Annotated in this window: 50 protein-coding genes (2 of these 50 cut by a window edge); 33 read left to right on the top strand and 17 right to left on the bottom strand. The window is 39.6% G+C overall.

Features of this window, described 5'->3' with window-relative positions; all coding sequences use genetic code 11:
- The 5 genes in view from ADS77_RS03720 to serS are tightly spaced (at most 9 nt apart) and all read left to right on the top strand, a layout consistent with a single transcriptional unit that may run on beyond the window.
- A protein-coding gene (locus tag ADS77_RS03720; RefSeq protein ID WP_054204676.1) for a DNA translocase FtsK crosses the window boundary here: on the top strand, positions 1-1,851 show its 3' portion. It extends 636 nt beyond the left edge of the window; the window shows 1,851 of its 2,487 coding nt (coding positions 637-2,487); its start codon lies off the left edge, out of view; it ends in the stop codon at positions 1,849-1,851.
- Entirely contained in the window at positions 1,852-2,508 is a 657-nt protein-coding gene (lolA, locus tag ADS77_RS03715; RefSeq protein WP_054204675.1) for an outer membrane lipoprotein chaperone LolA, read from the top strand.
- 6 nt (positions 2,509-2,514) lie between these two features.
- On the top strand, positions 2,515-3,858 hold the full coding sequence (locus ADS77_RS03710) for a replication-associated recombination protein A (RefSeq protein WP_054453053.1): 1,344 nt from the start codon (positions 2,515-2,517) through the stop codon (positions 3,856-3,858).
- Between the two features lie 7 nt (positions 3,859-3,865).
- Positions 3,866-4,231: a fluoride efflux transporter CrcB gene (gene crcB / locus ADS77_RS03705; RefSeq protein ID WP_054204801.1), complete on the top strand. Its 366-nt coding sequence runs from the start codon at positions 3,866-3,868 to the stop codon at positions 4,229-4,231.
- Between the two features lie 9 nt (positions 4,232-4,240).
- On the top strand, positions 4,241-5,539 hold the full coding sequence (gene serS, locus ADS77_RS03700) for a serine--tRNA ligase (protein ID WP_054453051.1): 1,299 nt from the start codon (positions 4,241-4,243) through the stop codon (positions 5,537-5,539).
- 557 nt (positions 5,540-6,096) lie between these two features.
- Here serS and ADS77_RS03695 read toward each other — a convergent pair.
- Positions 6,097-7,116: a LacI family DNA-binding transcriptional regulator gene (locus ADS77_RS03695; protein WP_054204672.1), complete on the bottom strand. Its 1,020-nt coding sequence runs from the start codon at positions 7,114-7,116 to the stop codon at positions 6,097-6,099.
- A gap of 329 nt (positions 7,117-7,445) precedes the next feature.
- On the opposite strand from ADS77_RS03695, the gene glk reads away from it, so the two are divergent.
- The 6 genes from glk (at position 7,446) to ADS77_RS03665 (ending at position 14,809) form a co-directional block, all read left to right on the top strand.
- On the top strand, positions 7,446-8,444 hold the full coding sequence (gene glk / locus ADS77_RS03690) for a glucokinase (protein ID WP_054204671.1): 999 nt from the start codon (positions 7,446-7,448) through the stop codon (positions 8,442-8,444).
- A gap of 35 nt (positions 8,445-8,479) precedes the next feature.
- Positions 8,480-9,493 carry a LacI family DNA-binding transcriptional regulator gene (locus tag ADS77_RS03685; protein WP_054204670.1) on the top strand — a complete coding sequence of 338 codons (1,014 nt, stop codon included), beginning with the start codon at positions 8,480-8,482 and terminating at the stop codon, positions 9,491-9,493.
- 548 nt (positions 9,494-10,041) lie between these two features.
- Entirely contained in the window at positions 10,042-11,892 is a 1,851-nt protein-coding gene (gene edd / locus ADS77_RS03680) for a phosphogluconate dehydratase (RefSeq protein WP_054204669.1), read from the top strand.
- A gap of 32 nt (positions 11,893-11,924) precedes the next feature.
- Entirely contained in the window at positions 11,925-12,545 is a 621-nt protein-coding gene (locus tag ADS77_RS03675) for a bifunctional 4-hydroxy-2-oxoglutarate aldolase/2-dehydro-3-deoxy-phosphogluconate aldolase (protein ID WP_054204668.1), read from the top strand.
- A gap of 17 nt (positions 12,546-12,562) precedes the next feature.
- Complete coding sequence (gene gap, locus ADS77_RS03670) at positions 12,563-13,567, top strand: type I glyceraldehyde-3-phosphate dehydrogenase (RefSeq protein ID WP_054204667.1); 1,005 nt, start codon at positions 12,563-12,565, stop codon at positions 13,565-13,567.
- A 117-nt stretch (positions 13,568-13,684) separates the two neighbouring features.
- The gene (locus tag ADS77_RS03665; RefSeq protein ID WP_054204666.1) at positions 13,685-14,809 is read left to right on the top strand and encodes a sterol desaturase family protein; all 1,125 of its coding nucleotides are present in this window, start codon (positions 13,685-13,687) and stop codon (positions 14,807-14,809) included.
- 412 nt (positions 14,810-15,221) lie between these two features.
- On the opposite strand, the gene ADS77_RS03660 is transcribed toward ADS77_RS03665, so the two are convergent.
- A complete protein-coding gene (locus tag ADS77_RS03660; protein WP_054204665.1) occupies positions 15,222-16,292 on the bottom strand; it encodes a DUF3083 family protein in 1,071 nt (356 codons plus the stop codon).
- A 250-nt stretch (positions 16,293-16,542) separates the two neighbouring features.
- Between ADS77_RS03660 and glnS the strand changes: the two genes are divergently transcribed.
- Positions 16,543-18,207, top strand: coding sequence for a glutamine--tRNA ligase (gene glnS / locus ADS77_RS03655; protein WP_054204664.1), 1,665 nt, complete (start codon positions 16,543-16,545; stop codon positions 18,205-18,207).
- Between the two features lie 72 nt (positions 18,208-18,279).
- On the opposite strand, the gene fur is transcribed toward glnS, so the two are convergent.
- The 5 genes from fur to ADS77_RS03630 all read right to left on the bottom strand — a co-directional run bounded on the left by fur (position 18,280) and on the right by ADS77_RS03630 (position 20,814).
- A complete protein-coding gene (gene fur, locus ADS77_RS03650) occupies positions 18,280-18,720 on the bottom strand; it encodes a ferric iron uptake transcriptional regulator (protein ID WP_054204663.1) in 441 nt (146 codons plus the stop codon).
- A 185-nt stretch (positions 18,721-18,905) separates the two neighbouring features.
- Positions 18,906-19,433 (bottom strand): flavodoxin FldA, encoded by a 528-nt coding sequence (gene fldA / locus ADS77_RS03645; RefSeq protein WP_054204662.1) that lies wholly within the window; start codon positions 19,431-19,433, stop codon positions 18,906-18,908.
- Between the two features lie 14 nt (positions 19,434-19,447).
- Entirely contained in the window at positions 19,448-19,726 is a 279-nt protein-coding gene (ybfE, locus tag ADS77_RS03640) for a LexA regulated protein (RefSeq protein WP_054204661.1), read from the bottom strand.
- A gap of 2 nt (positions 19,727-19,728) precedes the next feature.
- Positions 19,729-19,950: a DUF2788 domain-containing protein gene (locus tag ADS77_RS03635; RefSeq protein WP_054204660.1), complete on the bottom strand. Its 222-nt coding sequence runs from the start codon at positions 19,948-19,950 to the stop codon at positions 19,729-19,731.
- 96 nt (positions 19,951-20,046) lie between these two features.
- Positions 20,047-20,814 (bottom strand): alpha/beta fold hydrolase, encoded by a 768-nt coding sequence (locus tag ADS77_RS03630; RefSeq protein ID WP_054204659.1) that lies wholly within the window; start codon positions 20,812-20,814, stop codon positions 20,047-20,049.
- A 129-nt stretch (positions 20,815-20,943) separates the two neighbouring features.
- Between ADS77_RS03630 and seqA the strand changes: the two genes are divergently transcribed.
- The 6 genes from seqA (at position 20,944) to ADS77_RS03600 (ending at position 28,548) form a co-directional block, all read left to right on the top strand.
- Positions 20,944-21,543, top strand: coding sequence for a replication initiation negative regulator SeqA (gene seqA / locus ADS77_RS03625; protein WP_054204658.1), 600 nt, complete (start codon positions 20,944-20,946; stop codon positions 21,541-21,543).
- An 11-nt stretch (positions 21,544-21,554) separates the two neighbouring features.
- Positions 21,555-23,192, top strand: a complete 1,638-nt coding sequence (gene pgm / locus ADS77_RS03620) for a phosphoglucomutase (alpha-D-glucose-1,6-bisphosphate-dependent) (RefSeq protein WP_054204657.1) — start codon at positions 21,555-21,557, stop codon at positions 23,190-23,192.
- A 257-nt stretch (positions 23,193-23,449) separates the two neighbouring features.
- The gene (gene astE, locus ADS77_RS03615; protein ID WP_054453049.1) at positions 23,450-24,502 is read left to right on the top strand and encodes a succinylglutamate desuccinylase; all 1,053 of its coding nucleotides are present in this window, start codon (positions 23,450-23,452) and stop codon (positions 24,500-24,502) included.
- A gap of 262 nt (positions 24,503-24,764) precedes the next feature.
- Entirely contained in the window at positions 24,765-25,979 is a 1,215-nt protein-coding gene (locus tag ADS77_RS03610; RefSeq protein WP_054204655.1) for a thiamine pyrophosphate-dependent dehydrogenase E1 component subunit alpha, read from the top strand.
- On the top strand, positions 25,979-26,956 hold the full coding sequence (locus ADS77_RS03605) for an alpha-ketoacid dehydrogenase subunit beta (RefSeq protein WP_054453046.1): 978 nt from the start codon (positions 25,979-25,981) through the stop codon (positions 26,954-26,956). The genes ADS77_RS03610 and ADS77_RS03605 overlap by 1 nt, the downstream gene beginning before the upstream one ends.
- 8 nt (positions 26,957-26,964) lie before the next feature.
- Positions 26,965-28,548 carry a dihydrolipoyllysine-residue acetyltransferase gene (locus tag ADS77_RS03600; RefSeq protein WP_054204653.1) on the top strand — a complete coding sequence of 528 codons (1,584 nt, stop codon included), beginning with the start codon at positions 26,965-26,967 and terminating at the stop codon, positions 28,546-28,548.
- Positions 28,549-28,705: 157 nt separating this feature from the next.
- Here the strand turns inward: ADS77_RS03600 and ADS77_RS03595 are convergent, their stop codons facing one another.
- Both ADS77_RS03595 and ADS77_RS03590 read right to left on the bottom strand, forming a co-directional pair.
- Positions 28,706-29,872: a putative manganese transporter gene (locus ADS77_RS03595; protein ID WP_054453044.1), complete on the bottom strand. Its 1,167-nt coding sequence runs from the start codon at positions 29,870-29,872 to the stop codon at positions 28,706-28,708.
- 69 nt (positions 29,873-29,941) lie between these two features.
- Positions 29,942-31,567, bottom strand: a complete 1,626-nt coding sequence (locus ADS77_RS03590; protein WP_054453042.1) for a M28 family metallopeptidase — start codon at positions 31,565-31,567, stop codon at positions 29,942-29,944.
- A 108-nt stretch (positions 31,568-31,675) separates the two neighbouring features.
- Here ADS77_RS03590 and ADS77_RS03585 point away from each other — a divergent pair, with 108 nt between their 5' ends.
- The 9 genes from ADS77_RS03585 (at position 31,676) to ADS77_RS03545 (ending at position 43,394) form a co-directional block, all read left to right on the top strand.
- Positions 31,676-32,485 (top strand): DUF3025 domain-containing protein, encoded by an 810-nt coding sequence (locus ADS77_RS03585; protein ID WP_054453039.1) that lies wholly within the window; start codon positions 31,676-31,678, stop codon positions 32,483-32,485.
- Entirely contained in the window at positions 32,482-33,270 is a 789-nt protein-coding gene (locus ADS77_RS03580; protein ID WP_054453037.1) for an ATP-binding cassette domain-containing protein, read from the top strand. Before ADS77_RS03585 ends, ADS77_RS03580 begins: the two co-directional genes overlap by 4 nt.
- Positions 33,263-34,471: an ABC transporter permease gene (locus ADS77_RS03575; RefSeq protein ID WP_054204648.1), complete on the top strand. Its 1,209-nt coding sequence runs from the start codon at positions 33,263-33,265 to the stop codon at positions 34,469-34,471. Before ADS77_RS03580 ends, ADS77_RS03575 begins: the two co-directional genes overlap by 8 nt.
- 138 nt (positions 34,472-34,609) lie before the next feature.
- Entirely contained in the window at positions 34,610-36,160 is a 1,551-nt protein-coding gene (locus ADS77_RS03570) for an IPT/TIG domain-containing protein (RefSeq protein WP_235575700.1), read from the top strand.
- Between the two features lie 28 nt (positions 36,161-36,188).
- The gene (locus ADS77_RS03565; RefSeq protein ID WP_054453033.1) at positions 36,189-36,656 is read left to right on the top strand and encodes a hypothetical protein; all 468 of its coding nucleotides are present in this window, start codon (positions 36,189-36,191) and stop codon (positions 36,654-36,656) included.
- Between the two features lie 76 nt (positions 36,657-36,732).
- Entirely contained in the window at positions 36,733-37,452 is a 720-nt protein-coding gene (locus ADS77_RS03560) for a hypothetical protein (RefSeq protein WP_054453031.1), read from the top strand.
- A 76-nt stretch (positions 37,453-37,528) separates the two neighbouring features.
- Positions 37,529-38,734 (top strand): hypothetical protein, encoded by a 1,206-nt coding sequence (locus ADS77_RS03555; RefSeq protein ID WP_054453028.1) that lies wholly within the window; start codon positions 37,529-37,531, stop codon positions 38,732-38,734.
- A gap of 550 nt (positions 38,735-39,284) precedes the next feature.
- Entirely contained in the window at positions 39,285-40,061 is a 777-nt protein-coding gene (locus ADS77_RS03550; RefSeq protein ID WP_054453026.1) for a hypothetical protein, read from the top strand.
- 273 nt (positions 40,062-40,334) lie between these two features.
- Positions 40,335-43,394: an ATP-binding protein gene (locus ADS77_RS03545; protein ID WP_054453024.1), complete on the top strand. Its 3,060-nt coding sequence runs from the start codon at positions 40,335-40,337 to the stop codon at positions 43,392-43,394.
- Here the strand turns inward: ADS77_RS03545 and ADS77_RS03540 are convergent.
- From ADS77_RS03540 to ADS77_RS03515, 6 genes are all read right to left on the bottom strand, one after another.
- Positions 43,391-44,221, bottom strand: coding sequence for a UDP-2,3-diacylglucosamine diphosphatase (locus tag ADS77_RS03540; RefSeq protein WP_054204641.1), 831 nt, complete (start codon positions 44,219-44,221; stop codon positions 43,391-43,393). The two genes, ADS77_RS03545 and ADS77_RS03540, sit on opposite strands and share 4 nt — an antisense overlap.
- A 207-nt stretch (positions 44,222-44,428) precedes the next feature.
- Entirely contained in the window at positions 44,429-46,153 is a 1,725-nt protein-coding gene (locus ADS77_RS03535; RefSeq protein ID WP_054453022.1) for a proline--tRNA ligase, read from the bottom strand.
- 90 nt (positions 46,154-46,243) lie between these two features.
- Positions 46,244-46,948 (bottom strand): tRNA (N6-threonylcarbamoyladenosine(37)-N6)-methyltransferase TrmO, encoded by a 705-nt coding sequence (gene tsaA / locus ADS77_RS03530; protein ID WP_054204639.1) that lies wholly within the window; start codon positions 46,946-46,948, stop codon positions 46,244-46,246.
- A 97-nt stretch (positions 46,949-47,045) separates the two neighbouring features.
- On the bottom strand, positions 47,046-47,618 hold the full coding sequence (locus ADS77_RS03525) for an outer membrane beta-barrel protein (protein WP_054453020.1): 573 nt from the start codon (positions 47,616-47,618) through the stop codon (positions 47,046-47,048).
- Between the two features lie 211 nt (positions 47,619-47,829).
- Positions 47,830-48,303 carry an acyl-CoA thioesterase gene (locus ADS77_RS03520; RefSeq protein ID WP_054204637.1) on the bottom strand — a complete coding sequence of 158 codons (474 nt, stop codon included), beginning with the start codon at positions 48,301-48,303 and terminating at the stop codon, positions 47,830-47,832.
- 100 nt (positions 48,304-48,403) lie between these two features.
- Positions 48,404-50,050 (bottom strand): electron transfer flavoprotein-ubiquinone oxidoreductase, encoded by a 1,647-nt coding sequence (locus tag ADS77_RS03515; RefSeq protein WP_054453018.1) that lies wholly within the window; start codon positions 50,048-50,050, stop codon positions 48,404-48,406.
- A gap of 195 nt (positions 50,051-50,245) precedes the next feature.
- Here ADS77_RS03515 and ADS77_RS03510 point away from each other — a divergent pair, with 195 nt between their 5' ends.
- From ADS77_RS03510 to ADS77_RS03490, 5 genes are all read left to right on the top strand, one after another.
- On the top strand, positions 50,246-50,995 hold the full coding sequence (locus tag ADS77_RS03510) for an electron transfer flavoprotein subunit beta/FixA family protein (RefSeq protein WP_054204635.1): 750 nt from the start codon (positions 50,246-50,248) through the stop codon (positions 50,993-50,995).
- Positions 50,996-51,922: an electron transfer flavoprotein subunit alpha/FixB family protein gene (locus ADS77_RS03505; protein ID WP_054204634.1), complete on the top strand. Its 927-nt coding sequence runs from the start codon at positions 50,996-50,998 to the stop codon at positions 51,920-51,922. It begins immediately after the preceding gene.
- Between the two features lie 408 nt (positions 51,923-52,330).
- Positions 52,331-53,725 (top strand): RimK family protein, encoded by a 1,395-nt coding sequence (locus ADS77_RS03500; protein WP_054453016.1) that lies wholly within the window; start codon positions 52,331-52,333, stop codon positions 53,723-53,725.
- Positions 53,725-54,852 (top strand): GNAT family N-acetyltransferase/peptidase C39 family protein, encoded by a 1,128-nt coding sequence (locus tag ADS77_RS03495; RefSeq protein ID WP_054453014.1) that lies wholly within the window; start codon positions 53,725-53,727, stop codon positions 54,850-54,852. Before ADS77_RS03500 ends, ADS77_RS03495 begins: the two co-directional genes overlap by 1 nt.
- A 16-nt stretch (positions 54,853-54,868) precedes the next feature.
- The gene (locus tag ADS77_RS03490) at positions 54,869-55,384 is read left to right on the top strand and encodes an MgtC/SapB family protein (protein ID WP_054204631.1); all 516 of its coding nucleotides are present in this window, start codon (positions 54,869-54,871) and stop codon (positions 55,382-55,384) included.
- Positions 55,385-55,408: 24 nt separating this feature from the next.
- Here ADS77_RS03490 and ADS77_RS03485 read toward each other — a convergent pair whose 3' ends face one another.
- Positions 55,409-56,200, bottom strand: a complete 792-nt coding sequence (locus tag ADS77_RS03485) for an alpha/beta fold hydrolase (protein ID WP_054453012.1) — start codon at positions 56,198-56,200, stop codon at positions 55,409-55,411.
- Between the two features lie 55 nt (positions 56,201-56,255).
- The gene (locus tag ADS77_RS03480) at positions 56,256-57,266 is read right to left on the bottom strand and encodes a GlxA family transcriptional regulator (RefSeq protein WP_054204629.1); all 1,011 of its coding nucleotides are present in this window, start codon (positions 57,264-57,266) and stop codon (positions 56,256-56,258) included.
- A 126-nt stretch (positions 57,267-57,392) separates the two neighbouring features.
- Here ADS77_RS03480 and ADS77_RS03475 point away from each other — a divergent pair, with 126 nt between their 5' ends.
- Positions 57,393-57,671 carry the beginning of a beta-ketoacyl synthase gene (locus tag ADS77_RS03475; protein WP_054453010.1) on the top strand. The gene runs 1,620 nt beyond the window's last position, so 279 of the gene's 1,899 nt are visible here — the first part of the coding sequence; its start codon is at positions 57,393-57,395; its stop codon lies off the right edge, out of view.

The following is a 57,671-nucleotide window of genomic DNA, read 5'->3' as shown; positions in this document are numbered from 1 at the left end:
GAAGGCGATCTTAACGACCAAGATAAAATCACTTTTACAGAGCCTGCGCCAACGAGTGCGACAAAAGCAAAGCGTTTTACAGCTGATCAAATTGAGACCACACCACAGCATAGCCCGTTTGATGATTTAGACGATATTTTAGATCAAGAAATCAACTTTAGTGCCATTGACGATGAGCCGATGGACACGGCTGCTGCATTAAATGCACTGGATCAAAGCTACGTTGCTGAACCTGAAAAACCAGTTACCACGGTGGTGTCTCCAGCAAGGCCAATGCCTAAGCCAAAAAGTACGTATCAGCCGCCACCGACAGCAAAAGAAAAATTTGAGCAGTTATTAGAAGAAAAACCACCAAGCACACCGCTACCAACGCTTGATTTATTAGACCGCCCAGATAAAGCTAAAAACCCGATATCACCGGAGGAGCTTGAAGCTGTATCGCGTTTAGTTGAAACCAAGTTACTTGATTTTAACGTACAAGCGACGGTTGTCGCAGTGTACCCTGGACCTGTTGTAACGCGTTTTGAGCTGGATTTAGCACCGGGCATTAAAGTATCAAAAATTACAGGTCTTGCAAAAGATTTAGCCCGTTCGCTTTCTGCTGTGAGTGTCCGAGTAGTTGAAGTGATCCCCGGTAAAACATATGTAGGGATTGAATTACCAAACAAACACCGTGAAATAGTTCGTCTATCAGAAGTGATCGACGCGCCAAAATTTGAGCAAAACCCGTCACCCCTTACCATGGTGCTAGGTAAAGATATTGCCGGTGAGCCGATCTGTGCAGACCTAGGAAAAATGCCACATTTATTAGTGGCAGGTACAACAGGTTCTGGTAAGTCAGTGGGCGTTAATGTCATGATATTAAGCTTACTGTATAAATCTGGCCCCGATGATGTGCGTATGATTATGATCGATCCAAAAATGTTGGAACTTTCTGTGTACGAAGGTATCCCACACTTACTATGTGAAGTAGTCACTGATATGAAAGAAGCTGCCAATGCACTGCGTTGGTGTGTAGGTGAAATGGAGCGTCGCTATAAGTTAATGTCAGCGTTAGGTGTTCGTAACTTAAAAGGGTATAACCAAAAAGTAATGGATGCCAAAGAAGCAGGTCATCCAATTTTAGATCCATTATTTAAAGACACCGATGGCATGAAAGAGGGGCCTGACGAGTTAGGTAAATTACCGAGTATAGTCGTGGTTATTGATGAATTTGCCGACATGATGATGATTGTAGGTAAAAAAGTTGAAGAGCTGATCGCGCGTATTGCACAAAAGGCCCGTGCTGCAGGTATACATTTGATACTTGCAACGCAGCGGCCATCGGTAGATGTTATAACAGGTTTGATTAAAGCCAATATACCAACTCGTATGGCGTTTCAGGTTTCAAGTAAAATAGACTCGCGCACCATTTTAGATCAACAAGGCGCTGAAAACTTACTAGGGATGGGTGACATGCTTTATTTACCGCCAGGGACAAGTGTACCGATACGTGTGCATGGTGCATTTGTTGATGATCACGAAGTTCATGCCGTGGTAAATGATTGGAAAGCGCGTGCTAAACCAAACTATATAGATGAAATTTTAAATGGTGATGCCACAGAAGATATTTTACTTCCAGGTGAAGCCAGTGAAAATGCGGATGAAGAATCAGATCCGCTTTATGATGAAGCAGTCTCATTTGTTATTGAAACAGGTAAAGTGTCTGTCTCAAGTGTACAACGCAAACTACGCGTAGGGTATAATCGCGCAGCACGTTTAGTAGAGCAAATGGAAACTTCGGGTATTGTGAGTGCACCAGGTCATAACGGTGCCCGTGATGTATTAGTGCCCAACGGTGGAGCAAATTAAATGAAAAAAATTAAATCTTTAGCATTAGCTGTAAGCTGTTTTTTATCAGCGTCATTCTTTACAGCCCAAAGCCTAGCAGGCGAGACGTTTACAAGTGACAGCCAAGCATTACAGGCAAAACTTGCTGGCTTAAAGAGTTTTCAAGCGCAATTTATTCAGCAAGTAAACGATGCGCAAGGCGAGTCAATTATGCAAGGTAAAGGTAATATTGCCTTACAACAGCCAATGATGATCCGCTGGCAGCAAGCAAGCCCGGATGACACCTTGTTCGTTTCAAACGGTGATAAAACCTATTACTTTGACAGCTTTGCTGAGCAAGTCACGATAATGAAAACACATAGCTTGATTGATTCAACGCCGTTTGTTTTGCTGACTTCTAAAGATCCTGCGCAATGGCAAAAATACCATGTAGCAAGCACTGATAAAGGGTTTAGCGTTACGCCCAACAAAGGCGTTGAAAGCCAAGTTGAGCAACTTGATATTGTATTTTCAGGGAACGAGAGTGGCTTAGCGTCGTTATTAGTCAAAGATAGCTCAGGGCAATCATCAACATTTACGTTTAGCGATGCCAAAGTAAATGAGAGCCTAACAACATCATTATTTGAGTTCACAATTCCAGATGGCGTTGAAATTGACGACCAAAGCCAAGGCGAGTAGTCACAGGTGAGCAATTTAGGTTTTAATTTCGCCCCCGATGTGCGCCCACTCGCGGCGCGTATGCGGCCGACTAGTTTAGAACAATATATTGGTCAGCAACACTTATTAAGCCACGATAAACCTTTATACCAAGCAATATTGGCGGGGCGTTGTCACAGCTTAATTTTATGGGGTCCGCCTGGGGTGGGTAAAACCACACTGGCACAAATTATTGCCAATCATGCTGATGCCGCACTGATCCAAATGTCGGCGGTGACTGCGGGTATTAAAGATATTCGTGATGCTGTGAGCGAAGCTAAAAATAACCTTGAAGGGCGCGGGCAACGCACTTTATTGTTTGTAGACGAAGTGCACCGCTTTAATAAATCTCAACAAGATGCCTTTTTACCGCATATAGAAGACGGCACATTTATTTTTGTAGGTGCAACCACCGAAAACCCATCGTTTGCACTAAATAACGCGATTTTATCGCGAGCGCGTGTGTATGTACTTAAATCTCTGCAAGACGCAGATTTGAATTTAGTAATTGAGCGGGCATTAAAAAACGACGACGAGTTAAGCACTAAAACCATTATTCTTGCTGATAATGCTAAGAGCGCATTATGCCAAGCAAGTGACGGCGATGCCCGTAAAGTACTTAATTTACTTGAACAAGCAATCGATTTAACAGTCGAACAAAATGGCCAATACTTAGTTGATGAACATGTATTAAGCCAAGTATTACCAACGCATTTGGCAAAATATGACAAAGGCGGTGATGAATTTTACGATTTGATCTCGGCGTTTCATAAGTCAGTGCGTGGCAGCTCGCCAGATGGCGCACTGTATTGGTATTGCCGCATTTTGGCTGGAGGCGGTGATCCGCTGTATGTTGCAAGGCGTTTACTGGCTATTGCTACCGAAGACATAGGCAATGCTGACCCAAGAGCTATGGAAGTTGCGCTCAATGCATGGGATATATTTCAACGAGTGGGTCCCAGTGAGGGGGAGCGCGCTATCGCACAAGCAACCATTTATTTAGCCAGTGCGCCTAAAAGCAACGCAGTGTACGACGCTTTTAAGCAAGCAAAGCGGGATGCGCAAAATGAGCCTAGTTACCCTGTTCCAGAGCATTTACGTAATGCCCCCACAAATTTAATGAAAGACTTAGGTTATGGCGCAGAGTATCGTTATGCACATAATGAAGAAGGTGCTTATGCAGCGGGTGAAAAGTACTTACCAGAGCCAATAGCCGACACCCAATATTACTTTCCAACCGATCGTGGATTAGAGCAAAAAATTAAACAAAAACTTGATTACTTAAAACAACGTGACCACCAAAGCGATTTAAAACGTTATGACAAGCCTTAAGTTATACATGATGATCGCGCTTGGTGGCGCAAGTGGTGCTTGTTTACGGTTTTTTATTAGTGAAACCATGCTAAAACTGCTCGGTAGGGGATTCCCTTTTGGCACGTTGACGGTTAATATTCTTGGTTCATTGTTAATGGGCGTATTATACGGTTTGATAGAGCGCGAAATTATCACCGTTAGCCCCGCCAAAACCCTAATCGGAATTGGTTTTTTAGGTGCATTGACCACCTTTTCTACATTCTCAATGGATTCGTTGTTGCTACTGCAACAAGGTCACTTTTTAAAAATGGCCCTCAATATCACCTTAAATGTGGTGGTGTGTATTTTTATGGCTTGGCTGGGCCTTCAGCTAGTAATGCAAAAAGGTTAAAAAACTAACATGTTAGATTCTAAATTATTACGTCAAGATATCGAACAAACAGCGGCGCGCCTTGCAGCACGTGGTTATGAGCTTGATACAGCAACTGTCAGCGCACTTGAAGAAAAACGCAAAACATTACAAGTAAAAACACAAGAGTTGCAAAGTGAGCGTAACAGTCGTTCCAAAGCAATTGGCCAAGCAAAAGCAAAAGGCGAAGACGCACAACCATTACTCGATGCAGTAAGCGATTTAGGCGCGCAACTTGACAGCGTTAAAGCTGAGCAAGATGTTATATTAGAGCAGCTTAAAGATATTTCTTTAGCAATTCCTAACTTGCCAGATAAGTCAGTACCAGCAGGGGCTGATGAATCGGAAAACGTTGAAATCTTAACGTGGGGCCAGCCTAAAGCGTATGATTTTGAAGTAAAAGATCACGTTGACTTAGGTCAAGACCTAAACGGTCTAGATTTTGAAATGGGTGTTAAAATTACCGGTTCTCGCTTTACTGTTATGCGTGGCGCAACAGCCCGTATGCACCGTGCACTGGTACAATTTATGTTGGACACGCATACTGACAAAAACGGTTACACAGAAATGTACGTGCCATATTTAGTAAACCGTGAGAGTTTATTTGGTACAGGGCAGCTACCAAAGTTTGCTGAAGACCTATTCCACACTAAAGGTCTTGTAAACGATGACGGCGAAGAACAAGAAGGCTTTAGTTTAATACCAACAGCTGAAGTACCACTTACAAACAGTGCACGTGACGAAATCTACGACGAGAAAGATTTACCAATTCGTTTAACAGCACACACACCGTGTTTTAGAAGTGAAGCGGGCAGCTATGGCCGCGATACCCGTGGACTTATTCGTCAACATCAGTTTGATAAAGTTGAGCTAGTACAACTTGTAAAGCCTGAAGACTCAATGCAAGCCCTTGAAGATCTAACTGGTCACGCAGAGCAAATTTTACAAGCACTTGAGCTGCCGTACCGTAAAGTGATTTTATGCATGGGTGATATGGGCTTTGGCTCAGCAAAAACGTACGATTTAGAGGTATGGTTACCAGCACAAAATACATACCGCGAAATTTCATCTTGTTCAAACATGGTTGATTTCCAAGCTCGCCGTATGCAAGCACGTTTTCGCCGTGCTGGAGAGAAAAAACCAGAATTACTGCATACACTTAATGGCTCAGGCCTAGCAGTAGGACGTACTCTAGTTGCTATTTTAGAAAACTATCAACAAGCTGATGGTTCAGTAGTCGTGCCAGAAGTACTTCGTCCATATATGAATGGTCTTGAAGTTATTAAATAAGCATTAGACCTGTAAGTTTTAAGCTTTTCAAAAAAAGCCGCTGTTTGTAATGAACCGCGGTTTTTTTGTTTTTAGTTCGAGATTAAAACTGAAAAATTAAAGAGAAAAGTTGCAAGCGAGTTTGAATATTAACTCAGCGATAAATTTATGACGTAAGAACAGGCCTCAGCCGTGATTTTTGGTAGTTTGTGTTATAACGTCCGATTTAAAGAGCAACCCTTTTCTAGGGCGAGATGCCAAACTCGAATAGGGTGTATCTGCTTTTTCAAATTGCTCGTTGGTTTTAGTGATCTAGTTGAATCCAGTAATCATTTACAGTTTACCAAGATAATTTATCGCAGGAGTTCGAGGGTGACACTAACTGTTTAGATCGCACCTTATTATAAAGTGGGTTTATAACTGTAAGTAAAACACTCGGTGGTAATTTCATTGTTGGCAAAGGGTGGGGTCAGTTACACCCCAAGTAACACAAATAGCTACTCGAAGATTTAGAACCCGCGAACGTATCTATATGCTGTATTGTACAATTTAGAGTGCTCTGCGGATTCGTTTAATACTTAAAAGCTTGAGCCGCGTATAATCAATGACGGTGGGAGTAGGGTGTTTTCAACCACTTCGCCACGAATTAACTTTAATAAATTACCAACTAACATTTGCCCCGCAAGCGTTGTATCTTGTTGTACCGTTGTTAGTGGTGGGTTTACATAACTTGCAACCGCTATATTATCAAAACCGACAACATGAACATCTTCAGGTACCTTTATACCAGCTTCCTTTAACGCTCTAATCGCACCTATGGCGATTAAGTCACTAGCGGCAAACAGAGAATTAAAGTGGATGTTGTTAGCGATTAGTGAGCGTGTGGCGTGATAACCTGACTCTTCGGTTGATATGGCGTTTGCCATTTTACGCTCGCTTAGTGATATACCATGGCGATTAAATTCATCTTTAAATCCTTGATAGCGAGCAAAGAATTCAGGGCTATGCTCTGATGCATCACCGATAAATGCACAGTCCTTTCGGCTTGCTTTGAGTAAATGGGTGGCTGCAAGTTCTCCTCCACCATAGTTATCACAGCTCACAGTCAGATCGGAACGGTTATCAACACTTGCTCCCCAACACACGAATTTAGTATTTTGCTCAATTAAGCTACTAAATTTTGCTTGGTAGTCAATGTAATCTCCATACCCTAATAATATGATGCCATCAGCACGATGGCTATCTTCATAGTCTGCCTGCCAATCAGCGCTGGTGGATTGAAACGACACAAGTAAGTCGTAACCTTCAGTTGCGCATGCGCGGGTAATACTGCCTAGCATGGCTAAAAAGAACGGATTGATTTGAGATCCATCGGCAGTTGGGTCTTCAAACAATAATAATGCGAGGGTACTACTTTGCTGAGTGCGTAAGTTGCTGGCGTTTTTATCTACTTTGTAATTGAGCTGTTTTGCAATGTCATGAACTCGGCGACGAGTCTCTTCGTTTACTAATGGACTATTGCGAAGTGCGCGAGACACTGTCGATTGTGAAACCCCCGCATAATGGGCAATATCAAACGATGTAGCTTTACCTTTCATACACACAACCTAATTGCTATAAGTAAATAAACTGCAAATAATTCGTGCCATTCTCGTTTATTTGTTGATTTTTTCAAGCTATTTATCAGTTATCTAAAATTTTTATTGATTCAAGCCTGACACCGGTGTCATAATGTTGGCGTTTTATCATTTTGTTGTCAAAACGTATTGGCTGCCCATTTATTGGGCAGCATTTTTTAATACAAGGATAAACACTTTGAGGTGATAGCTCAAAGTATATCTCATAGCAATGGCTAGGCCATTGAAATAACAACAATAAGCATGATTATCGTTAAGTCTATAAACTGCTTAGACAAAGGAAAAACACGATGGACTCCAAGCCTAGTTCAAAATTCGATCCTATCTTAGTGGCCGATATTGGTGGCACTAATGCTCGTTTTGCTCTAATAACAGCTTTTAACCTACAAAAAAAACAATTTGTTGTTGAGTATAATATTACCTTTGCGAGTGCGGACTTTGGCTCTTTAGAAGATGCATTAACGCATTACCTATCTCAAGTTAGCCATATTAAACCAATTCGCGCTTGTTTAGCTGTCGCAGGTCCAATCAAAACAGGCCAAGTACACTTAACTAATTTAGGTTGGCACTTTAGTGTTGAGCAAGTTAAAACAGCATTTGAATTTACACAACTTGAAGTGATCAACGACTTTGCCGCTTTTGCTTATGCAGCTCCTTATTTAGATCCTCAACAAAATATTGCAGTTAAACCAGGGCAAGCAGATACTGATGCGAATATTGCAGTAATGGGGCCTGGTACGGGCTTTGGCGCAGCATGTTTAGTTCGCTCAGGGCAAGGTAGTGCAGTACTTAGTTGTGAAGCTGGGCATATTACGCTTGCATCAGTGAATGACCTAGATACTCAATTGATCATTGAGTTACGCAAGCAGTTAGCGCATGTATCGATAGAGACAGTATTTTCAGGCCCTGGTATTAGTCATTTATATCAAGCAATGGCGGCTGTAAAAGGCGTGGATGCCAAAAACTTAACCGCAGCTCAAATTAGTGAACTTGCAACTACTGGAGAGTGTGCAGTGTGCGAGGCAACACTGGATCAGTTTTGCGATTGGGTTGGAAGTGTAGCAGGTGACTTGGCATTAACATTTGGCGCGCTTGGTGGTGTGTTTATCGGTGGTGGTATTTTGCCTCGTATGCAAGCCCGTTTATTAGCTAGTCGTTTTGTTGAGCGTTTTGCAGCTAAAGGCATCATGTCACAGTATGTGAGTCAAATACCGGTGACATTAGTCACTCAAGATAATATTCCACTTATTGGTGCAGCAGCCTGTTTGCACACTAATGGGCAATCATAATACATCGCAAATAGGGATGTTATTGGGAAGTCTGGATGAAGAAAGTTACAATAAATAGTGTTGCAAGTTATGCTGGTGTATCTAAAAAAACGGTATCTCGTGTTTTAAATAATGAGCCAAATGTAAGTGATGCAACCCGTGAAAAAGTTCTTAAAGTGTTTAAAGAGCTAGATTACACACCAAATCCAATTGCCCGTGGCTTGGCACAAAATCGCAGTTTTATAATTGGTTGTATTTACGATAACCCAAGTAAAAGTTATATCACGCGAGTACAAACCGGTGCATTAGCTGCATGTAAAGAGAACAACTATAATTTACTGATCCACCCATGTGATTTACGTGGTGATGCATTGATAAATAATATAGAGCAGTTACTGCAGTCATCGCGACTTGATGGTTTAGTGTTAACCCCGCCGTTTTCAGACTTTCAAGTGTTAGTTGATTTTCTTAAAAGTAAAAATATCCCGTATGCACGGGTAGCATCAGCGGTGCTTGATGATGATTCAATTTCTGTACGCAGCAACGATGAGCAAGGTGCGTTTGAGATCACTGAACATTTAATTAAACTCGGGCATAAGGCAATCGCGTTTATTAAAGGTCACCCAGATCACAGTGCGACAGAGCAGCGTTTTAAAGGATACTTAAGGGCGCTTAGCACGCATGATATTACGTTTAATGAACGTTTGGTTGAAGAAGGTAACTTTAGTTATCACTCAGGCGTTGACAGTGCTCGTAGCATTTTAGATTCAACCCCAAGACCAACAGCTGTCTTTGCTTCTAATGATTACATGGCTGCAGCGGTACTCAAATTAGCAACGCAACGTCAATTAAAAGTGCCAGACGACATTTCGATTGCAGGGTTTGATAACGCCCCCATTGCGCGGCATATATGGCCAGGATTGACCACAATAGCGCAGCCTGTGGAAGAAATGACCAAGCAAGCAGTGACTAAATTAATTGAGCATATTGGTGAACCACAAGAGAATGCATACCAGATCACTCTAGAAGCACGTTTGATCACCCGAGAATCTACAGCACACGTTAAATAACCACTTTTCACAGTTGCCCGAGCATGAGTGACGCTTGATCGGGCGCTTTTTTATTTAGTTCACAAAAGTACTTTATTGAAAGTGGCTAAATTGATTTTTTGTTAACACCCCCCTCATTGCTGCTCTGTAGTATATGACGCTACGGTATCGATTCGCTTTTTGATAGAACTGTTAGTCTGCAAACATGCCACTTAATATAATAGTAATGTGTTTCATTTCATTTGTTGTTCAAAATTAATCCATACACATATCCAAGCCACCTCAAGATGCGAGTTCTGCATCTTGAGGTGGCTTGGATATGTATTTTTCACGGTCATTATTTGGTCATGTTAAATAATTAAACTAAATTTAAGGGATAAGGTTGACACCGGTGTCATAGTCATGCGTTAATACAGTGACACCGGTGTCAGGTTGATTGTGAGAGACAACCTGACAACGTTATACCTTTGAACGGGTAAATCAAAGATGCTCAGTGCAAGTACATTCGTGGAGTATGCCCTTGCCACTGAGCCTTTATCCTCTAACCATAGAGATGGGTCGAATTTTTTATGTTGCATCCTCGTATTCAAGAAGTCACCGAACGCGTTATTGAACGCAGTAAAGCTACTCGCCAAGCCTATATAGCACGTATAAACCATGCAAAAAAACAAACAAGAGTCCGTTCTGGTTTAGGTTGTGGCAATATAGCCCATGTAATTGCTGCATGTAGTAGCGATGATAAAGCGCGCTTAAAAGCTGATGAACAGCCAAATTTAGCAATTATCAATTCATACAATGATATGTTGTCTGCGCATGTTCCATATAAAGATTATCCAGATTTAATTAAAAGCATTGCAACAAAGTACGATGCAACGGCACAAGTTGCCGGTGGCGTACCTGCTATGTGTGATGGTGTAACTCAAGGTCGTGATGGCATGGAGTTATCGCTTTTTTCACGTGATGTAATAGCGATGTCTACCGCGATTTCATTATCTCACGATGTATTTGATGGCGTATTTTGCCTAGGTGTATGTGACAAAATTGTCCCCGGTTTATTGATTGGCGCTTTATCGTTTGGCCATTTACCAGTGTACTTTATGCCTGCAGGGCCGATGCAGTCAGGTATTCCAAATAAAGAAAAAGCACGAATTCGCCAAAAATTTGCACAAGGTCTAGTTAGCCGTGAAGAACTATTAGAAGCCGAAAGCGCGTCATACCACAGTGCGGGGACTTGTACGTTCTACGGTACTGCTAACAGTAATCAAATGTTAATGGAGATTATGGGCCTGCACCTTCCCGGCAGCTCATTTATCAACCCATACACTGAGCTGCGCGATGGTTTAACCGGTAATGCAGTAGAAACCATGCTCAAACAATTAATTCAAAGCAAAGATGCTAATTGTTTAGCAGATGTAGTGACTGAAAAGACCATTATTAATGGTCTAGTTGGCTTGCTTTCAACGGGCGGTTCTACCAATCACGCGATCCACTTAGTGGCTATTGCAAAAGCAGCGGGTGTTGAACTGACGTGGAAAGACATGTCTGATTTATCAGAAGTTGTACCATTGTTAACGCGTATTTATCCAAACGGTTCTGCTGATGTAAATCATTTCCAAGCAGCGGGCGGCATGGGTTTCCTTATGAGAGAACTTGTTAGCGCAGGGTTTTTACACAATGATGTGAAAACGATTGTCGGTGAAGGACTTGAAGCGTATACGCAAGAGCCGCGTTTAGACACTGATCACAACTTAATTATGAGTAGTGCAACAGGTCCAAGTAAAGTGAAGTGGATACCGTGTCCAGAAAACTCACTAGACGAAGACGTATTGCGCCCAGTTAATAATCCTTTTAGCAAGCAAGGTGGCTTACAGCTACTTACTGGCAACTTAGGTAAAGCGGTGATTAAAGTATCTGCAGTAGCTGTAGAGCATCAAGTTGTAACCGCGCCGGCAAAAGTATTTGCATCACAAAGTGCCTTACAAGAAGCGTACTCACGCGGTGAGTTAAACCAAGATTTTATTGCTGTTCTAAAAGAGCAAGGCCCGAAAGCGAAAGGCATGCCAGAGCTGCACAAGTTAACGCCGGTAATGGCAACCTTGCAAGATGAAGGTTACAAAGTAGCGATTGTTACAGATGGCCGAATGTCAGGTGCTTCAGGTAAAGTTCCTGCTGCAATTCACTTGGCGCCAGAGGCTGTTGAAGGAGGCATTATTGCTAAGATTCACGAAGGCGATTTAATCACTCTCGATGCACCAGCGGGTATATTAAAAGTACATGTAAGCGATGAAGAATTAGAAAAACGAGAACTACAACTAAGTGAAGCAAGCTTAACATTTGGTACAGGTCGTGAATTGTTCACCGGATTTAGAAACATTGTAAGTAGCGCAGACTTAGGCGCTAGCGCCTTTGGAATAGAATAATAATTCGCCAGACTGGGTATGAGGATCAAACAATGAGTATAGAAAAAATATTAGCATCGGCACCCGTAGTGCCAGTAGTGGTAATCGAAAAATTAGAAGATGCGGCACCACTAGCTCGTGCACTTTATAACGGTGGCTTAAAAGCTCTTGAAATTACTTTACGTACGCCTATTGCTGCTGAAGCTGTAAAGCTTATGAAAGCCGAAGTACCAGAGGCTTATGTTGGTACAGGCACCGTGGTTGACAAAGCAAGCTTTGATGCATCAGTTGCCGCAGGCGCTGACTTTATGGTGAGCCCTGGTGTAAATGATGAGTTACTTGCACTTGCGAAAGAATCAGACATTCCATTTTTACCGGGCGCCGCAACGCCAAGTGAAGTAATGAAATTAGCAAGCCATGGTTTTAAGTTTTTAAAGTTCTTCCCAGCAGAAGCTGCGGGCGGTACTGCCATGCTCAAATCAATTGGCGGTCCATTGCCACACGTTACATTTTGTCCAACTGGCGGAATTAGCCTTACAACAGCACCTAAGTATTTAGCGCTAAGCAATGTAATTTGTGTGGGTGGTACGTGGATGCTAGATAAAAAACTAATTGAAAATAAAGACTGGCAAGCCATTGAAGCGCTTGCTCGCCAAGCAAGTGAAATTAAATAATTAAAGGGGAATTTTAAATGATTAATGTAGCAATTAATGGCTATGGCCGTATCGGTCGCAATGTTTTACGTGCACTGTATGAGTCTGCACAAAATAACGAAATTAAAATTGTCGCAATTAACGATTTGGCACCCGCTAATGTTAATGCACATTTAACGCAATATGATTCAGTGCATGGCCAATTCTCTCATAAAGTTACGCTTGCAGATAACACAATGCTGATTGGTGATGACGTTATCACTTTAACGCAAGAGCGTGACCCAGCTAACTTACCGTGGAAAGCACTAAACGTTGATATCGTTTTAGAATGCACGGGTTTTTTCACTAAGCGTGAAGATGCAGCAAAGCATATTACAGCCGGTGCGAAAAAAGTAATTGTTTCAGCGCCTGGTACTAACTTAGACGCAACGGTAGTTCACGGTGTAAATAGCGACGTAATTAACGCTGATAGCAACATCATTTCAAATGCATCGTGTACGACTAACTGTTTAGCGCCAATTGCAAAAGCAATTAACGATACAGTAGGTATCGAGCAAGGTAGCATGACGACAATTCATGCTTATACAAATGATCAAAACTTATCTGACGTGTACCACCCTGATTTATACCGTGCTCGTAGTGCAACACAATCTATGATCCCGACTAAAACAGGTGCAGCAGCAGCCGTTGGTTTAGTATTACCAGAACTTGCTGGTAAACTTGACGGTATGTCAGTACGTGTACCAACAATCAATGTATCAGTCGTTGATTTTACGTTTATTACTAAGCGCGATACAACAACTGAAGAAATCAACGAAATAATGAAAGCCGCTTCTGTTGGTTCAATGAAAGATATTTTACAATACAACGAGCTACCGCTTGTTTCTATCGACTTTAACCATAACCCAGCGTCGTCTATCTTTGATGCAACGCAAACTAAAGCTAATGGCAAATTAGTTAAAGTTATGGCTTGGTATGATAACGAATGGGGTTTCTCAAACCGCATGTTAGACCAAGTTAAAGCGCTAGGTCAGTACTTGTAATAAGTACTCTTTAATAGTTTAGCTTTATCCAACAAAGCCGCGAATATCGCGGCTTTTTTGTATCTGGCATTAGGGAATAATATGGTATTCTTGCGTTAGTTATAAAAGGAATTACTGATGATCAATACTCTAAAAGCCTATCTTTTTCGTACTAATCACCTGCAAATTGGTGAAGGTAATATTAGTGGTTACATCGCGTGTTTTTTAGCGATGCTTTCATGCTTAGGTGTGCTGGCTTTTCATTTCCCTGAATATTTAACAACGCCAGAATTGCGACAAAACTACAGCGTAGAATTCTTACGGCAATTAATGTTTGGCGCACTTTTATTAGCTGGGAGTTTGGGGCTACTCAACTTTATCCGCAATAAAAATAAACGCTTAGGTGCAACTGCATGGTTATTTGTTATTTTGGCAATTGCATTTGGTGGCCCTAATGTAGAAGTCACTAATTTTTCTGATAACACGCCCTATATTGGACTCGATTGGTTTATTTTAGATTTACTTGGTTCTACTTTGATTTTCATTCTTATTGAAAAATTATTTCCGCATCGTAAAGAACAAAAAATATTACGTAGTGAATGGCGGGGCGACTTAAATCACTTTTTTGTAAATCACCTTATTATTGGTTTTGTATTATTGGTTACTAATCACTTTGTCCATTATGGCTTTGGCTGGGCTGTTTCGACTACATTACAAAATTATATCGATCAATTACCGTTTATATTGCAAGTGGTACTAATTATATTAGTTGCTGATCTAATGCAGTATTTTGTGCATCGTGCTTATCACGAAGTGCCTTTTTTATGGCGTTTTCATGGTATTCATCACAGTGCAAAAGAAATGGATTGGCTAGCCGGTTCTCGTCAGCATATATTAGAGATATTAGTAACGCGCAGTTTAGTACTGACGCCTATTTTTGTATTAGGCTTTTCACAACAGGTGATCAGTCTTTATGTGATTATAGTTGGCTTTCAGGCTGTATTTAATCATGCGAATGTACAGGTTAAATTTGGCTGGTTGAAATATTTAGTTGTTACCCCACAGTTTCATCATTGGCATCATGCTTCAGATAAAGCTGCGATTGACCGCAATTATGCTGCCCACTTTTCATTTTTAGATTATGTGTTTGGTACAGCTGTTAAGGGGCAAAATGAATGGCCAAAGGCTTATGGAGTAGTTGGCGATTATGTACCTAATGGCATGTTAAAGCAGCAGCTATTTCCATTTAAAAAACAAAAATAGTCGTACCCCTTTGATGTCCTTAAACCAACAAATAAATACCCAAGCCACCTCAAGATGCAAAATTCAGCGTTCCACAGGGGCTTAATATTAAGGCGTTACTTTGCAATAATGGTCGTCCCTTTAAAGAAGTAACAACGTAGAAAGTAAGCCCCTGTGAAACGCCCAACGGGTTGGTTTAAAAACGATTTATACTGCGTTATTGATTTTAACAAGGGAGCAACCATTATTTGCAATCAATGCCTTGTCTAAATCGCTTTTAACTCCAACTGAAACTCGCATTTTGAGGTGGCTTGGGTATAGTAAAGCTTAAAATTAGAAGTGGTTCATATAATTCAATAGCTAAAACCATATTAAAAAAGTGCGGGGATCACGCACTTTTTGTATTTAGTTTTATGTAGAGTGACTATTACAATTATTCAAAGTAACTAATGTGTTGGAAAAAACGTACGGTAATATCTTGGCGTTCTTTATTTATTGCTAAGGGTTCTACCATTGCTCGAATAACACTTTCGACATGATTCATAAAACGACCATGGCCAATACCTTGCTCATCATTTTCGCTTGCAACAATCACAAAATGCATGGTCTCAACTAACTTGTCTGATTGCCAGTAGTGGCTGTATTGTTCAATATCGTCACCTGTTGCAAAGCTGAGTTTTTGCAGTTCTGAGTTACCGTCATTAGTATCAATTTTACTGTTTCTAACGATTGGAGTGGTCCCATTGGCAATCATTGATACAAGGTTTAAATTTTTAGCCGTACATTCTTTAATAAATGCATCATAAAACTGCTGATAAAATTCATTTAGCGTTGGCTTATTTAATAAGTGCTGAAATTGAGTTTTTATAGTGCGGGTAATGGGTATCGCAAATGTTGCGTAGGTCATTTCGTTATGTTTGCTTGGCAGCGAGCAGTGACGGCTTTGATAGCGCTGGTGCAAGCCTCGTAGTTTATAACCGTAACTTTCTTTAGAACCTTTTGCTTTGGCAAATAAATCGTATGTTAAATGCTGGTGGTCGCGCACTTTGATTTGGGCTTCCCCTTCAAGCAATGTATTTTGCAGTGTATTTAATACTTTTTTTACTTTGGTGTGGAATATAGCTGCATTTGATCGCAGCTCATCACCGGTTGCTAAAAATAGAAACCTAATCTTTTTGCTCGGTATTTCGCTATTGTTAAAGCATTTATGGGCTTCGTGATAGCGGGGGTTGTAAAAAAACAAAATTTGTTTTTTTGTTTGTAAATAGTAAGCCTCTTCATGAAACCTGACGACGGGTAGTTTATCATTAGCAATCAAGTGTACATTGTGTAATTCATATTCATCACACAAGGCAAATAGTTGGCGGGTTAAACGTTCATAGCACTGTTCGGTATGTGTAAAGCGCGCATAAAAATTATCACTTGGTTTAAATTCAGCAAGAATATATTGGTTAGCCCTTGCAGTCGTTGGAATATAGACGCGGTTTTGTGAAAGTGAAGCCATTAATTTTCCCTAATAAAGTATGCTTTAATTACGCTACAGTAGCGTAATTGAATGACTATTTTATTGCGCTGGAACAAAAAAAATCGTATTGAGGGATATAATTATGCACAGGGTGCCTTTAGAACCTTGTATTTCTTATTAACGCCACAATATGTAGTAAACACGCCTACTTATTGCTGTATGTTAAGGTTTGTTTTTGTAATAATGCAGTAGTTTTGTCACCACGCAATATTCAGAGGATTATACTCCTATGGCGGAAATAGAGAATCGCCCAAGTAATTTTATTAGAACCCGAATTAATGACGATTTAGCATCAGGAAAACACGCATCTACGCATACACGTTTTCCACCGGAGCCAAATGGTTTTTTACACATTGGTCATGCTAAGTCAATTTGTTTAAATTTTGGTATAGCGCAAGATTACAGCGGTAAATGTAACTTACGTTTTGATGATACTAATCCAGAAAAAGAAGACATTAACTACGTACATTCTATTCAAGAAGACGTAAAGTGGTTAGGGTTTACCTGGGATGGTGAAATTAATTACTCATCAAATTACTTTGACGCATTGTACGGGTATGCGGTTGAGTTGATTGAGAAAGGCTTAGCGTATGTTTGCTTTTTATCACCAGAGCAAGCACGCGAATATCGCGGAACGTTAAAGGAGGCAGGTAAAAATAGCCCAACACGCGATACATCACCACAAGAGAATCTTGCGTTATTTGAAAAAATGCGTGCAGGTGAATTTAAAGAAGGTGAGTGTGTACTGCGTGCCAAAATTGACATGGCCAGCTCGTTCATGGTTTTGCGTGATCCGATTATTTATCGTGTTCGTTTTGCACATCATCACCAAACAGCGGATAAGTGGTGTATTTATCCAATGTACGACTTTACGCATTGTATTTCTGATGCGTTAGAAGGTATTACACATTCGTTATGTACGCTTGAGTTCCAAGATAATCGTCGTTTGTATGACTGGGTTTTAGACAATATTAGCCTTGAATGTCATCCACAACAGATTGAATTCTCTCGATTAAACCTTGAATACACGATTATGTCTAAGCGTAAGCTTAATGACTTAGTCGTCAATGGCCATGTTGAAGGTTGGGATGACCCTCGTATGCCAACAATTGCAGGTCTTCGTCGACGTGGTTATACGGCGGGTTCAATCCGAGAGTTTTGTACGCGTATAGGTGTAACTAAACAAGAAAACATGGTTGAAATGGGCATGTTAGAGGCCTGTATCCGTGAAGATCTTAATGAAAATGCACCACGTGCAATGGCTGTACTTGATCCAATTAAAGTTGTTATTGAAAATTACGCATCGGATACGGTTGAAACATTATCTGTTGCAAATCATCCTAATAATGAAGAGATGGGACGTCGCGATGTGCCGTTCACACGTGAAATTTATATTGAGCGTGAAGATTTCCGTGAAGAAGCGAACAACAAGTTTAAGCGCTTAGTGCTTGATAAAGAAGTCCGTTTACGCGGTGCATATGTGATTAAAGCAGAACGTGTTGAAAAAAATGAAAATGGTGAAGTTACAACGATTTTCTGTAGTTATGACCCTGAAACACTTGGTAAAAACCCAAGTGATGGCCGTAAGGTTAAAGGTGTTATTCATTGGGTATCAGCAAGTGAAGCATTAACGGCTGAAGTACGTTTGTATGATCGTTTATTTAATGTACCAAACCCTGCAGCGGCAGAGGATTTTGCTACAACATTAAATCCTGATTCACTTATTGTATTGCCTAATGCAAAATTAGAACCATCGCTTGCAAATGCAGAACCTGCACAAGGGTTCCAGTTTGAGCGAACAGGTTATTTTAGTCGAGATACAAAATCAAAGAGCATCGTTTTTAACCAAACCGTTGGCCTTCGTGATTCGTGGACTAAAACAGAGCAGAAGTAATTCTGCTCGCGATTTAGCATCAGAAATAAAAAAACCTGCCAATGAGCAGGTTTTTTTATTTAACCGATAAAATTATTGGTTATCAGAGAACGCTTTACAGGCTGCAGTGTCTGTACACTCACCGTAAAGGTAAAGAGAATGGTTAGTAAGCTTGATACCATTTTCTTCTGATATTTCAAGCTGACGACGTTCAATCATCTCATCTTCAAACTCAATTACTTTACCGCATTTTAAACAAACAAGGTGGTCGTGGTGTGTGCTACCCGAAAGTTCAAATACTGACTTTCCGCCTTCAAAATGGTGGCGTGAAACAATACCAGCGTCATCAAATTGGTTAAGTACGCGGTATACAGTCGCTAAACCAATTTCTTCACCTAAGTCCAAAAGAATTTTGTAAACATCTTCAGCGCTGATGTGTTGGTTATCTGGAGATTGTAAAATCTCTAAAATTTTAATACGCGGTAAAGTAACTTTTAAACCGGCTTTTTTTAATTCCAAGTTGTGATCAGTCATTAAATCTGTCTCAATTTTATTTGGTTATACTAGACATCTTATAAAGATGTGCACGACACATTAGCAATAAATAGGATAACGCGCTATGCGATGAAGTGCAAAGAACAATTCAAAGAAACGTTCCTAAAAGCTTAAACGCTAACCAAAATATAGAAATTTAATAGGTCAGCGTCTAGTGGTTGCTATTAGTCAGCAAGTTCGCTTAAACACATCTCTTCAAAAATTTGTGCAGACCACGCTTTAACGCGTTGTTCTGTTAGTTCAGGTTGACGATCTTCATCAATACCTAAGCCAACAAAGTGCTTGTCGTCAGCCATGCCTTTAGATGCTTCAAAGTCGTAGCCCTCAGTTGGCCAATGTCCAACAACAATTGCGCCACGCTCAGACACAATATCATTGATCATACCCATGGCATCGAGGAAGTATTCTGCATAATCTTCTTGGTCTCCACAACCAAAAATAGCAACTAGCTTGCCATCAAAATCAACTTCTTCTAGCTCAGGAAAAAAATCATCCCAGTCACATTGCGCTTCACCGTAATACCAAGTCGGGATGCCAAATAAGATTAAGTCAAATTCTGCGATCTCTTCTTTTGAGCTTTTAGCAATGTCGTGCACAGCAACTAATTTTTTACCCAATTCTTTTTGGATCATTTTAGCTACGTGTTCTGTGTTACCTGTATCACTTCCGAAAAAAATACCTACACTTGCCATGGATTTAAAACCTTTTATCTATCAATAGCCAATCTTTCTTGTAAAATTGTTTCAATCAGCGCACTACGGCTAATATTTTGTGCATCGGCCATATCACTTAATGCTTGATACAGCTGTGACGAAACTTTAAATTCTACACGCTTTAAACCGCGTGCTTTGTCTCTTTTTATTTGATTACGTTTATTAACCTTTAACTGCATTTCCCTTGGAAGGGGATTCGTTTTAGGCCTACCTGGACGTTTCTCGTATTCAAATAAATCGAGCGTTGTTCTATCAGTCTCTGACTTTGCCATGCTTAACCAACACCCGCACCTTGCCAAAAAACTTGAATAAGTCCTTTTGCAATAAACCCTGAACAACCTAAAAAGAGTACAAGCCACACTACATAACGACCAAACTTAGGTACATTACCTTTTTTTAGTACATCTTGAATAGCCATACCGATAAAAAAGAACACACCGGCTAAGCCAAAATACAACCCTAGGGTATCAAATTCGTTAATTAACTGACTGACCATCAACGTATAACCTTTAAATTAAACGGCGCGTACTATAGCATAAAAAAAACCAATAATTTAGTAGCTGCAGCCAAAATTACGTGATTAAATTTTAACTTAATTAACCATTAAAAAATCAGTAATTGATTTATTAACCGCATGTGGTTTTTGTGCATGCAACCAATGCCCCGCGCCATGAATGATTTTTGCTTTAGCATTTTTAAATCGTGCTGTTATGGCAGCTCGGTATTGCGGCAATATATAGTCAGAGTCATTACCTTTAATAAATAAAGTATCGCATAAACAAGAATCATTATCTTCTAAATCTGTTAGAATATTACTATATTTTTGACTCAATGTTGGTAAATTAAAGCGCCACTGGTATTGACCCGATTCATTTTTAGCTAAACTTTTCAGTAAAAATTGCCTAACACCCAGCTCAGGGATAAACGCTTGCATGATTTGGTCGGCGTGTTTTCTGTCGGTGATTTGATGTGTTGCTACAGTGTTTAACGCAGTGAAAATATCATCATGGCGGCTTTGGTAAGCCACGGGGGCAATATCAAGCACAACGAGTTTATTGACCACGCAGGGGGTACTTAATGCGATTTGCATTGCTACTTTACCGCCCATAGAGTGGCCAACGAGGTGAGTTGTATTAATATTTAAATGGGTCATCAATCGTAAAACATCGTTTGCCATGCTAGGGTAATCCATGACTTCACTATGGGGTGATCGTCCGTGATTGCGCAAGTCAATATTCGTTACTGTGAAGTTATCACTTAATGCATTGGCTATCACATTTAAGTTTTCGAGCGAACCAAATAGCCCATGAATCAAAACGACATCAGGCCCGTGTCCAGATTGTTTATAATTTAATAGCATGACATTCTCCAATAAAAGAGCGCGTAGTTTGCCTAGTGAAATAACAAATTGCAAAACATAGAGAATTAAATCAGGTTTGGGTATAATGCATTGGAATGAAAAAATGTGACCCGTAACGACAGGAAGAACATGAAAAAAATTGACATAGACGACGAGTTATATCAATACATTGCGAGCAATACGCAGAGCATTGGTGAAAGCGCATCCACTATTTTACGTCGTTTATTAAACCTCAACGGTGAAACAGTCTCAACGGCGAATAGTGAGCCGGAACTATCAGTTGCTCCCACAAAACAATCAACTAACAACGAATCACAAGCAGATAAAAGTGATCTACAAGCGCTTAAAAAAACACAAAGCAGTGCGACTGTCACACAAATGACTCAGCAAAACGCTAATGTTTTTAATATTCTAAATAAAGAAGAGTTAGCGATGCAAAAAGGTGTTGTTGGACGTTTTCTATTTATTTTGTCTGCTTTGCATCGAACGCATAAGGCTAATTTTTCAGCCGTTCTGGATGTACAAGGGCGTGATCGCGTTTATTTTGCAACCAGTAAAGAAGCGCTCGTTAACAGTGGAAGTAGTATGAATCCAAAAAATATCACTGACAGTGAATATTGGGTAATGACTAATTCAAATACAACACGTAAAAAAATGATGTTACACGAAGTGGCACTTGGCTTAGGTTACAGTGCTGAACAAGCCGAAAAAATTCGAGACTACCTATAAAAGGACATGTAATGGCGATTCATTCCGGTGCCGGGAAACCTGCAACACAATCTGATTTAGTGAACGTACCAAAATTAGTATCAGCTTATTATTTAAATGAGCCTGATTTAGAACAAAACCCTGAGCATTGTGTTGCTTTTGGTACATCTGGACACCGTGGCTGTTCATATGATGTGAAGTTTAATGAATCTCATATTCTCGCCATTACACAAGCGATTTGTGATTATCGCAAACAGAACAATATTTTTGGTCCACTTTTCTTAGGTAAAGATACACACGCTTTAAGTGAAGCAGCTTATAACTCAGCTATTGAAGTATTAGTTGCTAATGAAGTGCAAGTTATTACACAAGAGAATGACGATTTTACACCAACGCCAGTTATCAGCCATGCAGTTGTGTGTCATAACAAATTACACCCTAATGAATTAGCAGATGGGATTGTTGTTACGCCTTCGCATAACCCACCAGAAGATGGCGGCTTTAAATACAACCCACCCAATGGCGGTCCTGCGGATACCGATGTAACCAAATGGATTGAAGACAGAGCTAATCAACTTTTATTAGAAGATTTAGTTGAAGTAGAGCTTTTTCCGTTTGCTAAGGCTGCACGTTCTGGTTTTATTAAATATCAAGATTTAATGACGCCTTATATCGATGATTTAATCAATGTGGTTGATGTAGAAGCGATATCAAAAGCGAAAATTAAAATAGGTATTGATCCACTTGGCGGCTCGGGTATTAATTTTTGGCCCGTGATTGCTGAGAAATTCAATTTAGACCTAACGGTTGTAAATGACAACGTTGATCCACGTTTTGCGTTTATGCCACTTGATAAAGATGGCAAAATTCGTATGGATTGTTCGTCGCCTTACGCAATGGCAAACCTAATTGCACTCAAAGATGACTTTGATCTTAGCATTGGTAATGACCCTGATTATGACCGTCACGGTATTGTAACCCCTGATGGTTTAATGAACCCGAATCACTTTTTAGCTGTAGCGATCGACTATTTATTAAATCATCGTAAGTGGTCTAAAGAAGTTCAAATTGGTAAAACACTTGTATCAAGCGCTATGATTGACCGTGTCGTTGCTCGTAATAACCGTCAGGTGCAAGAAGTACCCGTTGGTTTTAAATGGTTTGTAGAAGGCCTAAGTACTGGTACTTTAGCATTCGGTGGTGAAGAAAGTGCAGGGGCGTCGTTCCTACGTTTTGATGGTTCAGTATGGAATACCGATAAAGACGGTTTTATTATGGGCTTATTAGCGGCTGAAATTTTAGCTGTGACAGGCAAAACACCCTCTACACGTTACAAAGAACTTGAGCAAGAGTTTGGGGCTCCTTTATATAAACGTATTGATGCACCAGCAAGTACAGCGCAAAAAGATCGACTTAAAGCGCTCAGTGCAAAAGACGTCACCGCAGATACACTTGCGGGTGAGCCTATTTTACAAAAACTAACCCATGCCCCAGGTAACAATGCTGCAATTGGTGGTTTAAAAGTGGTGACAGAAAATGGTTGGTTTGCTGCTCGACCGTCAGGCACGGAAGATATTTATAAAATCTACCTTGAATCATTCAAGGGTGAAGAGCATTTAGCATTACTTGAAAAGGAAGCTAAAAAGCTGGTTGATTCAGTGATTAGCTAACTGATATACCCAAACCGTCTCAAGATGCAGAGCTTGGCGTTTTCACAGGCGTTTATTATCAATACGTTACTTTGCAATAATGGCTGTCCCTTTTGATAGTCCTTTTGATAAGTAACAACAATGAAAGGAACGTCTGTGAAACGTCCAACTGAACCTCATATATTGAGGTGGCTTGGGTATAATACATTATTAAAACGGCTGATTTAATCAGCCGTTTTTGTTTCTCATTCACACAATAAAATAAAGGCTTTAAAAGTATGTCAGCCAATTTAAGTTACTTAAATGAATTAAAACAAAATGGTGATTTTTTAACGCTCAGTCGTAACAATGAATGGCACTTAGATGCCAGTACTTTTACGTTGGATAACGGTACAGCAGTAACGGTGCATGATACGGGGGTTATAGAGTTCCAACCAAAAGGCATCACTACGAAAGATGTGGTACTTTCGAGTGCAATCCATGGCAACGAAACCGCGCCAATTGAAATCTGCGATGAATTAATTAAGCGGATCATTAGCGGCGATTTGCAATTAGCACAACGCGCTTTGTTTATTTTTGGTAACCCGCAATCAATCAATATTGGCAAACGCTTTATAGGTGAAAACCTTAACCGTTTATTTAATGGTCATCATACAGTTGAAGGTGTACCAATGAATAATGAGCGTGTCAGAGCTGCGAAACTTGAACAATACGTTAGTGATTTTTATTATCGTGGCTCGCAAGTAAGTCAGCGATGCCATTATGACTTACACACGGCAATACGTGGCTCAAAAAACGATAAGTTTGCAGTCTATCCTTTTTTACATGGCAAACCATGGAAGAAAGCGCAATTACAATTTTTGCTTAGCTGCGGTGTAAATACAGTCCTTATGATGAAATCAGCCGCGACGACCTTTAGCTATTATTCATCTTTTGTGCATGGCGCTGATTCGTTTACAGTTGAACTTGGGCAGGTCAAGCCTTTTGGCGAAAATGATATGAGTCGCTTTGAAAAAACAAAGCAAACACTCACTGCATTAATTAGCCAAAAAGAAGTGATTTATAAAGAATTTGATGCAAGTGATTTTGAACTGTTTTCAGTTCATCGTTCAATTAATCGGACCGAACACGTATTTTCGTTTCCATTTTCCGATGACGCCGAGAATTTTACTGGTTTTGCTAAAGGTGAATTACTCGCAACCGATGGTCAGACCTGTTATTACGCTGAAGTCGATGGTGAGGCAATTATATTTCCAAATGCTGATGTAGCCCTTGGTCAGCGTGCATTGTTAACCGTAATACCATTAAAAAACACAGATAATATTATTTAATAAATTGTATTAACCAACCAAAATAAAGAGTTAACTATATGATTTTAAATGTTTAATTTGAATGTATAGTTAACTTTCCAGCCCAACTCTCGCCAATTAACTTTGTTTCGTCTATGATTAGTTGAATAACGCTTTACGTTAACGTAAGGTGTCGGCAGCTTTAATTTAAATACAGTGCAGTTTCTGCAAAGTTTATCCTGTAGGTCACATCCAATAATAACAAGTGACTTGCACTGTTTTCGACAACAAAAGAAGGTAGGTTATGAGTAATCCAAATAACGTATCGGTGAATATTAGTCATGATCTTGCATTTATTGATGGTCATGCGCTGAATATTCCGACCGTAAGCATCTTAAATGAGGACGGCGATATTCACACAGGGGCTACCGCACCTGATATTGATGAAAGTACGGCGCTGCGATTATATGAAACTATGCGTTTTATTCGTGCATTAGATGAACGAATGCAAGCAGCTCAACGTCAAGGCCGCGTTAGTTTTTATATGCAATGCTTGGGTGAAGAAGCAGCCGTCACTGCATCGGCGGCGGCACTGGACCAAGACGATATGATCATGGCGCAATACCGTGAACAAGCGGCATTGCATTATCGTGGTTTTACACTTGACCAGTTTATGAATCAAATGTTTTCAAATGAATTGGATTTAGGTAAAGGACGTCAAATGCCTATCCATTATGGTTCAAACGCCCTCAATTATATGACTATCTCATCACCGTTGGGTACCCAAATACCGCAAGCAACGGGTTATGCATACGGACAAAAAATCAAACATATCGATGCAAAAACGGGTGAGTTAAATAGCACAATTGATAATGTCACTATCTGCTATTTTGGTGAAGGTGCTGCATCCGAAGGTGATTTTCATGCCGGCTTAAATATGGCTGCAGTACATAAATCTCCTGTGATATTTTTTGCTCGAAATAACGGCTATGCGATTTCGACGCCTGCGGATGAACAATTTAAAGGTGATGGTATTGCATCTCGCGGTGTAGGTTACGGTATTAAGACCATTCGTGTTGATGGCGCTGATGCTTTAGCTGTTTATGCGGCAACCAAAAAAGCACGCGAAATTGCCACTAAAACAGGTGAGCCTGTATTGATAGAATCAATTGCTTATCGCTTAGGTGCGCACTCTACATCAGATGATCCTAGTGGTTATCGCTCTAAAGATGAAGAAGCAAACTTTCAATCTTGCCCAATTGAGCGCTTTCGTAAATGGCTCATTAAGAAAAATTGGCTTAATGATGAGGAAGACACCAAAGCCAAAGAGCAAATACGAGAAGATATTCTTGCGGCATTAAAGCGTGCTGAAGTGGTTGCTAAACCCGCTTTAGAAGAGCTTGTCTCAGATGTATATGATACGCCAATTCCTTCGTTACAACGCCAGTATGAACAATTGAAAACGCATATTAAGCAACACCCAGATGCCTACCCAGTCACTGCAGGGAGAATTAAATAATGCCTAAAATGAATATGTTACATGCAATTAATTCAGCCCTTGATATTACAATGGCCGAACATCCTCAAGCATGTATTTTTGGTGAAGATGTAGGGTATTTTGGCGGTGTGTTTCGTGCGACCTCGGGATTACAAGAAAAATATGGTTCACACCGAGTCTTCAACACACCACTAACAGAGCAGGGGATCATGGGGTTTGCCAATGGTCTCGCTGCATTTGGTGCACCAGCACTGGCCGAAATTCAGTTTGCAGATTATATCTTTCCTGCGTTTGACCAAATTGTAAATGAATCCGCAAAGTTTCGTTATCGCAGTGGTAATGAATTCGACGTTGGTAACTTAACGATTCGTACTCCTTACGGCGGTGGTATTGCGGGAGGGTTATATCATTCACAATCACCAGAGGCGTATTTTGCACACACGCCAGGCCTTAAAATAGTGGTTCCTCGTAACCCTTATCAAGCCAAAGGGTTACTACGAGCATCGATTAAAGATGATAACCCGGTTATTTTCTTTGAGCCTAAGCGTTTATATCGGGCGTCAACGGGTGAGGTGCCAGAAGAAGATTACAGCATTGAACTGGGTAAAGCAGAAGTGGTCACGCAAGGTACTGATGTAACACTGCTTGCTTGGGGTGCACAGATGGAAATCATCGAAGATGCAGCTAAACGAGCAAGTGAACAAGGGATCATCTGTGAGGTGATTGATTTACGTAGTATTTTGCCGTGGGATATGGAAACGATTGCTGAGTCTGTAACTAAAACAGGCCGCTTAGTGGTCAGCCATGAAGCGCCAATCACGAATGGCTTTGGTGCTGAAATAGCGGCAACAATTCAGCAAGAATGTTTCTTACATTTAGAATCACCCATCTTACGTGTGTGCGGCTTAGATACACCGTATCCATTAGCGCTTGAAAAAGAGTATGTGCCGGATGCGTTGAAAGTACTTGCTGCAATCAAGCAATCGGTCGAATTTTAGGAGTTATCATGGCAAAAGATTTTATTTTACCGGATATCGGTGAAGGCATAGTTGAATGTGAAGTGGTTGAATGGCTTGTTGCTGAAGGTGACACTGTGGCTGAAGATCAACCAATCTGTGATGTGATGACTGATAAAGCATTAGTTCAAATTCCAGCGGTTCATGATGGTGTGATCAGCAAACTATATTACGCCAAAGGCGATATTGCACTTGTGCATGCGCCACTTTTTGCGATGGATGTGGCGGGTGATATTCCTTTACCGGTGGTTGAATCAGCCGTTAATGTTGAAGCCGACACACCTGCCGTTACAAGCGATGAACAACTTGAAGACTTTATTCTCCCCGATATTGGTGAAGGTATTGTTGAATGTGAAATTGTTGAATGGCTGGTAAGTGAAGGGGATAAGATAGAAGAAGATCAGGCTGTGTGTGATGTAATGACAGATAAAGCATTAGTCCAAATTCCGGCTAAATACACAGGTACCGTTGTTAAATTATTTTATGCCAAAGGTGATGTGGCACAAGTGCACAGCCCGTTATTTCAAATGTCGATTGCAGGTACGCAAGCAAACGTTGTTGATATAAATGACGCTTTAGTAAAAGCACAAACAAAAGCCGTTGAACAAAAGCCGATTGAATCAGAAAATAAAGTAGTTTCTGCACCAGTAATTAATAAAAAAGCGGTGGCTTCTCCAGCAGTGCGTCGTAAAGCTCGTGAACTTGATGTTGACTTAACAACAGTGCCAGGCAGCGGTAAAAATGGCCGTATTTATAAAGAAGATATAGCGCAATTTATCAAAAGTGAAGTACCAAATAGTATTGATACGTCACCGTTACAACCCGCAGCTGATAAGAGTACGAGTAAAAACCCAGCAAATGGCACAGGTGGTTCTCGCGTTGAACCAATTAAAGGCATTAAAGCGGCAATGGCGAAGCAGATGGTTGCCTCTGTTACAACTATCCCGCACTTTACTTTTTGCGATGAAATTGACTTAACAAATTTAATCGCACTGCGCAGCGATCTCAAAGAGCAGTATAAGCAGCAAGGCGTTAAGCTGACTATGATGCCGTTTTTCATTAAAGCTTTATCATTGGCAATGAAAGAGTTTCCGGTTTTAAACTCTAAAGTAAATGATGATTGCACTGAACTCACCTATTTTGACGATCACAATATTGGTATGGCTGTGGACTCAAAAATTGGTTTACTGGTACCAAATATTAAACAATGCCAAAGTAAAAGTATTGTTGAGGTTGCTAATGAGGTGTCTCGCTTAACAGATTCAGCCCGAGAAGGGCGTGTTAGTCCGGATGATCTCAAAGGTGGCACGATTAGCATTTCTAATATTGGTGCGCTTGGGGGCACAATTGCAACACCGATTATTAATAAACCAGAAGTCGCCATTGTTGCATTAGGTAAATTACAGCACTTACCACGTTTTGATGGACAAGGGCAGGTGATATCCGCAGCAATCATGCAAGTAAGCTGGTCTGGCGATCATAGAGTAATTGATGGCGGGACAATCGCACGATTTAATAACCTATGGAAATCATATTTAGAAAGCCCAGCTAAAATGATGATGGCAATGAGTTAATTACATTACTTTGATACGTTCAAATAAAAGCTCAGCAATTGCTGAGCTTTTTTATTGCCAATAAAACGCTTGTCTACGGCTCTATTGATGCAGGAACAATTGTTAATAAACACATTAGGCTAAATTTTCTTGTTTATCTGCCTGTGTATCAACGATTTTAAACCCCATAAAAATATAGACCATACCCAACAAACATCGCTGGTATTGCTGAATAAGCTGTTGCAACTAATGCTGCACGCGGTGCCATCGCTATTGCAGGGAATAGGGCATCACCGTCATTAGAGATTGCATTAGCCGCTAACGCACTAAAAGGAATAATACCTTGTATATAAAGTGTCGTTACCACGATTTGTGGCCCACAGCCTGGTAAAAAGCCAATTGCTACAGCTATTAAAGGAGCTAAGTAAGCATAGTGGGTAAACCATGCTTTAAGATCAACCCCTGCAAAGGTCACTAAAAGTTCAAATAGCATAAATGATGCGACAACCCAAGCTGTTACAAAGTGGGTATCTTGAAGCACTTTATATAATTTAGACGGCGGGTTGATTGTTTCCTCCTCAGACGTGATCTCTTGATAGCTTTGCCCTTTTGAAGATAATGCCCAAGTAGTAACAGCAAGTAACGCCATTACAGCACCAAATACAGTGATTAAATCTGCAAGGGTGTTATTAATAGCGTTAAAGTCTGTATTTAACGCTATTAATACAGCAATGATCACGCTGGGTATAAGAATTATTTGCCATACCGACTTACTGAAAATAATTGCTCTACTAGGACTGTTTAAGCAGTCATCGCAAAAGTCATTTTTTTCTGGACGAAGATAATCTTTGTCATGAAAAGCATTCACTAAAGACCCACTAATAACGCCAACGCTAAGGCCGATAGCCATAATAAGTAGACCTTCGATGGGTTTTGTTGCTAAGAGTAAAAACGCAGCGTCACCCATGGTTGCGGTGAGCACTGCCACAACAGAGCCAAAGCTGGCTTGCCCTTTAGTGAATTGCGTTACAACAATAATGGCCCCACCGCAGCCGGGTAAGGCTCCTAAAAATGATGCAAAGCTTACCTCGAGTAAAGGAGATTTTTGGCTCAAATAGCCCAACTCTAACTGTGGAAGCCGATCAATGGCGTAATAGTAAATAAATAATGTGGCGGCAACAAATACACTAACCTGAAAAAAAGCATCGCTCATTGAGGCTAATGTAATATCTCTAATAGGGGGATAAGCTAAGCAACATAATAATAAAAACGGCAATAATAAACGTTTGTTATTAACAAAAAGTGTCGCGGGCAGAGCGATTTTTGGTAGTGTGTGAGAGAACATAAGTGCAACCTAAAAACTGTATAGGTTGCACTTTAGATTTAAATCAAATGAAAATCAATATCATTTACATTATTTTCTTTGAAATTCTGAATTTTCATTCCATGTTGGCCATTCGCTTTGCTGTGAAATATCAAAACCTACTTGATAAAATAACTGTAAGTCTTGCACTGCGCCAGATAAATTCCACTCATCACGGTATCTGTCGCAAGGTTGATGGTAGCAACCTCTTAGCACTAAGCTCATACGCTTGCGATAATTAGCCGTTTCTTCATCAAATGCTTCGCTTCCGCCACCGGCATACATTGCAGGTACACCCATATTAGCAAAAGCAAAATGATCAGAGCGATAGTAACCACCTGATGACGGTTTAGGATCACCAGATACGGTTCTATTTTGTGCTTTAGCAGCTGTAGCAAGCAACGTGTCCATTTGCGATTTACCAATACCAACCACGCTGATATCTTTTACTTTACCAAGTAAATTTAGGCTATCCATGTTGATATTTGCAACTGTTTTATCTGCAGGGATAACTGGGTTTGCTGCATAGTATTTTGAACCAAGTAGACCTTGCTCTTCTGCTGTAACCGCTAAAAAGGTCATAGAGCGCTTAGGGTTAACAGGTAAAGTTGCAAATGCTTCTGCTACTTCAATCATACCACCAGTACCCGTGGCATTATCGTGAGCACCGTTATATATTTGATCGCCTTTACGGTTTTTATCTGTGCCTAAGTGATCCCAATGCGCTGAATAAATAATATGTTCATCCGCCAGTTCACTGCCAGGTAACGTCGCAATAAAGTTATACGAAATAGATTTTTTAATCGTGTTTTTAATCGCAACCGAAGCGGTTAAATCACCCATATCTACGTTGTAAGCACCTTTAGCTGCATTGCTTTTGACAGTGTTAAAGTCTAGACCCGCTTTATTAAATAGCTCTTTAGCAACATCAGTTGTCACCCAACCTTCTACAGCAACTCTGTCCATATTGTTGTTTTCTTTTTGAAAACCAAACTGCTCGCCACTCCAAGAGTTTTCAACAACAGACCACGGGTATGAAGCTGGCGCTGTTTCATGGATAATGATTGCACCAGCAGCCCCTTGGCGACTCGCTTCTTCGTATTTGTAAGTCCAACGGCCATAGTAGGTCATTGCATCGCCAGTAAAAAGAGCAGGATCTTTAGTCGCAAAGCCCGGATCGTTTACTAGCATAACCACGGTCTTACCTTTAACATCAATGCCCGCGTAATCATTCCAGTTGTATTCAGGCGCATTTACACCATAACCCACAAACACAAGTTCGGAATCTTTAATAGCTTGGCTTTGACTAATGCGGCTACTGCCCATTACCATGTCTTTTTTATATTGATAGTCTTTACCGCCAATACTTAAAACCATGTTTGAGTCAGCTTCAAGAGAGACTAAAGGCACTTCCTGTAAAAAGCTATTACCGTTACCCGGCTTATAACCCAACTTTGTAAATTGTTCAGTGAGGTATGCAAGCGTTAGCTCTTCACCTTTTGATGATGGAGCGCGCCCACCAAACTCATCAGATGCTAATACTTTAATATGCTCGGCTAATTGCACATCATTAATCGAGTTATAGCCTTTAGTAACATCATCAGAGGTAAGACTTGTTGTTGCACATCCTGCAAGTACAGCAGTTGCTAGAAGTGTAAGAGAAAAATAACGTTTCATAGTCGCTCTTTTTTTGTTTTAAGTGAGTCTAGTATAAGAACTTCTGTTAAAGAGAACCAGTTTTTGCGGTAAACTCACCTCATAATAACTGTAAAGCTAAAGGTACTCATGAAACGATTTACCCCTTATGAACAATGGCATAGTGCAAGTCTTGAAAGTGGAGCATTTAATCATCTAAATACATTATTTGCTGTAAGTAATTTACCTGACTGGCCTCAATGTACGTGGTTTACATCGTTTCTTGATGCTAAAAATGCCAATCAACAAGCAATTACCTTTGTTGATGATGCATGTTTTAGTGAAGAAGAACGTTATTACGAACAAATAATCTTCGATACAGGGCAAGTACCTACACGACAACAAAACTGGCATGATTTATTTGGCGGGCTAATATGGTGCTTATTTCCTAAAACTAAGTCACTGATCAACCAGCGTCATATTGAAGAAATAACTCAACACGGTACAAAGCAGCGAACTAAGCATCGCAACGCGTTAACTCTATTTGATGAGTGTGGCGTTGTACTCGCTGTAAGTGATGATTCGTGGCCTAAATTACTCAAAAATCATCAATGGACTACGGCATTTTTTGAACGACGAGAGCTATGGGGAAAAACAATTTTCCCCTATATTTTTGGGCACGCTAATTATGAAATGCTCACAAAACCCTATATTGGCTTAACGGGTAAAGCGTTATTTGTAAAAGTACCAGCTGACATATTTTGTAAAGATTTAGCACAGCAGTATCAGTTTATAGATCAAATGCTTTATGAGATGATTAGTGTTGACAACTGTTTAAGGGACAACAGCCTGCTATCGCCATTGCCTCTGTTAGGGGTGCCTGGTTGGTATGATAATAATAACTCAGAATTTTATAGTAATACGGATTACTTTAGACCTAAACGAAGGACACGAATATGATAGAAGTAACTGGGCTTAAAAAGAAATTTAAGCTGACGAAAGATCATAAAAAAAATAAATTAGAAAAAGTAGATCCGCGTGAAGATAAAGATTATTTTCATTCAGTTCGTGATGTCAGTTTTCAGTGCGCTAAAGGTGAAGTGCTTGGTTTACTGGGCCCCAATGGTGCGGGAAAAACAACTACATTACGCATGATTTCGACAGCATTAAAACCAGATGAAGGCACCATTTACATCGCTGGCGAAGATATTGTTAAAAAGCCTTTATTTGGGCGTAAATCCATTGGGTTCCTATCGGGTAGTACAGGTTTATATGGACGCTTAACGGTAAAAGAGAATATAGAATACTTTGCAAAACTACATGGTATGAATAAAGCCGCGATTAAAACGCGCTGCGATGAATTATTCGACCTACTTGATATGCATAGCTTTATTGATAAACGCGCAGAAAACCTATCAACAGGTATGAAACAAAAAGCAAATATTGCCCGTGCAGTCGTTCATCAGCCAGCGGTTGTGGTGCTCGATGAGCCGACAACGGGGTTAGATATTATGACCACACAAACAGTGATCGAATTTATCAAAGGGCTCAAAGCACAAGGCACACCGGTTATATTCTCAACCCATCATTTAGATGAAGTTGCGTTACTGTGCGATCGAGTTGCAGTGATCAACGAAGGGGTCAGCTGCTTTGATGGCACTGTTGAAGAATTTAAACAGGCAGGTAACAGTGAAGAGCTAAACCAAGCGTTTATGAACATATTAACGGAGAAGCATAATGTTTGAAGTATATAAAAAGGAATTGAAAGAGCTCCTTCGCGACAAAAAAACCCTTATGTTTGTTGTGGCACTGCCAGTACTTATTTTCCCAATAATTTTTGCAGTTATGGCTTTTATTAGTTCGCAAGCCGCACTTGAAGCGGACCAAAAAGTTAATACATACGTAATTATTAATGGCGAATATGCACAAGAATTTACCGACAAAGTGTTTTACCACAAAAGCTTTGAACTCTATAAAGGCAGTAAAGCCTTTAATACAATAGAAGATCTTAAAGCAGGTGTTACAGCCGGCGATATAGATATGGGAATTTACTTGCCAAGTAATGCTGTAAAAACGCTCGATGGCGGTGAGCAAAGCAAATGGCAAGTTGTATTTAACGATGCAAAATCAATAAATTTTTTATTTAAACGGGTTAAAGAACTTGCTCAAGAATACAGCGACGTACTGCAAGCTGATAAGCTAAAAAGTTTTGGGATAGAAGAGTCTACGCACAAATCTATTCTTAACCCAATTGAAGTTGTTAAAGTAGATACAGCCGATAAGCGCGAAAACTTAGGAGAAAAAATTGGTGGCTTTTTACCTTACCTACTTATTCCATTAGTATTAATGGGGGCTACTTATCCAGCAATAGATTTAGGTGCCGGTGAAAAAGAACGCGGCACACTTGAAACATTGTTGCTTACACCCATAACACGCACAGAGCTGGTACTCGGTAAATTTATCACATTACTGACTACATCTATTGCATCAACCACAATTACCGTCGTCAGTATGGGCGGGTGGGTTGCAGTAGCATTGGCGTTCGCCGACTTAGAATTTATTAAAACGGCTTTTAGTACGTTAGCAGTAACCGATTTACTGATGATTTTTGTGTTATTACTTCCCCTGGCTGCCATATTCTCTTCTTTAGCGTTAGCTATCTCAATTTATGCGCGTACGTTTAAAGAAGCCCAAAACTACATGGCTCCATTAAGCATGGGTGTATTCTTCCCTATCATTATTTCAATAATGCCGAATATGGAATTGACCGCTAAAACCGCGTTTATCCCAGTAACAAACGTTGCGCTAGCCATTAAAGATATAATTAAAGGCACAGTTGATTACACATTTGTAGGGCTAATATTTTTAGCAACCGCACTTATTGCAGGTGCGTTACTGGCATTTTGTGTTAAATGGTTTAACCGAGAAGATGTACTATTTAGGTAGTGTGTTACTCATTATAAAAAGCATCACTTACGTGATGCTTTTTTGTTTCTTAAGCCATTTCTTTGAAGCTATTGTATTAAGTCATTAAATCGTTTAAGTTCATAAGCTGAGCTATGGATTAACCACAAGGATGGATTCTTGAAAATACCCCTATTCTACCTCTCGCTATTGAGCGTTAGCTGTGCTTTTTGCACGCTAACCTATACAACAACTTCACATGCAAAAAGCATTCAGCCAACCACCCATATAGGTACGTGGCAAAATAAAGATGAAGACGGTGATGGTGTGCCTGATGAGCAAGATGACTATCCGTTTGAAGCGAGTAAAACTCAATACCCTGTTTATTTTGAAAAAGAACCTAACGATAACCCATCTGTTGCAACTCCAGTAGAGCTTGGTAAAGGTTTTAAAGTTAAGGGCGTTATTTCATCAAGAACAGACAAAGGCGATTTATATGGTTTTAACGTTGATAATGGAACTATGGTCACTGCTGTATTCGAAAGTGCAGCTAAACGATTTGACCCGCAAGTTTATGTATCAAACTCAGAAGGCAGAGTAATTAGTAAGTATGTTATTAGCGAATATAAGAAATTTGGAAAGCATATTGTTAACTTTCATATGTTTGAGGCAGGTCGTTATCAACTAAGTATAATGGATAATAATTACGGTGGTGGCCCTGATTTAATCTACAGTATGGTTCTATTTTATGACGAAGATGTAGATGCTTTTGATGATGAGAAGGAACGTGCATTTGGCAGTAACCTTATTAAGAATGACCAAGATCAAGATGGTATTTTAGATGGTTTAGAGCACGTTTTATTAAATAGTAGTACTGACATAGACTTTGATGGTGATGGAATACCTAATTGGCAAGATATTGACTCTGACGATGATTCTTTCTCTGATAAAATAGAAGGCATTGAAGATTTAGATAAAGATGGCTCCCCAAATTATATAGACCGTGATGCTGATGGGAATACCATAGATGATGAAATGGAAATTGGTGATTTTAACTATTCACTTGATTTTGACGATGATGGAAAATTAGATCACTTAGATTTAGATGATGACGACGATTTAATATTAGATATTTACGATACGCAACGTCGTAAAAAATCTCAAACTGTTAAATTAACAGGGCCTAATCAAAATCGTTTACTTGTGCGCTGGGTTTATAATATGTCCTTTGAAGGGCACTCTATTCGAGATTTTATTAGAGCTGGGGATAAAGTAGAGTTTGAAGTAGACGGTTTACCTGCTGATGCAAAAAATTTGGTCCTTGTTTTTCAATATCCTGATGATCTTATTAACTTAAAACCTACCATAGCTAGAATTGAAGCAAGCAAAACATATATAAGTGTAGAGCTGCCAAGTAAGTTAGGCGAGGCTTACGTATATCTAGCTCATGATGAGGTTATTACTGATGCCCTACCGATTGAAGTTAATCAGAGTAAAGCCCCAATTTTAGGCACCGAAAAGCGAAGTATCAGTGCTGGAAAAACAATGACTCTTATAGGTGAAAATTTTAATGAGCAGACGAATGTTCATTTTAATAATGTGACTGTTGATAGCATTTATATAGATGAAAAAACCATTAAAGTTAAAACGCCACGTCAACTAAGTGGCTGGCGCTACTGGGTAAGCAACCAGTTTGGAAAAAGTAACACGGTTAGCTTCTCAATCGAATAGTTCAAGCCTAATATTTTAAGGATAAATAATGAATAAATGTCTAATTTCATTGCCGCTATTAGCAAGCTTTACATGCCAAGCAGAGCTTGATTTAACAATCCCAAAAGAAAACTGCTTTAAAGCAGTAGAAATAGTAAAAAATAAAGATGAACAGCTATTTAAGCAGCTGTTTACACCGGTTGACCATATCCCTAATGCTGATAAGGAAATCACCAAACTCGTTGACAGTACACATAAAAAATACTACGCAAAAGAGTACGATGGTATAAAAAACTTTCGTCTTGTTGAATCAAAGCTTGTTAACTACTCTGAGGACACTAAGTATAGTGTTGTAGAAGAAACGTATGAAAGATGGGGATATACAAAGCAGGCATTTATATATTACAAATTTGATGCCTATGATAAAAGACTTAAAGAGCAGCGCACAGTGTATAACAAATGCCGTTTTGGTCTAAAAGGCGGTAAGTGGTATATGGTTAATTTACTGCAAGATTAGTTCGTGCATATTAAAACAAAAGGTCATGTAATTGATATTACATGACCTTTTTTACAACTTATTGTTGAGATTATCAATGCAAAGCGAAAAGTTAGATATACAATTAGATGACAAGTTTTGGTTTAGGCTCGTAAATTTACCTGAAAAAGACGCCTTAACCCCTACGAGTAAAATCACTATGCCGGTAGTGACTAAATTATTTAGACTAAATTTAGGAATTGAGTTTTTATTTGCAATCGCATTGTTAGCGCTTGCATTGTATAGTCATGTTTGGGTTGAAGAGGACTGGATTAGTGGTTTGTTTTTTATATATATTCCTTTATTCTTGGGACTATGGTTTTTACGAAAGGTGTTAATTTGGCAAAGGTATGGCTTTAATTACAAAGCCGCGTTTGAAGTAAGTAAAGATGAGCTAGCAATCGTTACCGAGCCATTATCTAAACAGCAACAGCTAACAATGGCTAAAGCAGATATAAATTACATACAATTTAGCTACGGGTATATGCGCTCAAACGGGCAAGGTTATCAATCAAAGCAATCACACATCTCCCAAGCTGTTGTGGTTTTAAAAAACAATGAACGCTATACAATTAAGCCAAATACCATCGCAACATTAAACTTGCTTTATCTGTGCATTTATTTTGACTACCCCGTGAGTTACAAGTATGGCCTTACCTATGGTGGAGGCAGTATTGTGTTTATTTTGATGCGGGTTATGTCAATGGGTGGAAATTTTATAATGATAGGTCTCTATTTGTATTGGATAGGGGCAGGGTATTTGAAATCAATTTTTTAGCTCAAGCAGAAATTTTCAACTTAAGTTATTATTTAAAAGTGTTTATCAATACTAAACTTAAACAGAGGGAACGTTAATGCTCTTTTTATTTAAAGAGGGAATTTTGGTTAATTCAATTATATTAAAATCACTATTAGAAACGATTAAATGGCTATTCATTTGGCTAACCGTAGCAGGGCTTGTACTAGGTGTTTTAAGTCAAGGCTTGATTTTTAATACAAGCGATGGGCTTGATGTTATATTAATTTTTGCGCTTTTGATGTTTCAACATCGATTAAAATTTGATGAGCACAATAATCAAATAGATGTAAAGTTGGGGGCTTATTTTTTTAAGAAAAAAATCTTCACGTATAGTCACCACACCATTGATACTAGCACGATTAAAACAATTTCATGCCAAGATAATAAAGCTATTAGCGTGATTGATATTAATTACACATCACCAGAAGGCAAATTGAGCACTTACACGTTTAGGTGTTTTAAACAAGCCAAGCAAGCGCAGTTAGTAGTGAGTAAACTGTCAACTTTTGAGCGCGCTTATACGGCTAAACGCGAAGAAGCCGAGGCTGAAAAAACAAACTCAGCAACAGTAAACAAGTTTTCAAAAATATTCCCGCAAAATACTATTTTAGGTAATGCTGAAGCTAAAAATAATATTTCTATTTTAAGGTGTGCACTGCCACTTCCTGAGAGTAAGAAAAAATCGGTCTATCTCACCGTAGCTTGCTTTACTTTGCTTACCGTATTTATTGCCTTTTCGTCACAAAACTGGAAGCCTGCAATGGCTTTTTTGGTGATAACGTATTTTAGTTATTGGCTTGCACGAGCATTTATTTGCCATAACTATTATTTAGTAAAAACATCTCCTTTTATTGATATTAAAATAAATAGCGATGAGCTTTATCTGCCGGCGTTACTATTTACCGACAAAAAACCGCGCACATTAACTAAACAGGATATTGTTAGCATCGAGGCTAAATGGAATTACAATTACGACACAATTGATGACTCTATTGGCAGAACTACAAAAAGGTCACACCTAATATCGCTTGTTTTTAATACTACAAAAGGGCAGAGCATAGCACTTTCTCACTGGAGTGTTGATAGTGAGGCCCTCGTATATTCGTTACTGAAATACCAATACCCAGTTTCATTAGATAGAACAAGCGAAATGGTTTACCCATTTAAGCGGCACATTGGCTTGATGGTCGGCTTATTTATCGTGATAGTAATTATCAACGCGAGTAATTTACCAAACTTTATAAGCTCTTTTAATTCGTAATATTTTAAGGATAATTAATAAATACTTATTGCCACTGTCGCTATTAGCAAGCTTTACATGCCACGCAGAGATTGATTTAACAATCCCAAAAGAAAGCTGCCTTAAAGCAGTAGAAATAGTAAAAAATAAAGATGAACAGTTATTTAAGTAAGCAACTTTTTACACCTGTTGATCATATCCCAATGCAGATAAAGCGATCACCAAACATGTTGATAGGGCACATAAAAAATACTACGCAAAAGAGTACGATGGCATAAAAACTTTCGTCTTGTTGAATCAAAGCTTGTTAACTACTCTGAAAATACTGAGTATAGCGTTGTTAAAGAAACGTATAAAAAGTGGGGATATACAGAGCAAGCATTTATATATTATAAATTTGATGCCAATGATAAAAGGTTTAAAGATCAGCGCACAGTTTATAACAAATGCCGTTTTGGCTTAAAAGGTGGCAAGTGGTATATGGATAATTTACTGAAAAATTAATTTTAGTGTGTTTTAATTAAAATTAGAATATAAAATAAGCAATTAATAAATAAGGATATACGTTAAGGTGCAAAAAAATATTAAACTAGTCGCTATTTTTTTCTTCTTGTTGATAAGCAGTCAAACGGTAGCTAATAGCAATAACTTAACAGTAAAATACGAAGTGATTAAGGGCGGTGAGCATTTTGCTGATATTACAATCAAGGTTAACGACACCTACTTACGCACCGATTACCAGCTAAAAGATGAAAAGCTTACTGAGATGACTGTAAAGTGGAAAGGTCAATATGTTATTGAGCATAAAACCCAGCGAGCTTACTTACTTGACTACAATGTTACTAACCAAAGAGCAGAAGATGCACGCAAAGAAATGGCTGCACAAATCACTAATATATCGGCAGAACAGATATTTGAAATGAGTATTGATCCTATCAATGATGAAAGTGAATTTATATGTTATGAAAAAGTAGGAAACAATAAATTAGTTGGAAAGTTTGAAGGTGATGTTGATCATGAAATTCAGTACCTTGAGCTGCCTAATAAGTATATGAGTCAAAAACAATATGACTGGTTACTTTCAAGAGCCAAAGAAGATCGCAAATTTGGCCAAGCCTTTGTTGCTATTCTAGAGCAGCCACTTTCTGAAGTTATTCGCAGAGTGAGTTATCAACATGCCGTTCTTCCTGTCCAAATAAAAACATATGACTATGATATAAACCTAAAGTCTGTTGATTCTAAATTTATTGATGAGAGTGAACTGCAAATCAAAGCAGGGATTATTCAGGCAGATATGACTCATTCTGCAATCCAATTTTTAGAAAGCTTATCACAGCGCTTCAAATAATAAATTGCCAATGGTAGTGCGGCTGTAGTGATCTCGGTTCACTTATCGGTTTTTGTGAACCACAATTTTTAGAGACTGTAAAATTCAGAGTCAAATCGAAACAAGCTACATGTCGGATCATAAAAACGTTTATTTAGGAACGTGGGATTTTGATGTTGGTATGATATTAAGTAATTTACTCTTTATTCTCTTAAATAGTACAAATTTTAAAAAATTCATATTCTACTTGCTCTATACTATAATCTGTATTTGAAAAGCTATATGGCAATATTAATGCACTTCCAATCTTCAATTAGTCATCTTTTTCGCAGCAATAAAATATCTTTATTAGCGCTGCTCGTCTTTAGCATTATCGCGATCTCTGCTTTATATATATTCGAGCTTAAAGTTAGACAAGATGTTTACCGCACAGCTCAAACTAACCTCAATCAAGAATTGAGTACAAAAAGCTTATCTTTAAAAAGACAGTTAAAAAGTAGTGTTACGTCTATTCGTTTTTTAAATGCCACACCGCCCATTTCAGGTATTAGTAGAGCAACAGATAATAATTTTATAGATCCGCTTCTAAATACACCCATTGAAGTATGGCAGACACGTCTGGCTGGGATTTTCAGTGGTTTTATGAATACAGACGAGTATTTATTACAGGCAAGGTACATAACTTTAGCCAATGATGGCCAAGAGGTTGTAAGAGTAGACAGAGATTTAGATGGTGTTATAAGACGTATAGAAAGTGAGCAATTACAGCATAAGGGCCAGCGAGATTATATGCTTAAAGCCAGTATGTTAGATCAAAACTCTGTTTATATATCACCCATTGACTACAACCGAGAAAACGGAGAGATCCAAGTTCCCTATGTAAGTACTTATAGGGTAGCTAAACCTGTGTTTAATAAGGAAGGGTTTGTTTTTGCAGTACTTGTTACAAATTACTTTGCAGAAGAACTCTTTGATAGTTTGATTTTTAGTCTTCCTGATGGGGTAGATATCTATCTTTTAAACAATCAAAATCAGTTTTTATCGCACCCGCAGTCAGATCTGACATTTGGGTTTGAATTTGGTCAAGATATAACATGGTCAACTGTTTTCAATGAAAGCCAAGATATCAGTATGCAAGATACTTTGGCTATGAGTGGTTTACCAAATCAGTATTACCTCAAGCAACGCATTGCATTTGATAGTAACGATATTAGCATGTTGCCTTTAGAGCTTGCAGTGTCAATTGACACTGCGGTATTACTAAAAGAAATTGCAAATAGGCGTGAGAGTTTCATTTTAGTGGTTTTTTCACTGTTTTCAGTCTTATTGTTTATGGTCTTGTTTTATCAACGTTACATTAACCGTAAGTTAGAAATTCACTCATTGAAAGAACAGAATAATAAAATCATTGAGAACTCACTAGATTCAATCGTCACTGTAGAAGAAAATGGTGTGATCAGTAATGCAAATAAAACAGCGTTGCAAAGCTTTGATTTACTATTAAATGAAACGAATTTTACGCAGTTATTTGAATTAAAAAATAAAGATAAGCACAGTTTAAGTGAAACTATCAACGAAGGAGCAAAACCACCATTTGAAGCTGTATATATAGATACTGATAACATCCGGCACTTTTATTCTGTTACTTTAACCTGTGTTTTTGATGTGTTCACTCAGCGAAATCAAATAGCGGCGATTTTGAGAAATATTAATTCTTTGAAGCAAACTCAGAGCGAGCTTGAATTATTAAACGAGACACTAGAGTTAAAAGTATCACAGCGTACAGTGGAGCTTGAAAGTGCGATAGAAGAAGCGCTTGCAGCCAGCCAAGCTAAAAGTGATTTTGTGGCGAATATTTCCCATGAGATCCGCACGCCAATGAATGGTGTGTTGGGGATGCTAGAAATGCTTAAAGAAGACCCATTAAGTGACGTGCAGCTACAGTATTTAAGCTTTGCAAATAGTAGTGCTAATTCATTAATGACACTTATAAACGACATTCTTGATTTTTCTAAGATTGAAGCGGGTAAGCTTGATATTGATAATCATAGCTTTGATGTAATTACTGTTTGCAGTGATATGATCACTTCAATGGCGATACAGGGCCAGAGAAAAGGGCTCGAAGTGTTATTAAATACCGATAAAGTCATGGATCGAATGCTTGTTGGGGATAGCCATCGTTTAAAACAAATTTTGATCAATTTATTAAATAATGCTTTTAAATTTACCCACCAAGGCGAAGTAAGTTTAACACTTGATTGTAAATATCTAACTGAAGATAAACTACGTATGAGTTTTTCTATTCAGGATACTGGTATAGGTATTGCGCAAGAAAATATAGATAAATTATTTGATGTATTTACTCAAGAAGATACAAGTACTACTCGACACTTTGGTGGTACAGGGCTTGGTTTATCGATTTGTAAAAAACTAGCGCAACTAATGGGCGGAGATATAAGTGTAACCAGTGAAAAAGGCATAGGCAGCTGCTTTACTGCCTATGTAGATCTTCATGTTGCACCCGAGAAAAAATTAAATACCCCTATTGAATTAGCCGCAGATATTCAAGTAGGCGTGTTAATTGCAAAAGAGAGTGTGTTTCAAAATATTACCAATTTACTTGTCAAAAACTGTAAAGTTGATTTAAATAACATACAACGTTTTGATTATCTAGAAGAGTACGATACGTTCAATGTCGACCTCATGGTGATTGATAACGAGCACCCACTGCTCGATAAATTAATCGCTTTATGCGAACAGCAAAATAAAAAGTATATGTTAATTTTGCGTGATTTATTATTAAGTAAGGCTGATAAAGCGAGCTTTCCTGAAAACTGCCACATGCTTAATAAGCCGCTAACACAAGATCAGTTTAGCTATAAGCTTGCAAGTATATTTGGTGCAAGTAATAGCTTTTTACTTCCTTCCCAGAAAGCTGATTCTGAAGGCGAGGTTCATGTTGATCTCTCTCGATACAAAGTCTTGCTGGTGGATGATAATATGATCAATATCGAAGTTGCTAAAGCCATTTTAAAACGAACCCAGGTCAGTATTACGTGTGCAAGCGATGGTGTGGAAGCACTCGAAGCATTACAAGCGCACCAACAACAGCCATTTGATGTTATTTTAATGGATTGTCAAATGCCTAATCTTAATGGTTATGATACGACAAGTGAGATCCGAAATAATAAAGCCGGCATTGTCTATCGCCATATCCCGATTATTGCTATGACAGCCAGTGCAATGGCAGGGGATAGGGAACGGTGTATTTCAGCGGGTATGAATGATTACATTACTAAGCCTATTAAACCAAAAACCTTGAAAAACAAGTTAGCGATGTGGCTGCTTAATTAAGCAGCCGATTTTTGCTCCTTATTTTTAACTCGGCTGTGTGATGATTCATCTGCTGAGTTAAGCACTTTTTTGGTATCACTCCAATGTAGCAGTTCAATCCTTCCACATGCTTGCTCTACCAGTGCTGTGCAGCTTTCTATCCAATCGCCATCGTTGCAATACACAATCCCATCAACTACTTTAATTTCAGGGTGATGGATATGACCACAAATAATTCCATCAACACCTTGTTTTTTCGCTTCATGAATAGCTGCATTTTCAAAAGCTTCTATTGCTTCTCGTGCTTTATGAACGCGGGCTTTTATCCACGCTGCAAGTGACCAGTAGTTCTGACCAAACAGCCGGCGAATACGGTTCGTCCAGCGATTTAAAAAAAGTAAAAAATCATAACCCGCATCACCTGCAATACTTATTAGCTTGTTGTAGCGAGTGGCAGAGTCAAAATCATCACCATGGACAAGCAAAAAGCGCTTATTAGCTTTTGTGGTATGAATATATTGCTGGTGTACTTCAATACCGAATAAGCTGTTGTTTATATATTGCCTGAATGTTTCATCATGATTGCCGGGAATATAGATAACACGCGTGCCTTGAGATGCTTTTTCTTGAATGCATGTTAAAACTTGGTAATGGCTTGAGTGCCAATAAAAGTTGCGCTTCATAGACCAAAGATCAATTATGTCGCCTACTAAATAGAGGGTATCGCATTCAATGCTGTTTAAAAAATCGAGTAGGTAATCAGCTCTGCAATCTTTATAGCCCAGGTGTACATCTGAGATCCATACTGCGGGAAAGTATTGTTTATCACTTGTGTTGTTATTAGTCATAGTCGTTATTGATAGTGTAATAATAACTACGTTAGGTAAATTTGATGACGTTAACGCGACAGTTTAACGAAACATCTATGACACTTAGTATCGAGCTCAGAATAACAGAGCATATGCTTGCAATGAAAAAAGCAGTGTGATGATAAAAAGCAGGGAACAAAAAAGCCGCATAAAGCGGCTTTTATATTCAACTAGATTGACGTTAAATTAAATGTTCATCGCAGTTTTAATTGCTTCTACAGCGGTATCAATATCAATCATTAGCTTTTCGCCAGTACGGCGATTTTTAAGCTCAACCTTGTTTTCATCAAGGTTACGTTCGCCAATAACCAATGTGAAAGGCACACCCAATAATTCCATATCGTTGAACATCACACCAGGGCGTTCTTTACGATCATCAAATAACACTTCTAACCCTGCTGCTTTTAACCCTTCATAAAGATTATTAGCAATATCAGGAATACGATGAGATTTGTGCATATTCATTGGCACAATAGCAATGTCAAATGGCGCAATAGGCTGAGGCCAAATAATACCGTATTGGTCATTATTTTGCTCAATAGCAGCAGCGACGATGCGAGACACGCCAATACCGTAACAACCCATGGTCATTATTTGGTTTTTACCTGTTTCGCTTAATACACCGGCTTTCATTGCTTCTGAGTACTTAGTCCCAAGTTGGAAGATATGACCAACTTCAATGCCGCGCTTGATTTGTAAGTTACCTTGACCACAAGGGCTGGCGTCACCTTCAACAATGTTACGTAAGTCAGCAACTAGGTAATCTGTTACATCGCGCTCCCAGTTTATGCCACTGTAATGCTCGTCGTCTTTATTAGCGCCTGCAACAAAGTCAGCCATCACATTGGCTGTGCGGTCAATAATAATTGGCATAGATAAACCTACAGGTCCTAAAGAACCAGGTTTTGCACCTACAGCGGCAATAATATCAGCTTCTTTCGCCATCTCGAGAGGCGCATCGACTAATGGGTGTTTCTCTGCTTTAAGTTCATTAAGATCATGATCACCTCGCACAACTAAAGCAACCAAGCCTCGTTGGCCTTCTTCATTTGGCGCGCCATATACAATCAGCGTTTTAACACCACGATGTGGTTTTACACCGTAATGCTTTTTAAGCTCATCAATAGTTTTTGCATCTGGCGTAGGGAATGCTTTTAATTCTTTGCTCGGTGCAGGGCGAGCTTCACTTGGTGCGAGTGCTTCTGCTTTTTCAATGTTCGCAGCGTAGTCACTGGCATCACTAAATGCAATCGCATCTTCACCAGACTCAGCCAATACATGAAACTCATGCGATACGCTACCGCCAATTGACCCCGTGTCAGCAATAACTGGGCGGTAATCTAGGTTTAAGCGTTCAAAAATATTACAGTATGCTTTGTGCATCGCTTGGTAAGTTGCATCTAAACATTCATCACTTAAGTGGAACGAGTATGCGTCTTTCATGGTGAATTCACGTGCGCGCATTACACCAAAGCGAGGGCGACGTTCATCACGTACTTTTGTTTGTACTTGATACAAAGTGATAGGTAGTTGCTTGTAAGAGTTGATCTCTTTACGAACAAAATCAGTGATCACTTCTTCGTGAGTTGGGCCTAATGCAAACGTTCGATTATGGCGATCTGTAAAGCGGACTAACTCTGGGCCAAACTGATCCCAACGACCCGACTCTTCCCATAAATCAGCAGGCTGAATTACAGGCATTAGCATTTCGATAGCGCCTGCTTTATCCATTTCTTCGCGCACGATGTTTTCTACTTTACGTAACACGCGTAAACCAGAGGGTAACCAAGTATATAGGCCCGACGCGACGCGACGGATCATACCCGCTCTTAACATTAATTGATGCGATACAATTTCAGCATCTGAAGGCGTTTCTTTAAGTGTTGCGAGAATATATTGACTGGTACGCATGTTTATTCCGATAGTTATAAAATTATTATTTCAATAAGGCACTCAGTTTAGCAGTGGTTGCTTTTACACTAAAGCGCTAAGTGTGTTTTTCTAGTTTTTTTCTATGCTAGTGACGTAGTTATGTTCGCCGTTAACCTGCCAACGGATATTAAAATCATACAAGGTCATCCCATAACTTTGTTCACCCTCTTTTTGTTTTTTGTAAGCAGGGCGAGGGTCTTGCTTAAGGACATTATTGATAAAGTCGTGTAAATCAGGGTAGTCGGTCTGCTGTTTGATAAACTCGAGTACTGATGAGCTAAATTCAACGGTCATTTGCGTTTCTGGGCGAGTATCAGCAAAGCCTGCGGTTGCATCGACCATAGCATCAGAATAGGGTAAATAAGGTTTTATATCTAAAATTGGTGTGCCATCGAGTAAATCAATACCCGCTAACAATAAGCATAATTGACCATTTTTATATTCAATGCCTTCGAGCTTTACTGCGCTCATACCAATGGCATTGGGTCTAAAGGTCGCACGTGTTGCAAACACACCTTTACGCTCATTGCCTCCTAAGCGTGGCGGTCTAACCATCGCAGAGTAACCTTTATCAGCGGTTTCATGAAAACGAAAGAGTAACCAAATATGGCTAAACTCATCTAAGCCACGAACAAATTCTTCACGGTTAAAATCAGCAGCAAACACAAGCTTTGCTTTGGCTTGTGGCACTAAACGAGGTTGGCGAGGAATAGCAAACTTCTGTTTATAGGGAGATTGTATATGGCCAATGGCCGTTAGTTGAAAATCGTTCATGAAACTCAATGACTGTTGAAGATACGCCATTCTACCTGTTCATACTAAAAAAGGCAGCCTGAAGCTGCCTTAAACAAGGGGAGTTTATAAAAAAATGTTAGAACATGTATTGCACTGAAAAAGATGCGACATCCATATCAGTATCAATATCGTCTTCTAATTTATAGCGTTCATACTCTAAGCGAACTTGCACGTTGCTTGTAAATGCGTACTCTAAACCCGCACCGTAAAATACATCACCTCCACTTTGCTCAGCAGAAATTTCGCCAAGGGCAGGGATATCGCTGGTTACTTCTGCGTCCCACTCTAACCAACCGCCTTTAGCATAAACTGAAAAGCTCTCAGTAATTGGCGCTGCTAAGCGTCCGGCGAGAGATATACCATCTACTTCGGCATAGCTGTCTATGTCACTTACTTCATCAAAATTTTGATAAGCAAGTTCGAGACTTAAATATTTATTAAATTGGGTACCAATGTAGCCTTTGAGCATTTGTGAGTCATCGTCAAAATCAATGTCGTTTTCTGAATCTTCAAATTGAAAAGAATATTGACCGTAGCCGATACCAGTATAAATACGTGGTGAGTCCATCTCGTTAACATCAGCCTGCGCTGCAGAGTTAAAGCCAAGAGTTGCTAAAGCAAGTGCTGAAAGAGAAAGTGTTTTAATCATTAAATAGCTCCTTTATAAAATAAAAATAAATAACCCGTGGTTACTTGTCTCTTTTATAATTGCATTGATTATGCCAGCTTGAAGTTGGCTAAATTAAAAGCTAAAAATGGTGTTTTTGTCTAATCTATCAGCAGGTTGGTGTGTTTTTATTCATGTGTTCAGTTTCGCCATGGAAAGCTTTTCATGGCGATATGTAAACTTTACTTAGTGATTATTCTGGCTCACATTTGTGTAGTAAGGTTTCAGTTTCAATGGCGATTTCTTTCATTTTTATTGCGTAGTTTTCAAGTTGTTTCTCTTCGCTACTCACTGCCACGTATTCTGGCACATTAACAGGGTAGCCAGTTTCATCCATGGCTACGAAACTAATAACACAGTGATTTGTTTCAACCATATTTTGTGTTTTTGGATCACCACATCGCACTTGTATAAAGATTTGCATGCTTGTTTTACCCGTATGAGCGATTTTAGCTTCTACCTCAACTATTTGACCAACAAGAATAGGGCGGCGAAATTTAACACCAGCCACTGACACCGTAACGCAGTAGTGACCACTCCAACCAGCGGCACATGCATACCCAGCTTGGTCAATCCATTTCATGACAACACCACCGTGGACTTTTCCTCCAAAGTTAACATCGGTGGGCTCAGCTAAAAAACGAAACACTACATTTGACGACGGCATACATATTACTCTTTACTATTAGACGGTTATTATTGAGCATAGCGCAAAAAAGGGGCCGAAGCCCCCTGCAATTTAGGATTAGTTCAAAATTTAAAATAATTTACATATTGGGGTAGTTTGGCCCACCAGCACCTTCAGGGGTTACCCATGTAATATTTTGGCTTGGATCTTTAATATCGCAGGTTTTACAATGCACACAATTTTGTGAATTGATCACAAACTCATCTTTACCGTCAACCTGTTGCACTTCATAAACCCCCGCAGGACAATAGCGCTGTGCTGGTTCGTCAAATTTTACAAGGTTTACGTCAATAGGGATGGCGCTGTTTTTTAGTTGTAAATGACACGGCTGAAATTCTTCATGGTTAGTGTTTGATAAAAATACAGATGACAACTTATCAAAGCTAAGTACAGCATCAGGTTTTGGGTAGTCAATTTTATCTGCTTGGTTTTTATCAACTAATGTGCAGTGATCTGGTGTGTTATCTTTAAAAGTAAACGGTAAGCCGCCACCAAACATATTTTGATCAAGGGTGTTATAAGCTCCTCCTATAAACTTACCGAGTTTATGCATTGCAGGACCAAAGTTGCGAGATTGGTGCAACTCTTTATAGGCCCAGCTTTGCTTAAAGGCTTGTGCATACTCAGTAAGATCAGAGTGCGCCTGTGCGTTACACAAGGCTTTAAAAATAACCTCAGCTGCAATCATGCCTGATTTCATTGCAGTATGATTACCTTTGATTTTTGCAAAGTTTAAGGTGCCAGCATCACAGCCAACAAGTAAACCACCAGGGAAATGCATTTTAGGTAAAGAATGCAGGCCACCCTTAGCAATTGCGCGAGCACCATAAGAAATTCGCTCACCACCTTGGAGAATATCTTTAAAAACAGGATGATGTTTCATACGTTGAAATTCATCAAACGGACTTAAATGTGGATTTGAATAATTTAAATCAACAATCAGCCCCACTACAACTTGGTTGTTTTCACTATGGTACATAAACGCACCGCCATTTGTATCCCCAGCGAGCGGCCAACCAGTTCCGTGAACAACGTTACCTTGCTTGTGTTTGGCAGGATCTATTTGCCAAATTTCTTTAAAGCCCAAACCATAATGTTGTGGTGATGCATCGGCATCAAGGGCAAATTGATTGATTAATTGTTTGCCTAAATGGCCACGGCAGCCCTCGGCAAATACAGTGTACTTTGCACGAAGCTCCATACCAGGCATAAAACCATCTTTTTCGTTGCCGTCTTTATCAAGGCCCATATCGCCAGTAACAATACCTTTTACAGTATCGTCTTCTATTATTAATGAATGAGCGCTAAACCCTGGAAAAACCTCAACCCCTAAGTTCTCAGCTTGTTCAGCGAGCCAACGACACACATTGCCCATAGAGACAATATAGTTACCCGTGTTATGAAAACTTTTTGGGGTCGCAAAATGAGGGATGGCAGTTGCTTTATTGTCATTATTAAACCAATAAATCTCATCATTGGTTACTTTAGTTGTAACGGGAGCGTCAAGGTCTTGCCAATTAGGCAGCAACTCATCTAATGCAGTGGTCTCAAATATTGCACCAGATAAAATATGGGCACCCACTTCTGAGCCTTTTTCAACTACGCAAATCGTACACTCTTGTTGTTTTTCTTGTGCTTGTTGCGCTAATCGGATTGCGGTAGCTAAGCCAGCAGGCCCAGCGCCGACAATAACGACATCAAATTCCATGGTTTCGCGTTCGACCATATTAACCTCTTTTGTGTGACGGACCTGTGCCTTTACGATGGCAATTTCATACTTGCAAATGAAACGTTACAGGTTAGGAATAGTTTAAGGTTATTTTAGGTTGACGTTTACGTCAACAGGAAGTAGTCTGAATTCATAAAATAAATAGGTTGACGTACACGTTACCTTGTAGGTTTAAATTAAAATGGAGTTCCTATGAAAGTTCTCGTACCAATAAAAAGAGTGATTGACTACAACGTGAAAGCACGTGTCAAAGCAGATAATAGCGACGTTGATCTTACTAATGTAAAAATGGCGATGAACCCATTTTGTGAAATAGCAATTGAAGAAGCAATTCGTTTAAAAGAAGCGGGTATAGCAACCGAGGTTGTTGCAGTTACAATTGGTGCTAAAGCATCGCAAGAGCAATTACGTACAGCGCTTGCTTTAGGAGCTGATAAAGCGATTCATATTGAAACGGATGAAAAATTAGAATCTCTGCATGTGGCTAAATTATTAGCTAAAATTGTTGAGCAAGAAGCGCCAGAGCTGGTTATTTTAGGTAAACAGTCTATTGATTCAGATAACAATCAAACAGGACAAATGCTTGCTGCGTTAACAGGGCGCGGGCAGGGTACTTTTGCATCTAATGTAGATGTAGCCAATGGCACAGTAAATGTAACCCGTGAGGTCGATGGTGGTTTGCAAACTGTCGCACTTAAATTACCCGCTGTAGTGACGACTGATTTACGCCTTAATGAACCTCGTTATGCTTCATTACCGAATATTATGAAAGCAAAACGTAAGCCGCTAGATGTCATTGCAGCTGATAGCTTAGGTGTAGATTTAACACCGCGTATTAGCGTTGTTGAAGTACATGAACCAGCAAAGCGAAGTGGTGGCATCATTGTTGACGACGTTGCTCAGTTAGTTGATTTATTAAAAACACAAGCGAAGGTGATTTAAATGAAAACATTAGTTATTGCGGATCATGACAATGGTGTTTTAAAGCCTGAAACGTCAAAAACGATTAATGCGGCCTTAAAGCTTGGTTTTGCTGTTGATGTACTCATCGCGGGTGAAAATTTAGCACCGATGAGTGAAGAGGTTGCCAGCATTGCGGGTGTAAACGGCGTATTAGTTGCTGATAACAGTGAATATGCTCATCAATTAGCAGAAAATATCGCTGATTTAGTGCTATCACTTGCACCGGAGTATTCACACCTTGTAGCGAGTGCAACAACAACGGGTAAAAACTTTATGCCACGTGTTGCTGCCTTATTAGATGTAGCGCAAATTTCAGAAATCATTGACGTAGTTGATGGCGACACATTTAAACGCCCAATTTATGCAGGTAATGCAATTGCGACAGTTAAATCATTAGATAGTAAAAAAGTGATTACGGTTCGTGCGAGCAGCTTTGATTTACAAGGCGAGCAAACAGCTGCCGATATTACGGCTATTGACGCGGTATTTAGCAGTCAATTGAGCTCTTTTGTTAGTGTTGAACAAACCGAATCTGAACGTCCAGAGTTAACGGCTGCGCAAGTGGTTATATCAGGTGGGCGTGGCATGCAAAACGGTGAGAACTTCTCATTACTACATGGTATTGCTGATAAGCTTGGTGCTGCTATTGGCGCATCGCGTGCTGCGGTTGACGCGGGCTTTGTACCCAATGATATGCAAGTAGGTCAAACGGGTAAAATTGTTGCGCCTAACTTATATATTGCAGTGGGTATCAGCGGCGCAATTCAGCACTTAGCAGGCATGAAAGATTCAAAAGTGATTGTTGCAATCAATAAAGATCCAGATGCACCGATTTTCCAAGTGGCAGATTACGGCCTAGTTGCTGATTTATTTGATGTGCTACCAGAGCTAGAAAGCGCGCTATAATAACTCTGATTGTTAAAAGCTGTTGTGACTATTTTCATGCTCGCACAGCTTTTTTATTTTGCTTACCTGAATTCACCTCAAAACACATTTTAAAATATCTTTTCATTGCTTTTCAGCTCAAAAACCATACATCACACTTCATTTTTTTATTGATTAATTTTACTTATCCTAACGCTAAAAATAACTCGTTGGTCAGAAAGTTAAAAAACCTTTATAAATCACTCGTAGCTTAGGCTAAAGCACCCATCCTGTTAAGTTAGCGTGTTATTTATAACCCTCACTTAGCAGTATGGGTGTTTCTATTTAAGCGTATACCTAAACCAACCCTGTGCAACGCTTTGTCTGCCTCTAGAGGTGGCTTGGGTATATACGCATTCACTTTATTTTGACTTATTTTTAGGAAAAGTCGTGTTTAAAACCTTAATCGTGGTTGATAACAACGAGCAAACCCTTGCTCACTCATTTGAAAACGTAATTACCTTCAATACCTATTTACGTGACTACCCAAAGCTTAATGAGCCAAAAACACGCATTATTAACTTGTGTGACTCGAGCCAATACTTGAGCAAAGGCTATTATTGTTCATTACTTGCAGAGGCCCGTAAACATCAAGTATTACCGAGTGTGAAAACCATCAATGCCTTACGAAGTGGCCAAGCTTTAATGCTTAATTTAGGCCAAATTGACGGTACGTTCTATTTTGGTAATGCTGTAAATGAACTGCAAAGTAAAGCGGCAAAAGCGGTATTTAAACAATACCCAGCACCGATCTTATTTGTTGATCACGCAGGGTTATTACAACAAGGTTCTTTAGCGTCACTTAATAGTGAGCAGCACCAAGAGTTTGTCGCCAAGCTAAACGAATTTACACAAACGCAGTGGCGTATTAGTGATACGCAGAAACGCCACCGTTGGGATATGGCAATTTTGGTTGATCACAACGAAAAAGTGCCGCCAAGTGATAAAGACGCCATTGCGCGCTTTATAAAAGCAGCCGCTAAGCATGGTATTCATGCTCAAGCGCTAAGCTTTGAAGAGATTGATAACATTGTACAGTTTGATGCGCTATTTATTCGTCAAACGACCGCGATTGATCACCCAACTTACCGTCTTGCAAGTAAAGCGCAAAGCTTAGGGCTCGTAGTGATTGATGATGCAGATTCGATTTTGCGTTGTTGTAATAAGGTATATTTACATGATGCGTTTAACTATCAAAAAGTACCAAGTTTAAAAACCATGGTAGTGGCTGATCAAACAGACGAAACAATTACACAATTAGAAGCGACATTTACTTACCCGTTAGTACTGAAAATGCCAGAAGGGTCATTTTCGAAAGGTGTTTATAAAGTTGCTGATCAAACTGAGCTGAAAGTTAAGCTAACGGAACTTTTTGAATTTAGCGCATTAGTGCTTGCACAAGAGTATATGTACACAGAATACGATTGGCGAGTGGGCGTATTAAATGGACGCGCTATTTATGCCTGTCGCTATTTAATGGCGCGTAATCATTGGCAAATTTATAACCATGATGCAAAACGGTTTTTCTCGGGTGGGTTTGAAACACTGCCAACTTTTGAGTTACCAAAAGCAGTATTAGACGCCGCTTTAAAAGCGTGTAAAACGGTTGGTAAAGGCTTATATGGCGTAGATGTAAAAGAGCATCAAGGCCGTGCTTATGTGCTTGAAGTAAACGACAATCCAAGTATTGATCATAAAGTAGAAGATGCCTATTTAGGGGATGAACTTTATATGATCATCATGGATGAATTTAAACAGAGACTTGAAGCAAGAGGCCGCGGTTAATGACTCAATATGATGTGGCAGTTCGTGCTGCCACTGACTTAGATTTAAACGCGTTACTTGAAATAGAACAACAAAGCTTTAGCCAAGATAGGTTAAGTGCACGGAGTTTAAAGCGTTGGATATCGGCTAAACACGGCATCTTACTCGTTGCACAGTGTCAGCAGCAATTACTCGGTTATGGTTTAGTGTGGTGTCATAAGGGAACGCGGCTGGCGCGGTTATATTCGCTTGCAGTTACGCCACACGCACAAGGTAAAGGCATTGCACAGCAATTATTAAAGGCACTTGAGCAGGCAACAGCACAGCGTGGACGACTGTATATGCGCTTAGAAGTTGCAGTAAATAATACCCAAGCAATTGGCCTTTATGAAAAGCTAGGTTATCGAGTATTTGGCCAATACAGTGATTATTACGATGATCATAGTGATGCGCTACGGATGCAAAAAAACATTCGTCAAACTGACGAATTACAGTTTGCACGTTTAACGCCTTGGTATCAGCAAACGACAGAGTTTACATGTGGGCCATCCGCCTTGTTAATGGCTATGGGCAGTGTGAATCAAAAGCAAGTGCTTGATCAAGGCGCTGAGTTAGCTATTTGGCGAGAAGCAACCACTATATTTATGACCTCAGGACATGGTGGGTGTCATCCGTTAGGCTTAGCTTTAGCTGCCGATAAACGCGGTTACGATGTGGAAATAATGCTTAACACTGAGGATGCCTTATTTGTTGATGGTGTACGCAGTGAGACTAAAAAAACAGTGCTACGTGCTGTCCATCAGCAGTTTGTTGAGCAAATTTCGCAGCATGAGTTAAGTATTAACTACAGTGATGTAGATTTAAGTCATATAGAGCAGTGGGTAGAACGTGGTTTCAGTGTCTTAGTGTTGATCAGTACTTATCGTTTTGATGGTAAAAAATCACCGCATTGGGTGTGTATCACTCATCTTGATGATCACTGCTTATATGTTCATGATCCATTTTGTGAAAACGATAAACAACGCGCACTAGATTGCCAGCATGTGCCTGTATCGCGTGCTGATTTTTCGAGTATGGCCGCCTTTGGAACAAGTCGATTACGTACTGCTGTTGCAGTTAATTTATCAGCCCGAATTAAGGGTAAATAATTTATAAGGAAAGCGAGTGACATTATACGAGCTTGTTGATGTGGCGCCTTATTCATGGTCTGCTATTGGGACAGCCGCATTTTGCGGCGCAATTATTGGTGCCGAGCGTCAACTAAGAGGAAAACCAGTGGGTATTCGTACCTCTGCGTTAATTACCTTGGGTACTTACTTGTTTTTAGCGACAGCCTTTAATTTACAGGGCGATGTAATAGATCATTCACGGGTGGTTGGGCAAATAATTACTGGTATTGGGTTTTTAGGTGCTGGCGTTATGCTAGCAAAAGATGGGGCTGTTGTTGGCGTAACATCAGCAGCGACTATCTGGGTTTTGGCCTCAATAGGCGTGATGATAGCAACGCACAGTCTGGCACCTGCGATTAAGCTCTCAGTGCTGGTGGTGGGCATTTTATATGGTGTTGATGTGCTTGAAGCGCAATTTAAAAGCTTGAGTAAAGGCGTACACCGACATGTTAAAATTTATTCCAAGCGCTATTACAGGCGTAATAAAGAGGAAGAAAAAAGCCACGATTAAGTGGCTTATAAGTAATTAAAAGCGCTATTCGTTAAGTTCAAAAGCCTTACCATATTCAATGCTTTTTAAAATTGTTGTAGCAATTAATAGGGGGTCATCAATCATTGGTACATGGCCAATGTCTTTTAAAATCAGAGAGCGAGCGTCGGGGAGGCGCTCTTTAGCTATCACAGCGTTTATATTCGGTGGAAATAAGAGATCACATTCAGGCCATACCAAAGTACAAGGACAAGGCAGTGGCTCGGTAAAATTAAGCGACTGTTTTGTATTAAAAAGTGAGCTTTTAACTTCGCAGTACAGCATATCTTCTACCATGGCAGTAAATTCACATCCACTGAGCTTGTTTCCATATTTTGCAACGTCTTTTAATGCCAACATTCTTATTAAAGATGACTTCGCTAGTAAAGGTAACAGTGGTTGTGTGATTTTAGCAATAAATGCCAGGCGCTTTAATTTTTTAAGCGCAAGATGTTGTCCATGTTGTGGCGTGTTCCAAAAACCTGCTGGAGATATGGCACACACACTTGCGGCTCGTCCTCTTTTAGCGAGCTCGATAGCGGCCCACCCGCCCATAGAGTTGCCGGTGATATGGGGTTTATCGAGGTTGTACTTATCTAACAATCGCTCAAAGTCATCTATTATGTCGCTAATTTCTATACTGCTAGTGGCTTTATTACCGCCTCGATGGCCAAGTGCAGTGAATGCGAAGACTTCATTTGAAGGGCTTAATAAGGGCACAACGTGTTTCCATGTATTGCAAGATGATGTCGCGCCATGCAGTAATACGATGGTTTCCCCTGTTCCTTGATGGATCATGACTGTCCTTTATGACGGTAATACATATAATATTATAATGCATTTAATTAATAGATTAGCCAAATAGTTTTCTTCTAACGACTTTTCGATACTCACTTGGTGTTTGCGAGAGTACTTTTTTAAACACGCGGGTTAAATGCCCTTGATCATTATATCCCACCTCAAGAGCCACTTCTTGAATTGATAAGTTAGAGCAAGCAAGCAACTCTTTAGCCGTTTGAACTCGCAATTGCTGCCAATACTCTATTGGACTTTGATTGGTCGCACTTCGAAAACGACGTGTAAAAGTACGGTAACTTAAACCAAATAGTTGTGCAACATCGTTTAAACTTTGCTCAGTGGACACGTTGTTTTTTAACCAAAATTGAATTTGTGCAATTAATTCATCTGGATGTCTATCAACGGCACCCTCTAAATATCTTTGCTCTTCATATGGCTTACGTATTTCATGAGAAAAATTGCGCTCAACATGTTGTGCGGCTGCTTGCCCATAATACTGGCTTATAACATGTACGATTACATCCGCGAGTGCATTTAAGCTCGCAACACAATATAAACGCTCCGACTGAGTGATAAAAAAATCAGGTTTAAGCAACACTAATGGATAATCTCGCTTAAATTGTTCAGCATAATGCCAATGTGTTGTTGCAGGGTGACCATTTAATAGTTCAGCTTCGGCGATAAGACAATTGCCCGTGCCCACTCCAATAATCGAACTGCCATTTTGCCAACTCGCCCCAAGCCATTTAACTAGCTGGTTATTTGCTCGGACTACAGGGCGGGGGTTTCGCCAAATTCCTGGCACAATTATTAAGTCACTGTGAGGCGCAGTAAGGTGCGTATCATCTGGTAAAATAGCTAACCCGCTACGATTTTTGATTGGCTGTGTATTCTCAGCAATTAAATTAATGGTTAATGGTCGAAAAGGGATTGATTGAAGATGGCTTTTTGCAAAGGCTTCGCCTGCTCTTAGCATCTCTATTGGTAAGGTTAAACTAGTGATCAATAAATGCTGGTAAACCAAAATACTGATCTGTAATGACGATTGTGTTTTGTTTGTGTCCATTTAATTGCTCCGACCAGTGATCGCTGGCCTGTTAGGCTGGTTATTTGGCTATTTAAGCACAATCTGGAATGTTAAATCCATCTAAACTGTATACATACCCGATAACACGTTTTCTCAAGGCAAATTATGACAGCATTATCCGTTATTGTCGGCATGGGCGGAATTAACGCCGCAGGCCGTACTTCATTTCATCAAGGCTATCGTCGTATCGTGTTAGACAGCTTGAGTGCAAATGCTCGCCAAGAAACATTTTTAGGCTTAGCAACTTTAATGAATCTTGTTTCAATGCAAGAAGGTGAATTAAAAGATGAGTCTGGTAAGGTTGTTAGCCAAAATGATATTGAGTCGTTATTTGGCGAGCAAGTGATTGCAGGCACTTTGATCCGTAAGATTGAAAAGAATCAC

Origin of the sequence: Pseudoalteromonas porphyrae, assembly GCF_001298125.1 — a bacterium.
Taxonomy (GTDB): domain Bacteria; phylum Pseudomonadota; class Gammaproteobacteria; order Enterobacterales; family Alteromonadaceae; genus Pseudoalteromonas; species Pseudoalteromonas neustonica.
This window is presented reverse-complemented; position numbering and strand designations above follow the sequence as displayed.

Excerpts from the sequence above, each read along its gene's own strand:
- gap (WP_054204667.1), top strand. The coding sequence starts at position 12,563 with ATGATTAATGTAGCAATTAATGGCTATGGCCGTATCGGTCGCAATGTT.
- glk (WP_054204671.1), top strand. The coding sequence starts at position 7,446 with ATGGACTCCAAGCCTAGTTCAAAATTCGATCCTATCTTAGTGGCCGAT.
- ADS77_RS03485 (WP_054453012.1), bottom strand. The coding sequence starts at position 56,200 with ATGATCCATCAAGGAACAGGGGAAACCATCGTATTACTGCATGGCGCG.
- astE (WP_054453049.1), top strand. The coding sequence starts at position 23,450 with ATGTCAGCCAATTTAAGTTACTTAAATGAATTAAAACAAAATGGTGAT.
- tsaA (WP_054204639.1), bottom strand. The coding sequence starts at position 46,948 with ATGAACGATTTTCAACTAACGGCCATTGGCCATATACAATCTCCCTAT.
- ADS77_RS03575 (WP_054204648.1), top strand. The coding sequence starts at position 33,263 with ATGTTTGAAGTATATAAAAAGGAATTGAAAGAGCTCCTTCGCGACAAA.
- serS (WP_054453051.1), top strand. The coding sequence starts at position 4,241 with ATGTTAGATTCTAAATTATTACGTCAAGATATCGAACAAACAGCGGCG.
- ADS77_RS03610 (WP_054204655.1), top strand. The coding sequence starts at position 24,765 with ATGAGTAATCCAAATAACGTATCGGTGAATATTAGTCATGATCTTGCA.
- crcB (WP_054204801.1), top strand. The coding sequence starts at position 3,866 with ATGATGATCGCGCTTGGTGGCGCAAGTGGTGCTTGTTTACGGTTTTTT.
- ADS77_RS03565 (WP_054453033.1), top strand. The coding sequence starts at position 36,189 with ATGAATAAATGTCTAATTTCATTGCCGCTATTAGCAAGCTTTACATGC.
- ADS77_RS03595 (WP_054453044.1), bottom strand. The coding sequence starts at position 29,872 with ATGTTCTCTCACACACTACCAAAAATCGCTCTGCCCGCGACACTTTTT.
- lolA (WP_054204675.1), top strand. The coding sequence starts at position 1,852 with ATGAAAAAAATTAAATCTTTAGCATTAGCTGTAAGCTGTTTTTTATCA.
- ADS77_RS03560 (WP_054453031.1), top strand. The coding sequence starts at position 36,733 with ATGCAAAGCGAAAAGTTAGATATACAATTAGATGACAAGTTTTGGTTT.
- ADS77_RS03520 (WP_054204637.1), bottom strand. The coding sequence starts at position 48,303 with ATGCCGTCGTCAAATGTAGTGTTTCGTTTTTTAGCTGAGCCCACCGAT.
- ADS77_RS03505 (WP_054204634.1), top strand. The coding sequence starts at position 50,996 with ATGAAAACATTAGTTATTGCGGATCATGACAATGGTGTTTTAAAGCCT.
- ADS77_RS03555 (WP_054453028.1), top strand. The coding sequence starts at position 37,529 with ATGCTCTTTTTATTTAAAGAGGGAATTTTGGTTAATTCAATTATATTA.
- ADS77_RS03540 (WP_054204641.1), bottom strand. The coding sequence starts at position 44,221 with ATGACTAATAACAACACAAGTGATAAACAATACTTTCCCGCAGTATGG.
- fldA (WP_054204662.1), bottom strand. The coding sequence starts at position 19,433 with ATGGCAAGTGTAGGTATTTTTTTCGGAAGTGATACAGGTAACACAGAA.
- ADS77_RS03545 (WP_054453024.1), top strand. The coding sequence starts at position 40,335 with ATGCACTTCCAATCTTCAATTAGTCATCTTTTTCGCAGCAATAAAATA.
- ADS77_RS03635 (WP_054204660.1), bottom strand. The coding sequence starts at position 19,950 with ATGGTCAGTCAGTTAATTAACGAATTTGATACCCTAGGGTTGTATTTT.
- ADS77_RS03665 (WP_054204666.1), top strand. The coding sequence starts at position 13,685 with ATGATCAATACTCTAAAAGCCTATCTTTTTCGTACTAATCACCTGCAA.
- seqA (WP_054204658.1), top strand. The coding sequence starts at position 20,944 with ATGAAAAAAATTGACATAGACGACGAGTTATATCAATACATTGCGAGC.
- ADS77_RS03630 (WP_054204659.1), bottom strand. The coding sequence starts at position 20,814 with ATGCTATTAAATTATAAACAATCTGGACACGGGCCTGATGTCGTTTTG.
- ADS77_RS03535 (WP_054453022.1), bottom strand. The coding sequence starts at position 46,153 with ATGCGTACCAGTCAATATATTCTCGCAACACTTAAAGAAACGCCTTCA.
- ADS77_RS03515 (WP_054453018.1), bottom strand. The coding sequence starts at position 50,050 with ATGGTCGAACGCGAAACCATGGAATTTGATGTCGTTATTGTCGGCGCT.
- pgm (WP_054204657.1), top strand. The coding sequence starts at position 21,555 with ATGGCGATTCATTCCGGTGCCGGGAAACCTGCAACACAATCTGATTTA.
- ADS77_RS03600 (WP_054204653.1), top strand. The coding sequence starts at position 26,965 with ATGGCAAAAGATTTTATTTTACCGGATATCGGTGAAGGCATAGTTGAA.
- ADS77_RS03605 (WP_054453046.1), top strand. The coding sequence starts at position 25,979 with ATGCCTAAAATGAATATGTTACATGCAATTAATTCAGCCCTTGATATT.
- ADS77_RS03580 (WP_054453037.1), top strand. The coding sequence starts at position 32,482 with ATGATAGAAGTAACTGGGCTTAAAAAGAAATTTAAGCTGACGAAAGAT.
- ADS77_RS03525 (WP_054453020.1), bottom strand. The coding sequence starts at position 47,618 with ATGATTAAAACACTTTCTCTTTCAGCACTTGCTTTAGCAACTCTTGGC.
- ADS77_RS03695 (WP_054204672.1), bottom strand. The coding sequence starts at position 7,116 with ATGAAAGGTAAAGCTACATCGTTTGATATTGCCCATTATGCGGGGGTT.
- glnS (WP_054204664.1), top strand. The coding sequence starts at position 16,543 with ATGGCGGAAATAGAGAATCGCCCAAGTAATTTTATTAGAACCCGAATT.
- ADS77_RS03590 (WP_054453042.1), bottom strand. The coding sequence starts at position 31,567 with ATGAAACGTTATTTTTCTCTTACACTTCTAGCAACTGCTGTACTTGCA.
- ADS77_RS03660 (WP_054204665.1), bottom strand. The coding sequence starts at position 16,292 with ATGGCTTCACTTTCACAAAACCGCGTCTATATTCCAACGACTGCAAGG.
- ADS77_RS03495 (WP_054453014.1), top strand. The coding sequence starts at position 53,725 with ATGACTCAATATGATGTGGCAGTTCGTGCTGCCACTGACTTAGATTTA.
- edd (WP_054204669.1), top strand. The coding sequence starts at position 10,042 with ATGTTGCATCCTCGTATTCAAGAAGTCACCGAACGCGTTATTGAACGC.
- ADS77_RS03585 (WP_054453039.1), top strand. The coding sequence starts at position 31,676 with ATGAAACGATTTACCCCTTATGAACAATGGCATAGTGCAAGTCTTGAA.
- ADS77_RS03685 (WP_054204670.1), top strand. The coding sequence starts at position 8,480 with ATGAAGAAAGTTACAATAAATAGTGTTGCAAGTTATGCTGGTGTATCT.
- ADS77_RS03675 (WP_054204668.1), top strand. The coding sequence starts at position 11,925 with ATGAGTATAGAAAAAATATTAGCATCGGCACCCGTAGTGCCAGTAGTG.
- fur (WP_054204663.1), bottom strand. The coding sequence starts at position 18,720 with ATGACTGATCACAACTTGGAATTAAAAAAAGCCGGTTTAAAAGTTACT.
- ADS77_RS03480 (WP_054204629.1), bottom strand. The coding sequence starts at position 57,266 with ATGGACACAAACAAAACACAATCGTCATTACAGATCAGTATTTTGGTT.
- ADS77_RS03510 (WP_054204635.1), top strand. The coding sequence starts at position 50,246 with ATGAAAGTTCTCGTACCAATAAAAAGAGTGATTGACTACAACGTGAAA.
- ybfE (WP_054204661.1), bottom strand. The coding sequence starts at position 19,726 with ATGGCAAAGTCAGAGACTGATAGAACAACGCTCGATTTATTTGAATAC.